Genomic DNA, 57,671 nt, shown 5'->3' on the forward strand with positions numbered 1-57,671 from the left:
GTGGTGTTTTATTGAATTGTTGTTTTTCTAAATCAAAATAGTTCAATCCACCACCCCAGGTACCGAACCATAATTTTTGTCCCGACTTTTCGAGGCACAAAATATTTTCATGGGTATAATTTTGTTCCCTTCCATAATGCACTATTTCGCGACTCTTCCTGTTAAATACCGCTAAGCCTTCACCAATGGTGCCTATCCAGATTTTCTCGAGCGATTCTTCCGCAAAACAAAAAATGGTATTGGTCCGCAAACCTTTTGCATCGTAACTGTCGGTATTAATGTGATTGAATTTACCGATGCTTCGGTGATAAACCGTAATTCCATACGTATCGGTTCCCAACCACATGGAGTGCGCTTTGTCTTCGTATAAAACGCGGACAAAATTATCGCGCATCGAAAAGGGATTTTTCTCAATGGCTTTTACGACTCGAAAATTATCTTTTTCGGGATCATATAAATCAATTCCATCGGCAGTGGCAATCCATAACTGACCAATATGGTCTTCTAAAATGGAAGTGACCCTCCGGCTCGATAAGGAATGTTCATCGTGTTCGTCGTTAAAATAGTAGGTGTATTTATTAGTGGCCCGGTCGTATTTGGCGAGGTAACCTCCGTCATATCCGATCCATAAATTCCCGTTGCTGTCCTCATAAATAGCTCTGATACGATTACTGTTCTCCACTACATAGTCGCCCTTCGCATCCAGATCCGAATGATCTTTAAACGACTGCGTTTTTAAATCGTAGGATAACAATCCCGAACGTGTAGTTCCAATCCACAACACGCCATTCCTATCCTGATACAAGGTTCTTATCTGATCATTTTTAATCACCTTGGAAGGATTGTTAGGGTTCACCATTTCATCGAGATACCGCTGGAATTTTCCGGTGGAAATGGTGAAGAGATGCAATCCGTTATCGGTACCGATCCACAGCGAATTCTCATCGTGTTGAACAATGGATGTAATATTATCCGAATGAAGAGCGGATTCGTTGCGTGGATCTGCACGGTACGAATCGAATTTGTTAAAGTATTTATCGTAACGGTTTAAACCACCTTCCAAGGTACCTACCCAGAGAATGCCTTTGTTGTCGACATACAAACAATTAATCCAGTTATCCGATAATGTGCGTTCAATTTCGGGATTGTGTTTAAACACAGTGATTTCTCTTCCATTATACCGGTTTAATCCATCATCTGTTCCAAACCATAAAAAACCATCTTTATCTTCCGTAATTGCATTGACCCGACTTTGCGATAATCCTTGTTCTTTACCAATATGCTTGAATTTAAATTCCTGAGCATAGGTGTTCAGTTGAACCACAAACAGAATTAGGACAAAAATCGATTTCCTCATTTACAGAAAACTTTGAATGGCCAATTCGTATGATTTTAATCCAAAACCAAGTATTACCCCTTTGCAGTTTTTTGCCAAAAGGGAATGATGGCGGAATTCTTCACGGGCGTGAACATTGCTGATGTGGACTTCAATAACCGGAGTTGAAATGGAAGCAATCGCATCCGCGATGGCCACGGAAGTATGGGTATATCCACCGGCATTTAAAATGATGCCATCTGCTTGTCCAAATCCAAATTCATGAAGTTTATTGATAATTTCTCCTTCAATGTTGCTTTGAAAATAGAGAATTTCATGCGCAGTAAAACGACTCCTTAATTCAGGAAGATATTCCTCGAAGGACTTATCGCCATAAACAGAAGTTTCGCGTTGACCCAACAAATTGAGATTGGGACCATTTACGATGAGTAGCTTCATAGTATAAATATAGCACTATTCCCCAATTTTGCATTGAACCAATAAAAATGTAACCTTTTCAGAAGAATAACGATATTCATGCTATGAACTGGCAGGTAGCAATAAGGGGATTCCAATCCTATCTTCGACTGGAAAAATCACTTTCGGTCAATTCTATCGATGCCTATGAAAACGATGTAAGAAAGCTTCAGGAATGGACCGAATTAAAAGGGAATAAGCTGTTTCCCGATGAAATCAGACTCAGCGATCTTCAGGAGTTTGTAGCTTATATCAACGAATTGGGATTGTCCGCCACCAGCCAGAGCCGGATTCTTTCCGGAATTCGTGCTTTTTATCGTTATCTGTTGCTGGAAAATGAAATTAAGTCGGATCCAACCGAATTGTTGGATATGCCCAAAACCGGCAGGAAATTACCGGATACACTCAGCTACGAGGAAATACAAAAAATTATCGATGCCATCGATCGCAGTTTGGCCGACGGTGAACGAAATAAGGCTATCATTGAGGTGTTATACAGTTGTGGATTGCGGGTAAGTGAATTGACCGATCTGCGATTATCCAATATTTATTTTAACGAAGGTTTCATTCGTGTTATTGGTAAAGGAGATAAAGAACGACTGGTACCGATTGGTCGACTGGCCCTGGAACAAATTCTTCGCTATAAAGAACAATTGCGCGATCATCTTAAGATCGTTAAAGGCAATGAAGATCATGTCTTTCTAAATCAACGCGGCTCTGCAATTTCAAGGGTGTATGTGTTTACTATGATTAAAGCACTTTGTCTGAAAGCCGGAATCAGGAAGAAAATTAGTCCACATACTTTTCGCCATTCCTTTGCCACCCATCTGGTTGAAAATGGAGCCGATTTAAGGGCGGTTCAGGAAATGCTTGGTCATGAAAGCATCACCACAACGGAAATATACACCCATCTCGACCGAAACTTCCTCAAGGATACGCTATTGAGTTTTCATCCACGCTCAGGGAAATAAATCCACAATAATCGAACGCTTTTTGAGTTTGTTTGTACAGCTCTAAAAGTCTTTCTATGCCTCGCCTCCTCATTCTCCTTATTGTTGCCTTTCCTCTTTCGTTTCAACTCATACCTGAAAAAAAGGAACCGCGTATTGAAGTTGCAATAGAATCAAAACAATCAAAGGCCATAGATACCATAGTGCCATTAACAGATACCTTAAAAAATTATCCGGAATTAAAAGTAAAGGATCCTCAAAGTGGCAAAAAGAGCGAATTAAGGGTGTCAACATTAAATGTTGATGTGAAGGTCAGCGGTAATTTTGCAACGACCACCTTTGATATGTTGTTCTATAATGAAACCGACCGTGTCCTGGAAGGTGAATTAATTTTTCCACTGGGTGATGGTCAAACCATCTCGCGATTTGCGTTGGACGTAAACGGAAAATTACGTGAAGGCGTTGTGGTGGAAAAGGAAAAAGGACAACAGGTTTTTGAGTCGACCATTCGCAGAAAAGTGGATCCGGGATTATTGGAGCATGTGCAGGGTAACAGTTATAAAGCAAGAGTATATCCCATTCCCGCAAAAGGAAATAAACGACTTGTTATTGCATTTGAACAGAATCTGAATTACGATGGAAAAGAGTGGATTTATTTATTGCCCATGCAGTATCCCTATTCCATTGATGAATTCCATTTAAAAACAGAGGTCGTTCAACAGGAAATAGAGCCCATTCCTTATCAAAATGAATTGGCCAATATGAGTTTCAAAAAAATCCGAAGCAGTTACTTGGCTGAAGTAAATGAAAAAGATTATAAAGCAAATCAACAAATTGGATTCGCTATTCCTACTGACAAGGATCGACAGATCTATACTTCCACACAGAATAATGAAAATTATTTTTGTGCCATTTTGCATCCGAATTTACCCGAAGTAAAACGCAATCCTGTTTCGTCTACCTTGTTGGTTTGGGATGTTTCCACCAGTGGTGAAAAGCGGGATCATGCCAAAGAATTTGCACTTCTGGATAAGTATTTCAAACACCACCAAAACCTGGTTGTTTATCCCGTTTTATTTGCACATGAAATCATTGATAAAGGAAAAAGTTTTAGAATCGTTAATGGAAACTGGAATGAATTACGTTTATTTCTAAGTTCGCTTTCCTATGATGGAGCCAGTTCAATGGGCTGTTTAAATTTTCAGGATTTCAAACTCGGAAACCGATATTCGGATGAAGCTTTATTGTTTAGTGATGGCTTATCCAATTTTTCAGAAAGCAATCCCAGTCTTTCCTCCTATCCTGTTTCCACGATCATCACTTCTCAAAATGCCGATCACGGAGTGATGAAAAAAATCGCACTTAGCAGTGGAGGATCGTGCATCAATTTAATGACGGAGACCGTTGAAAGCGGATTGAACAAAATGATCCATTCGGATTACAGAATTAAATCCATTGTTTCTTCCGATAAATCTGTTTACGACGTAGCCGGTATCAGTACTATTATTACGGAAAATACGCTGATCATAAGCGGAAAATACAATGGAAACCGAACCATGTTTACGCTGGTTTTCCAGGCGGGTAATCAAGCTGAAATTCCATTTATTGTTACACTGAATGGAGTAAACCAGCAAAGTGAAATGGATATACAGCGGATTTGGTCATGGAAAAAATTTGAGGATTTAGAGCTTTTAAATCCGGAAAACAAAAAAGAAAATGCTGCATTTGCTAAGGAGAATAAATTAGTTACTCCCTATACCTCACTCATTGTATTAGATGAACTGGAAGATTATGTTCAACACCGGATCGTTCCTCCTATTGAACTTCAAACAGAATACTGGAAAATGGTAGAAAGTGAAGTTAAAGCTCAAAATGATGCCAAGGAAAGTCACATGGAAGCCGTTGTTCAAATGTTCCTTCAACGTCTCGAATGGTGGAATACTGATTTCAGCAAACAGAAAAAAGAAACGACAAGCACCAAGGTAGTAGAACATGAAATAAATGAAGAATCCGCTTCAGAAGGAGTTTCGATGGATTCCATTTCCTTTTCTCAAGGAAGATTGGAGGGAATATCGAATAATGTAAACGCAAATAATGTTACCGTGTCGGGTACTTATTCTATTCAGGTGACCGATGCAAATGGGGCTACAGCGTTTGGATTTAGTACTGGAGATGGATCAGACCTGGATATTGGTTTTAAAAACAAACAAGGCTACAGCGGAACCACCACACTGGATGAATGGAACCCGGATATGCCTTATTTGAGAGAAATCAAAAAAGCTTCGGAGGGCACACTGTACTCGACCTATTTAAAACAAAAAGCTGAGCACGGAAATTCACCTGCATTTTATATTGATGTTTCCGATTATTTTATTTCCCTGGGCAAAAAACAAGAAGCGCTCCGAGTGCTTTCGAATGTAGTTGAAATTGAATTGATGAATTATAAATTCATGCGGATTCTTGCCCATCGTTTGTTGCAACTGGGTTATGTCGATTATTCCATTGCTCTTTTCAGAAAAGTATTAGAGATTCGTCCCGAAGAACCCCAATCCTATCGCGATCTGGCTCTTGCCCTGGAGCGAAAAGGTGAATACAATGAGGCCATTGCTTTATTGTATCATATCGTGGAAAATCCCTGGGATGGACGTTTCCCCGAAATTGAATTAATCGCGTTGGAAGAATTAAATTCCATCGCTGCACGTTATCCGAAATCAAATGTGAGCAAGGTTCAGGAAAAACTACGTAAAGCCATGCCTTGCGATATTCGTGTGGTGGTTACCTGGGATACGGATAATTGTGATCTCGATTTATGGGTGACCGATCCAAATGGTGAATTGTGTAAATATGATCATTCCAGAACGGCAATGGGAGGATTAATCAGTCGCGATTTTACAGGTGGGTACGGACCCGAGGAGTTCCTTTTAAAGAAGGCTACCAAAGGGAAATATAAAGTCCAGATTAACTATTACGGAACCTCAGAACAAACCTTAACCGGACCGGCCACCATTCAGGTGAAAATGATCCGATCGTTCGGTACGCCGTTCGAAAAAACGACAGAAGTCACCAGAAGATTATCTACAGCTAAAGAAGTGGTAGATATCGGAAGTTTCGAATATTGATTAATAGTTAATGGGAATTCCGGATGCCTTCAAGGGTGAAAGGAATTCGGCCAAATTTTTCTCGCTTGGAAAAAAGAGCTGAAGAGAAAGTAGATCTCTGTTTTCCTTTTGATGGAAGATAAGCGTTAATATTTTTCCGTTGCTTCCTTTATAAGAATGAAAACCTTCGTCTTTAATGTTGACTTCCGAATACAAACCGAAATAATAATTAACCACTTCCCCGTTTTGCTCAAGAATGATTTCTTCAGCGGATAATAAAAGTTTTCCTGCATGATAAATCTTTCCGGCGCGAACGAAAAAAAAGAGACCTGTTAAGGCAAAAACCATTACCATTCCCATTAAGATAACTCCTGCAGAATAGGACAAGTTGGGAGCGGTAGAAAGAAGAAAAAACAAAGTCATGGCTGCCACAATAAATCCTGCGGCATACATTATTTTACTTCGTTTGTGCTGATCGATTGAAACGAGTTCAAATTCCATTACGGATTTGTTTTAATCCAGTTGTATTGGAATTCATAATTGCGGAAATCTTCGGCAATCCAGATATAGGTTCCGAATATTTTTCCTTTCACCCATTTTTCGACTTCCTTATTATGCTTATCGTTTTGCGTAGCGTTTTGCAATAACTGATAATCATCGGTAAGATTAGCTCGATGTGGAGCTGTTCGTTTATTCAGTTTTAAAATTCTGAATCCTTGTTTTCCATCACCGGAGGTGTACGGAACAGGCAAAGAAATTTCGCCTTCTTTCATTCGATCCAGCGTCAGAAATAATTGAGGATCTAAATCGGTCACATCAAATCGCGTATCGCCGTTGACGGGGTTCGATACTACTCCTCCATTTTGTTTGGTGTCCTTATCGTCGCTATATTTTGCAACGGCATCTAAGAATGAAATTTCCTTATTCATGATGCTGTGATACACCGAATCGAGTTTAGCACTGGCTTTACGCATATCCATACTTGAAACTTTGGGAACATATAAAATGTGTCGACCCTTATATTCATCGCCGCGGCGTTGGATTAATTGCATAAAATGATAACCATAATCGGTTTCAAACACTTCAGAAAACTCACCATCTTTTAAACGGAAAGCAATGGCATCGAATTGGGGTACAAACGTACCGCGTGGAATAAAATCCCATTCACCGCAACGTGAACGTGATCCGGGATCATCGGAGTCGAGTGCTTCAACGCAGAAGGAGCAATCGCCTTTCATAATGCATTGACGCACCTTTTCGAGTTTCTCTTTAATGCGTTTTTTTTCCTCAGACGTTACTACTGGAATTATCGTGATTTGCGAGAATTCTACCTGAGAATTAATCAGTGGCAGACTGTCCTTCGGTATTTTTTTATAAAACTCACGGATATCCTGAGGTGTCACTTTTAAATTCTCTGTAATTTTTCTCTCCATCGCTTGCGATAAAAGTTTATCCTTTACCATGGGGTAAAACTCTTCTTTAATTTCAGCCACGCTTTTACCGTAAAATTCCTCCAGTTTTTTTCTTCCTCCAATCTGATTTTCGAAAAAGCGGATTCTACCTTCCAGTTCATTTTGAATTTGTGCTTCTGTCACTTCCAGTGAATCGATTTCAGCATGATGAATTAACAACCGTTCGTACAATAATTGATCAAGGATTAAGCCTTTTCCATTTGGACCGAGATTAAAACCTTGGGAAAGCGCCTGGATTCTTTGCATCTCAACTTCGGAATACAAAATAGGATGATCGCCAACCACGGCAATAACACGGTCGATATTCTGTGTTTGTGCCGAAAGTTTCAAGGTGGAAATCACCATGACAAGGAAAAAAAGTAATTTATTTCTCAACATAATTTTTAATCTCAGTTTGCGCCGCATTTAATAATTCAATCCGCATTTTCCGAACAATTTCAGTTGTTCTTGCATTCAATATCCTGGCTTTAATGTTATCCCGTTCAAATGAAATGGGAGAAACTTCATCCTTTAAACTATAATCGTAAATGGTAAGGAAATACACAAATTCTTCATCTTCAAAACTGATGTTTTTTGTCGATTTTAAAAACGAGGTTTTGTCCTCCACCTTAATGGGTACTTCCTTTAACAGGTCGCTGAAATAAATCCAGCTTTCCTGATCATTATAAAAACTAACGGCATTTTCTGCACAAAATTTTTCCAAATCAGCAATATCTTTTTCATTGCCCGATTTATACCATTTTTCCACCTTTTCACGTCCTTTTACCGTTTTATCCAGCTTAACGTACAACACTTTTACGATGTAGTCGGCCAGTTTAAATTCGTCCTGATTTTCCTTGTAGTGCTTTTCAATTTCCTCTTCAGAAACAAGGGTGTCCAGCTTTTGCCTCGCAAATTCTTTTTCGTACTCGTACACCAGCAAGGAACGTTTATAATTTTCCAGACGGGCTTCTACGTTTCTCGTTTCCTCCGGTAAATTCTCTTCGGCCTGGTGGACAATCACCATATCCCTGATCCATCCGTCCACAAATTGTTTTACGAATTCAGTGGAATCTTCAGGATTTAACCCTTCGGGAATTAAGGGCAAAACTTGCTCCAGGGTCAATTGCTTATCATAAACCTCGGCTAAAAGATCTCCATCTCCCCCATTGGGTTTACCTCCCGAACAAGAGGCCAGTGCGATAAGAATAAACCACTTTTTCAAAGCGCTCTTACTTGATGGTATAAAGCACTTCTTTGTTGATTTCTACAGGATATTTCTTCCTCAAGGACTCCAACCAGGTTTTTTCCAAATAGCTCTGATAATCGGAAGTAATAATTCCTTTCGCTTCATTCAGGGCTTTTGGCATTGGCTCAATAATGGCGTTGGTGCGAATGATTACTACCTGACCATTTTCCTGAATGTCGGCAGATAAACCTGCTTTCGCTGGAGTATTTTTCTTCAGTAATTCATTGTCCTCTGCAGATAATTTTCCGCCATCCACTTTAAGATTCAATTGCGATTCTTTATTGTATTTCTCTTTCAATTGATCATTGGTCATTTTCCCTTTTTTCAAATCTTTACGCAAGGCTTTGGCAATGGTTGAATTGGCGCAATAATATACATCTACATCATAGCGCTTTGGCCACATGTAGTTCGATTTGTTCGCTTCATAGAACTGATGCAGACCGGCAGAATCTTTAACGGCTTTGGACCATACTTTCTGATCGGTGAGTTCAAATAATAAAATTCCATCACGGTATTCTTTCATCAGCATTCTGAATTCAGGATACAATTGCTCTAAACGTGCATCTTCATAATTGATCAATTCCTCAGACACCCATTTATCGTATATGTTATTTAGAAACAACACCATGTCTTCTTTCGGAATCTGACGTTGATTTTTTACCAGGTAATTAGTGAAATCAGTTTGCGAATAATTTTTATCAGCAAAAGAGAACATTGCACCTTTCAGTGAAGCTGCTTTTTTACCATCCCAGGTGGCATTAAAAATATTGGTATCAACAACCGTATAAAATGCTTTTAACGCTTTAGGATCATCTTTAAAATTATACTTCGCTTTTAATTTAGCTACGAAAGATTTTTTAGGTAAGTGACTTCTCGAATCGCGCTGAACTTTTTGTTTTAAGTTCGCTTTCATTGCATCAAACGATTCAAGTGGTTTTAATTCCAAACGTTTGATGATATGATAACCATAGGACGTTTGAATCACAGGAGAAATATCACCGTCGTTTTTCAATGCAAAGGCAGCATCTTCAAATTCCTCTACCATTTTACCGGTGCTGAACGGATTTAATTCTCCGCCCTTGCGGTTTGAACTTGGATCTTCAGAAAATTGTTTGGCAAGCGTTGCAAAATCTTCACCCTTGTCTAAACGTCCCTTGATCTCATCCGCTTTTTTACGGGCGTTCTCCTTCATTTCTGGCGTATCTTCAGCTTTGGATCCGATAAGGATGTGAGCAACTTTAATGGTGCCTTGAGCGGGACGACGACCGGTCAATTTAATAACGTGATATCCGAATTTAGTACGTACCGGTTGCGAAACATCACCTACATTCATTTTGTAGCAGGCATTTTCGAAATTGTAAACCATCATAAAAGCAGTAAACCAACCCAAATCACCTTTGTTTCGAACTGCGCTTGGGTCTTCACTTCCGCCTTTACCAGAAGCTACTTTACCAAAGTCTTCACCTTTTACAATGCGTTGACGAAGTTTCATCGCTTTATTGTAGGCAGCAAGTGAATCTTTCGGATCCGCATCCCATTCGCATTTAATGAGAATATGACTTGCTCTCAATTCGGTTTGCATACGATCGTAAGCTTCCTTCACCAATTGATCCGTCATTTCATTATCTACCAGATAAGGACGAGCCAATTGTTTACGGTAGCCGTATAACTCATCTTTAAATTTGCGATTGGTATCCAATCCCAATTCCTCTGCTTCGGTAACCTTCAATTTAAAATTGGTAAACAAAACCATGTATTCATCCAATGATTCTTTGGTGATAACGGTTTCTTTCTGATTCTTTCTGAAAATAGCTTCGAATTCCGATTTGTAAACCGGTTTGCCATTTACTTTCATGATCACAGCATCGGATTGAGCGGCCACGGAAAAAGAAAGGCAAATCGCCGATAGAAATCCTAAAAATTTCATTGTTTTCATGGTGTATAATTATGATGTTTTATTATTAAACAATACTGTAGTTCGGAGCCTCACGGGTGATGGTGATGTTGTGCGGGTGACTCTCGCGGAATCCGGCAGTTGTAATTCGAACAAACTTGCTGGTTTTTTGAAGTGTTGGAATATCTTGTGATCCGCAGTAACCCATACCGGCACGGAGTCCGCCAATAATCTGATAGGTAACTTCCGCAAGACGTCCCTTATACGGAACGCGACCAGAAATTCCTTCCGGAACCAATTTTTTGATATCATCTTCCATATCCTGGAAATAACGGTCTTTTGATCCATGTTGCATGGCTTCAATCGATCCCATTCCGCGGTATGATTTAAATTTTCTTCCTTCATAAATAATTGTTTCACCGGGTGATTCTTCCACACCTGCAAACATAGAGCCAACCATTACGGTTGATGCACCTGCTGCAATGGCTTTCACAATATCGCCTGTATAACGAATACCACCATCAGCGATCAATGGAACATCCGTTCCCTTTAATGCTTCGGCCACCATCATAACGGCAGATAATTGCGGAACACCAACTCCCGCTACTACACGGGTAGTGCAAATGGAACCGGGACCAATTCCCACTTTCACTGCATCTGCACCAGCTTCTGCCAATGCCAATGCTGCTTCGCCGGTAGCAATATTACCAACGATAACCTGCAATTCAGGGTATGTTTGCTTAACTTTTTTTAACGTTTCAATTACACCTTTGGAGTGACCATGCGCTGTATCGATGGTAATGGCGTCGACTCCCGCATTTACCAATGCACCGACACGTTCAAGCGTATCATGCGTTACACCAACAGCAGCCGCCACACGTAAACGTCCAAATTGATCTTTACAGGAATTCGGATGTTCTTTCAGTTTTATAATATCACGGTAGGTGATTAAGCCAACCAATGTGCCCTTTGCATCTACTACAGGTAATTTCTCAATTTTATTTGCCTGAAGAATTCCTTCTGCTTGCGTTAAATCAATTCCTTCATTGGCGGTGATTAAGTCTTTGCCGGTCATTACTTCTGAAACCGGACGATTCATTTGTTTTTCGAAACGCAAATCGCGGTTGGTAACAATGCCGACTAATTTTCTGTTTCCGTCAATCACCGGAATACCACCGATTTTATTTTCCGACATTTGCTTTAATGCATCTGCAACCGTTGCATTTACAGGAAGCGTAACCGGATCCTGAATCATTCCACTTTCAGAACGTTTCACTTTGCGCACTTCATTCGCTTGCGCTTCGATGCTCATGTTTTTATGAATCACCCCTATTCCACCCTGTTGTGCCAATGCAATAGCCAGTTCAGATTCAGTAACCGTATCCATCGCTGCCGCAACTACAGGAAGATTTATTGTTATGTTGCGTGTAAATTTTGAACGAATATCCACATTGCGTGGCATTACTTCAGAATAAGAAGGAACCAACAATACGTCATCGTACGTTAATCCTTCTCCAATAAGCTTTCCGGGGGTGATTGTCATGATGTAGCGAAATTTTTAATTGGGCAAAGATAGCAAAAAAGGCACCTTGTGAGAGGAAAAAAATGAAAATGAAGGAAAGGAAATATTCAATACTCCAGTTCCGGATTTAAGCAAAAATTCTTCCCCGCTTTTTTCTATTTTTGAACACCCAAAAATCAGTAAGTAGTGCGAATTATTACATTAACTAATTCATTTTCAAAAAAATGCATTAGGAAAAAGGAATTTCTCTCTTTTCTCCTGCTTTTTCTTTTTTTATCCGGAACAGCGCAATCATTTGAAAAACATGGGTTCCGGTACAATACACTGGCCGGCCATCAATGGGGATTGTCCTTTCCCGTTTCCGGTTTTTGGGTAATGACCAGCGATTACGATTACGAATCGACTGATGCAAAAAACACCGCCCTCTTCAGTGCAGGAGCAATGCTCACACTAAAAAATGATGCCGACAGAGGAATTGGATTTGGCTTAGGATTGGATTATGCAACCACCGGATATTTCAGAGCCAATGCACTCATCGATCTGGATTTTCTTTTTCATTTTATTGCTCCAATGGGTGATAATTTCTCATTGGGGGAATCGGTTTGTTCTAAATGGAAAATCAGTTCGGTACTGGGAACAGTGGATGGAAAAAAAATCAGGGAATATTATATTTCTGTTAACTTTTTACAAATCCATTTTGGAAAGTTCACGTTTACGATGGGACTAAACAAAGGAATTTTCCGAAAACAGTTTCCTCCCTTTTATGCAGATCAAGGGTTGAATTATGGCTTGACCTACACCTTTAAAACCAAAAGAAGATGAAGCATATTTTCGTTTTATTCCTTTTTTTGGTACTTGAAACCGGCATAAACGCACAGCGAATCAGTTCAGGTTTTACGGCAACCACTCCTCTGGCAGGCAGCATTCATTTTAATCAGAATTATTATAATCCGGTTAATACAGTTCGCATCTATTTTGTGCATGAACCCGGAGCCGATCAATCGAGAATGACCTTCTTTTCTCCAATGGGATTGGGAATGAAATGGTATAAAACATTTGGACTTGGAGTCGGATATCAAATGAAAGCTGAATTCAACCGTTATATTTTGCGATTGGGTTATCAGTTCATTTACAACAGTGCCACGGTGCGATTAAATCATTTTGGTTATTCGGGCGAAGTAGATAACTACAAAGCCTTGTTCAATATGCAAAATCTCCAGCATCGAATTCCGCTTACCTTTTCCATTAATCTAAAAAATCATGCAAGTTCACCCATGATTGTTGTAGGTGCGGAATACGGACAAATCGTTTACATGAAAGAACGTATCGATTGGGATCCGGGTCATTATGACCGCTACTACATCCCATTTATGTACGGCAAATACTACGATAATAATCCATGGATAACTGCCAATATCGGATATGGAAAAAAACATAAAAACATCGAATGGTACTTGCTGTGGAAAACAAGGGTGGATAAACATAAATCGGACTTAAGCATGCAAAACCAGCAGATGGAATTTACGTTTGCCTGGTATTTATCGTATAAATCACTTCGCAGAAAACACTTTATCTATTATGAAGAATAAATTATTATTCCTTCTCTTCCTTATGGTAACTGGTGTATCCTGTAAAAAAATAGATGCTCCAACAGATGAAATTGTGGAACGTTACACCTGGCTGGATGCCATTTGTGTTTCTTCACTGAACTACGATTCCTATTCTGGAAATAATCTGTATTTCACCATGGAAGCAGCCGCGTTGAAAAATGGCAAATTGGTGGATATTTATCCCGATTCTGCCTTTTACAGTATTTATGGTTTTGCATTAAGCGCGAATGCATTGGTCGATTCGGTTTACACGTTGGAATACCAGAACGATTTTTCGTATCAAAACATCATGATTGTCGACCAGGCCGGTTACGATTATCAATTTGTAGATGACGGAAATTTTATTGATGCAATGAACCGGATGGACAAACTTTGTGATCCCTCAAAAAATCAATATTGTTCATTTGGATTTTTTGCCCGCGAAAGTTTAAACGGCAATTCACCTGTACATTTTTTAGGCGAAGAAAGCGGAAATTTATTCGATCATAGTCACGAAGAAGTCATGGATTTCCTTTCTACCAATTATACCAATCTCGGAAGCGCAAGCAATTCTTCTTTGTTTGATGCCATCGACCGGTCTCTGGACAAACTCATTTCAGATCCCCGATCCACCCGCCGATCGGTTACTGTAGTGTGTAATAATTACGACGATGGTAGCAGCGCTGTTAATGCCACTGCTTTAATCAATAAAGCAAACACCAATAACATCTCCATTAATGTAATTATGCAGGGCTTTTCATCTTCCGATTTGTACCGACTTGCCCATGAAACGAATGGCTATATTTCAGAAGCTAACTCAACCCCATTTGGAGGATATCCATACAATCTTTCCAGAACCATTGTGTATCATAATCACGATTTATTAGCCGGTAATGGGAAACGTTATGTAATAAAAGGACATGTTTACAGACCTTCTTTGTGGAATGTTGGACATACTTTTTCAGGGTATCTGGTGGCCAATTACCAAAAAGAAATCAATTCCAATTATTTCGAAGACGATCTAACGGATGATTTGGATTTAAATCAACGACTACCTATTTATATCAAAATTCCATGAAAACTAGTTTAATCCTTTTCTTTTTTGGAATTTCAATCCTTTCGCTTCAGGCGCAGCACATCACGCCGGCTGTACAGCAAGGACATTACGGTCCAATTAAAGCCATTGCAGTTTCTCCCGATCAAAAATCCATTGCTTCGGTTGGAGATGATGGTCAGCTCATCTTCTGGGATCTCAATTCCGGAATGCAGCTTAAGCGGAAAATGATTTACTCATTACACAATCACTATTCGATTTGTTATGGCGGACCAACCCAACTTTTATTCAGTTCAAACGGATCTACCCAACGCTTCGATGCCGAAAAAAATCAATGGGACGGCAATGCTAATCCACTTTATTTACCGCTAAAGGGAGATTCGTTGGTCGACGGTGAATATTGCATTCGGATAAAAGGACCTGAAATTTCATTTAAAAAATCAGGTGTCATTTTTTCACGTAAAACATCCCGCTTTTTCAATGAAGGTTTCACCCAAATGGTGATTCATAAACCATCATCGAGTGTATACGTTGCCTCGCTCGACGGCAGAATTTATGTTTACAATTATAAAACGGGGAAAATAAAAGATCACCTTGCACTGCATCAATCGGCGGTAAATGATTTGGATTTGAGTCCCGATGGTAAAAAATTATACAGTGGCAGTTCAGACCGAACCATTATAGAATGGGATGTGGAACAAGGTAAAATGCATCGACGATTTCACGGTTACAGTTATCGTGTTAGTGCAGTAAATTTTTCATCTCAATACGATCAATTGATCTTTGGCGATGAAATTGGTAATCTTAAGTTTTTCGACATGAGTAATTATTCTCAAGAGATAAAAACCATTAAGATTTCAGAACATCCTCTGTTGCAAATTATCCCGCAGGGCCAAGATCAATTACTCATCATTACACCCGAAAACCGCATTCGTTCTTATTCTGTTTCTACAGGTAAAACCAGAACCCGTCATAAATATCATCGCCTAAGCTGGAAGCTGTTTCAGCAATCATTTTTTGAGCATGTTTTGGGAATGTATATGGAACCTCGTTTCAATGCTTTTTATTATTCTGCCAACGAATCGGGTTCCGTTGAAGTGTATGCCGGAAATGAAAAATATAACCGGAATCGCCGAAAAACGGTCGTAAAAAAACCGGGAATCAAAAAGCGGAGAACCATTCGTGATAGTCAGAATTACATTCAATCCCTTTTATTAATTAATGATAGCACCTTTGCTGTTTTAAGAGCCGATTCAGGAAGTTTTTCCGTTGGAACAACCAGCTTTTCCAATCAATTGGAGATATGGACCCTGAAGAAAAATACCTGGTACAAAAAAACACTGGGTTCGGGTTCTAATTTTGATGATGTAATTCGCTGGGATAATCAATCGGTTTTGGAATTAACAAAAGGTGGAATTCTCATGGTGCAAAATGTATTTACCAATGCGAGTTTTAACCTGAACATTCAGATTCCCCCATCCTATCGGAATAAACTTTTCAGAAAGAAAAATCTAATAGGAATTGCATCACAAAGTGATTTTTACCTGTTTAGTTTGGGAACAGGATCAGATTATAAATTCATAGGAAAATTTACGGGTCACGATGCAGAAATTAACGATTTCGATTTTTCGCCCATCAATAATACACTGGTTACAGCCTCGAATGATGCCAGCATTAAATTCTGGAATACTACCAATCAGAAATTAATTTCTACGCTAATTCCTACGGGGAAAAAAGATTTTATTTTGGTAGATCCCGAAGGGAATTACCAAATCACCAAAAACGCTTATAAGAAATTTGGATTTTGCTCCGGAATGCAATTTATTTTTCCCGACCAGTTTGATCTCAAATTTAATCGTCCCGATGTAATTCTCTCTTCCATGGGAATTGGAAATTCAGAGCTACATCAATTGTTGTCAAAAGCCTACATCAAGCGCCTTAAACGCATGGGTTTTTCATTGGAGGAATTAAACGGAGAATCTTCGTTGCCTGAAATTGCGATTGAAAATACCACTAAAAGCGACCAGCAAATCACCCTTCGGGTGAAGGCAAAAGATGAGTTATGGGCGCTGGACCGAATCAATTTATTAGTCAATGATGTGCCTATTTTCGGATCAAAAGGATTTCAATTTTCAGATACCGGATTGCATCAATGGAGTGGTGATTTAATGGTTCCATTATTAGATGGAAAAAACAAAATTGAAGTTTCTGTCCTCAATAAAAAAGGGACCGAATCGGTTCGGACTTCTTTAATTGCAGAAGGAAAAAACACTGCGCAAGCCAACCTCTTTTTAGTATCACTCGGTGTAGGAAAATATGCAGATTCCCGTTTTAATCTTACTTACCCTGGTAAAGACGCTATCGATATTCAGAGTGCCTACAAAAGCATGGAAGGAAAATTTGTAAATAAGGTGTACAGTTTATGTTTACAGGATTCCGCTTTTACACTGCAATCACTTTCCGGCATCAGATCCTTTTTACAAAATGCAGGAGCTAATGATTATGTAGTGATGTTTTATGCGGGACACGGTGTTCTGGATGCAGATTTAAATTATTATCTGGGCACTTATGCAATGAACTTCCAAAATCCAAAAGAAAACGGACTAAGCTACGAAAGCTTCGAAGCACTGGTGGATGGCATTAAACCCATGCGGAAATTAATTCTTATAGATGCTTGTCACAGTGGTGAAGTGGACAAGGAAGAAGTGGAACAAATTAGCATGAATACCGAAGGAAATGGCGACATCCGGTTCCGTGCGGCAGGTGCAGGAATTCAAAAGAAGAATCTTGGATTAAAATCCACTTCCGAATTAATGGCTGAACTATTTACCGATCTACGGAAAGGAACAGGTGCAACTGTAATTTCATCAGCTGGTGGTGCCGAATATGCCATGGAAAGTGCAAGCTGGAAAAATGGTTTGTTCACTTATTGTCTGCTCAATGGAATTCGTTCGAAAAAAGCCGATTTAAACCGTGACGGGGAAATTGTATTGAGTGAATTACAACAATTCCTACGAACAGAAGTGGTACGCTTAAGTAAAGGGATGCAGCAACCTACTTCCCGAATGGAAAACCCTGCAATGGATTTTCGTTGCTGGTAATCGATTAAGGTTTTCTGCAGATGTAGAGAACTTCTTCCTTTTGCAAACGATAGCGCTCAGAAAGCTTTGGATCCATTTCTGCAGCCATTTTATTTTCCTCTACCACAAATCCTGCTTTTCTTAATTTATCCGGGTAATCCAATCCGAATAAACGAAGATGATCTTTTTGCCAGAAATGCTTCTCACGATCTTCGGGACTGGTTATTGACCGGTCCTCGTACGTTTCCTTACGGGTATAATCAATCGGAACCTGCATAATAGCCCATCCACCCGGTTTTAAAACCCTTAGCACTTCTGTCATGCATTGATGCGGATCATCCACATGCTCCAAAACGTGATTAGAAAACACGATATCGAACTCTTCGTTCTTAAAGGGCATATGATGCATATCCATGTGAACATCGGCCAATGGCGATTCTAAATCGGCGGTTACATAGCGTAAATTCTTCTGGGCGCGAAATTGCTTGTAAAAGCACTGTTCCGGTGCAATATGCAATACATCATGTTTGGCTGTAAAATAATCGGTATTCTGCTTTAAATACAACCAAAATAAACGGTGACGTTCAAGGGTGAGGCAATTCGGACAAAGTACATTGTCGCGCTGATGTGTTCCGTAGGGTAAAAACTTTCTGAATTTTTTCTCACATACCGTACACTCAACTTTATTCCCTTTTAAAAACAAAGGTGCAAACAAACGAAACACATAACTCAACCGAATTAACATCGGCCGGGGAATTGTCCTTAATAACCAACCATAAAATTTCTTCATCGTCTCTCCTGCCCTGCTTTAATGGATTAGGACTTCTTTTTCTTTTTAGGAATAATTCCGGATAATAATGATCCTATGTTCAATAACTTTTTGAGCAAATCAAAATAGAGCGCAATGGTGAGTGTTAATGACATCAACCAAATCACCATCATATTTGCCCAAAAGGTATCAATATACGATCCAAACAACCGTTTACGCGGCGCATAGAAATGCGATTCCAGGAATCCTTTATCATAAGGATCCAGGTAAATCGGATCACTTTTTTGAACCAGGTATCCGTTTTCCACCACAATTGGTTTCAGGTCATTTCTATTCGTAACGAAATTGGTCAGACTTTGATTGGTATATTCATCCTGCTCTTTAAGGAAGGCCTCATTGAGTTCAGGTGTCTTGGTCATTTCCCGCTTTACGCTATCCAGTTTATTGCTCGATTCTTTGTAAACATTTTTATAATGTTTCTTCAGTTTACCTAAATAAACTTCCGTTTCAACCAGAACATTTTCATTGACTTTTTCAGGAGTCAGGTCATCTACCATAGGGTGAACAATCGCTTTAATAAAAGCCATTTCACGCTTAATTTCATTTTGGAGGATGATCAGATTTTCTTTTACCAATTCTTTGGCTTCGGCATCCGGATTGGCCATATTCAGTTTTACTTCCTGAACATATTTATCCAGTTCCTTCATCCACCAGTCCTTTTTCCAGGTTGCGAACTTGGAAGTTTTGGTATAATTAAAGAATTGCTTCTCGAATTTATTGTCCTTAAACTGCGCAACGGCCATTGCCTCATAAGCCCAGCGGGATGCCATTACATTACCAACCAACGGAACTTTCGATTGAGAAGAGAACCAAGGGTGTAGTTTGTCGAAACGTACAATAACTCCCGAGAATAATAATTGAGGAATAATTAAAATCGGAATGAGGATGTAAATAACTTTTGCGGAATTAAAGGATGCGGAAATATTTAATCCTAAAATATTGGCAAAACAAGCTACAGAGAATAAAGCAAACCAATGCGTGAAGGTCATGCCCTGAATCTCGAGAATAAAGTTTCCTACCACTACATACAATAACATTTGTATAGCAGAAATCAGGAACATGATGGTGATTTTACTATTCAGGTAACTCCATTTGGAAAGATTCAGGAAGGATTCCCTTTTCAGGATTTTCTGATCCTTAATAATTTCTTCGGCAGCAACGGTAAGTCCGATAAATAAAGCCACCACTACGCTGATAAATAAAAACTGAGGAACGTTTTCAGAATCGCGGAATACATAGTGTCCCGATTGTGCACTTTCATTATCGAAGAACTTCACAAAGAAAGCCAGAATTAATGCGAGTGCAGGAGCTTCAAACAGGTTAATCAGGACATATTGCTGATTGGTGAGTTTGGATAAAACATCACGAACCAGGTATACCCAGTATTGTTTTAACTTATTCGGAATTTTAAATGTGCTCTCGGGAATATCTTTTTGCGGAGGTGCTTCCGGAAGTTTGCTCGCAATTTTTTCAAGATAAAATTCATTCCACTCTTTAGGAGAAATTTTACGGTTTTGCGTAGCATTTCCATATTCATCCACCACTTTCGATTCAATGATGTTGAATATCTGTTCCGGATTTACATTACCACAAGTAGGACATTCACTTTCGTTACAGTTAACGTGGTTAACCTGTGTTTTAAAATAAATTACAGCGTCTACAGGATTACCATAATAAATCGGATATCCTCCTACATCCAGAATCATCAGCTTATCGAACATTTTGAAAATATCCGACGAAGGCTGGTGAATGACTACCCAAACGAGTTTACCTTTTAAAGCAAGCTCTTTAAGTAAGTCCATGATGTTTTCGGAGTCGCGCGATGACAAACCAGAAGTTGGTTCATCCACGAATAACACCGATGGTTCACGAATCAATTCGAGACCGATGTTCAAACGCTTTCTTTGTCCACCCGAAATCGTTTTATCCAGCGGATTTCCTACTCTCAGATCCTTCGTTTCGTATAATCCGAGTGCGGTAAGTAGGTTTAAAACCAATTTTGTTATTTGAGCATCGCTCATGTTTCCAAAACACAATTTTGCATTGTAAAACAGGTTTTGGAAAACCGTTAATTCTTCAATCAGAAGGTCATCTTGCGATACATAACCGATAACGCCTTCGATTTTGGAACTTTCTTTATAGATATCCACTCCATTAACGGTAATGGCCCCCTGCGTTGGAGGGTAATTTCCGTTCAATACGTTTAATAAAGTCGATTTACCGGCTCCGGATCCTCCCATAATTCCTAATAGTTTTCCTGATTCTTCAGAAAAACTCAAGGGATGCAATCCGATTTTTCCTCCTTTAAAGTGATACATGATATTATCCACCTTAAATACAATTTTACTGGTGGTGGTATCACTGAGGAATTTGGAAATTATATCGGAATAATAGATCGGTTGTACACGCGAGGAACGAATGGATGAACCTTGTGTTAGAATGTAAACGCGTAATGGCGTAATGTTAATACCATTCAGGTAAATCTCTGAATTGCCATAGTAGCGCAGGAAATAAATTCCAACTGAATTGATACGGACTACACGGATTTGTCCTTGAATACCTTCGCTGTAGATGTGTTTTGCTTCGAGGAAAATAGATTCTTTGCTGTTATTGATATAAAGCAAATGTGATCCATCTTCAATTTGATCTTCTTTATTATCTACGAAATTTTTGCAACGGCGGAATTCTTCATCAGAAATGTTAAAGGTTTCAGCTACTGTACTTGCAAACTCTAATTCCTGTTCGGTAATGGATAAATTTTCATTGATAAATTCGAGGATACGAACCAATACAATGATTTTCTGTTTTTGTGCAAGCTCTTCATTGATCTGGGTACAGATACGAAGGACTTTAACCGAGTTAACGGATGTACGTTTTTTTGCTCCGTCTTTCTTTTGTGATTTCCCCTGGTGGGTTTCCAGGTATTCATCAAAAAGCTTGAGGTATTCATCAACTAACTCCTGATTGAGCTGCGACTTAAGGAATATTTCAACGATACGTCGACCGCCTCCCTGGGGAGTTTCCGAATCGGCTTCGGGTTCGTCCTCGTCTTCAACCCTCGCAATAATCGCGAAGAGCTGCATCAGGGCTTTTAATATCCGTTCACTCATGTGTTTGTGTGTATTGGTTTAAACACAAAAAGACATTACCAATGAATGTCTTTCTGCGTTCGGCTATTACCGTTTTATTTTTTGATCTGTTTGAATCCGATGAGCATCACTGCACATCCTGATGTTTTTTTATTGGGATCCAAACGAGCTTCGATGATCACGTCGAGGGTCGACTCCACTTTAAAATCCCAATAGGTAGCGTTTCCGTAATCCATATTGGAGAAAAGCAGATTTCTTTCTTTATCGTACACGTCGAAAATCACGTATTTGTCTTTTGTACCGGCAGAAGCTGCAATGCGGTAGGTAGAACCTCCGAAAAATGTTGTGGTAAATTCTGCAGTTTGTTCTTCATCTAACAAGGCTCTGTAGGTCTGACCATCCGAAATAAAAATAGCGCTTTTGTCTTTTTTACTTGGTTTGGTAAGGTAATCCTTACAGATATTAGTTAATGAATCGCAGCTTTGAGCATTTACAAAACCTGCCGTAAAAAACAGGGCCAAAGCAATGAATAGAGTGTGCTTATTCAGTTTCATAGGGCAGATTCAACGATTTTGGTTCTTAATGCTTTTACTTTTTCAGTGATGGAGGTCAAAATTTCCGGAGTAAGGTTCACCTTGGTGGTGCTCTTAATTACGGTAATTTGATTATCGGCATCAGTTTCTGGTTTTTGGTAGCTGTAGGTAAATTCTACATTAGCGAAATAGCTGTAAAGTTCTTCCATTTCAGAAAGAAGGTTGCTATAGCTTTCTTCTGTATTGTACTGCTCAAGTAATTCAATCAGATTCGAAAGTGTGGTTTTTTGCTCACCGATACGGTTGATCAGATTTTGGTTATTGTTTTGTTGCACCACTTCGCAGGCGAAATACAATGCTTCAACCCATCCACCGGTAAGAATTAAACCTGCTTCTTGCGAACGATCATTGTTTTTCAGGTATTCATCTCCATTTCTGTAGGCATCACTAACGATAACCAGCATGGAATCTTTATTCCCCATGTTTTCGGAGAAACGATCCATGATGTCTTCAGAAAATGCACCTCCCATATCGAGTTCTTTCGATAATTGTTCAACAGAAGAGAGATAAGTCAATGCTTCATTGGTATTATCATACATGGTAGCATAGCCTAAATCAGCTCCGTAAACACCTAAGTTGAGTGCTTTCGCAAATTTTGTAGAATAGCTGGCCGTAGCACTGGTCGGATTTAGCATCGACGCATTGTAAGGCGCACCGGTACTTTTAATCAACTCCGCTGTTTGAAACGGTGAAGGAATACTAAACAACTTACCGTTGATCGTCATCCCCATTGCATCGTTGGTGTCGAGTACATTAGGATTTACCTTCGTCACATCCTGTTCAGTGGTATTGGAATCTCCACAGCTCGCTAATGCAAGGGAAACTATCCCCACAGAAACGATACCGAGCTTCCTGAGGTCTTTTGAAAAATTAGACATATTCAGACTGGCTTTTTTTTAACGGTGCAAGTAATAAAATTTTAGCGATATCTCAAAAAAGAGATGTTCGATAAAAAAAAGAAAATGTTCGCCGAATTTGCGCTTTGATGGGGTCAATGAATTGTGAAAAAGCCTTCTTTGTGCTATTTTGCAACAATGAAGAAAATCGCTGTTTTCACCTCAGGAGGTGATAGTCCGGGAATGAATGCCTGTATTCGGGCAGTTGTGCGTACCGCTGCTTTCCATAATATACAAACCACTGGTATTCTGCATGGTTACGAGGGAATGATGGATGCTGAATTTGTAGAACTTACCCGAAGTTCTGTGGCCAATATCATCAATCGCGGGGGGACCATCCTCAAAACGGCCCGCAGTAAGCGCTTCATGGAGGCTGAAGGAAGAAAAATAGCGCTGAATAACCTTAAATCTGCCGGAATCGATGGTATTGTTGCTATTGGGGGCGATGGCACATTTACAGGAGCCAGGGTTTTTTCAGAAATCTGCGATATTTCCATTGTAGGGTGTCCGGGTACGATCGATAATGATTTAGTGGGGACCGATTACACCATCGGATACGACACCGCTATTAACACAGTGATGGAAGCTGTTGATAAAATTCGGGATACGGCGGAAAGTCACGACCGGCTTTTTTTCGTGGAGGTTATGGGACGCGATGCGGGTTTGATTGCTTTGCGTTCCGGAATTGCGGTTGGAGCGGAAGATATTTTAATTCCTGAAACCCGGACAGATCTTAACCTTTTGATAGAAAAATTAAGGGAAGGAAGAAAAACCAAGACCTCAAAAATCATCATCGTTGCAGAAGGAGATGAAGCCGGGGGAGCATTTACGGTAGCAGACCAGGTGAAAAAAGCATTGCCCTTTTATGATACACGGGTTACTGTATTAGGACATATCCAACGCGGGGGGAATCCAACCTGTATGGATCGGGTCAATTCTTCGCGTATGGGATTTGCAGCGGTAGAGGCTTTAATGAACGGAAAAAATGGGGTGATGATCGGAATTGTGAATAACAATATCACTTATACACCATTCGAAAATGCCATAAAGCATATTCAGCAAATATATCCCGACTATCTTCGCATGATGGAAATTCTTTCCATGTAAGTAATTGTGACGGATCGTAAAACATATTTTGCCGACATCATTCTCCCCCTAGCGGTTCCCCAGTATTATACCTACCGGGTCCCCATGGAGTTGAATGAAAGCATCGCCATTGGAATGCGTGCCATTGTTCAATTTGGAAAAGCCAGATTGTATACCGGAATCGTGCGGAAAATTCACGAGGTGGCACCTGCACATTACGAGGCCAAATACATGGAGGGATTACTCGACGACCGGGCCATTGTTACTGAAGGACAAATGCAATTCTGGGAATGGATGGCAGGCTACTATTGCTGCACCGTTGGTGAAGTTTTTGTAGCAGCTTTACCGGGAAGTTTACGCCTTGCTTCCGAAACCAAAATCGTATTGTTATCGGAAGAAAATGAAGGATCGCATTCACCAAAGGAACAAGTGATTTTAGATGCGCTTTCAGCAAGAGGGACCTTAACACTTTCTGAAGTTTCGGAATTACTACATCAAAAAAATGTTCAGCCTTACATTAAAAGTCTGATCGAAAAAAACAGAATCGCTGTTGAGGAAGAATTAAAATTCAGGTATAAGCCAAAATATGAAACTGTGCTTGAATTGCATGAGGCTTATCAGGATGAAGAAAATCTGAAATCGCTTTTTGCCCAATTGGAAAACGATAAACGGGCCATTAAACGGGTTGATGCATTATTAAAATTTATTCAGCTTTCCGGTAAATACTCAGCGAAGGAAATTCCCGTTAAAAAATCGGAACTCATTCAGCAATTGGAAGGAAATGCTTCACCGATTGAGACGCTGATAAAAAATGGGATTTTAATTCCCAGAAAAGTGAGAGTCGACCGGCTAGCTCTGGATTTGGGAGAGTCCTCCCCTATGCCTGTATTGTCGGAAGAACAACAATCGGCATTGGATCAAATCAATCATCATTTTGAAAATAAAGAAACCGTTTTACTTCACGGGGTGACCGGATCCGGAAAAACGGAAATCTATGTAAAACTGATTGATCAGGTGTTAAAATCGGGACAAGGACAAGTATTGTACTTATTGCCGGAAATCGCTTTAACTACCCAAATTATTAATCGTCTTCGTCGATTTTTTGGCGATGTTGTTGGCGTGTATCATTCTCGATTTAATGAACAGGAAAGAGCGGAGATATGGACCAAAACACTAAAAGGAGAATACAAAATTCTTATTGGAGCACGATCTTCTCTATTTCTGCCTTTTCATGATTTGAAATTGGTAATTATCGACGAAGAACATGAAAATTCATTTAAGCAATACGATCCTTCGCCACGCTATCAGGCACGCGATTCTGCCATTGTATTGGCAATGATGAATAAAGCAAAAACATTATTGGGATCGGCAACTCCCAGCATAGAATCCTATTACAACGCATTGCAGGATAAATATGGATTAGTGGTGTTGAAAAAGCGTTTTGGAGGAATGTTATTGCCCGAAATTCAATGCATCGATTTAAAGAAATCGCATCAGCGAAAGGAAATGCACGAATCGTTTTCGCACGATTTATTGGAGTTTATCCGAACAGCCATTGGTAATAAAGAACAAGTCATTTTATTTCAGAACCGAAGAGGATATACTCCCCAATGGAAATGCGAAACGTGTGGATGGGTTCCAAAGTGTAAAAACTGCGATGTCTCGCTCACTTATCACAAGCATAGTCATTCACTGCAATGCCATTATTGCAATTTGAATATGAGTCCACCCAAAGTATGCAGCGCCTGTGGAAGTCACAAACTCAACATGCTGGGATTTGGTACTGAAAAAATTGAAGAGGATCTGGTGCAACTCATTCCCGGAATCCGCGTACAGCGATTGGATCTGGATACTTCCCGGTCGAAAAACGCCTATTTACAATTGTTGAGTGATTTCGAAGATCATAAAATTGATGTGTTGGTGGGAACACAAATGGTGACCAAAGGTCTGGATTTTGATAATGTTGCTTTAGTCGGTGTTTTAAATGCCGATAGTCTTTTAAACTTCCCCGATTTCAGAGCTTTTGAGCGATCATTTCAACTTTTAGCCCAGGTATCAGGAAGATCCGGAAGAAAAAACAAAAGAGGATTGGTCCAGATACAAACCTGGGAACCCAATCACTGGGTGATACAAAAAGTAATGCAAAATGATTACGAAGGTTTATATAAACAAGAAATCATTGAACGAAGAAATTTTCATTATCCTCCATTTATTAAATTAATACGGATTACCATTCGCCATAAAGACCGTTTAAAAGCGGCCGAAGGAGCTGATGCTTTAGCTAAAACATTGCGCAAAGAAATGGGAAAACGAATTTTAGGTCCGGAAGAACCTGTTATTTCAAGAATTCGCAATTATTATATTCGAAACATCACCATCAAAATCGAAAAAGGATCGACTTATCCGCAATGGAAAAAACACCTGATGGATGTTATTTTAGATTTTAGAAAAATTAATGACAAAGGAAAATACCTGGTCGATATTGATGTTGACCCTGCATGATTATTTCATGAGGTAACGCTTACGTTTTAATTTCCCAAGATTGGTTGTCTTTTGCTTATTCCGCAAATTAATGGCTGATTCCGTATAATAAATATGTTTCTCCAGGAAATGGATTTGTTTTTCTACCCATTCTTTTCGGGATAGTTTAATATCCTGTTCCTTCATTTCTTTATACAAGGTTTCTGCAATATCGTCGTAGTCTTTTCTACCGAGATAATCGTAGTCTGCATCATTCATAATTTGTTGCAAACGGGTTTTGGGGATAGACCGCACTTTGGTAGTTCTGATAATGCCGGATATCAATTTGATTTGTGCAGAAGTATATCCATAATCCGGCAATATTTTGCGTGCCATTTTCACTGCTAATTCCTCATTGTTGTGGTAGGTATACAAATAACCACAATCGTGCAACAAAGCAGCTGTATTCAACATTAATTGCTCTTCTTCATCCAGTCCTTCTTCCTTACCTATAACCATTACTGCCTGCAATACATCCACGGTGTGATGAACGCCATGATAATATAAATTGGCGGGAAGTTCATTGGTAAGTCGATCAATGATATAATCTTTCAAACGCTCATACTGAACAAAAATAAGTCCGGCAACCTGTTTCATTAATTTATTAGGGTGCGTGCCCTTCCCTCCTATCGAATACTCGGGTTTTAATCCGGTGATGTAATACATGCCAACGTGACCAATATTTTTGCCTTCGATTTGTCCACGGTAATGACAGTCGAAATAATCCTTTATTTTTTCGAAGGTAGCTGCTGAAATGTTGACTTTCCCTGGTTCGCAATTCGAGCAAATTCGGGATGCGATATTCACCGTATCGCCCCACACATCGTAGGCAAATTTTTTCTTCCCGATTACTCCTGCTACGAGTGGACCACTATGAATTCCAATCCGTAATTCCCAGGCTTTTCTTCCCGACTTACGAAGTTGATGCTTCATTTTTTCCATGTGGTTGGCAATTTCCAATGCAGCAAGGGCCGAAAGAATCGGATTTTCTTTTCTCTTTTCCGGAACACCTCCAACACTCATGTAAGCATCACCAATGGTTTTGATTTTCTCCAGATGATAACGCGTAATGGTCCGGTCGAACTGGGCAAAATACGAGTCGAGAGTATTGACCAATTCAACTGCCGACATCTCACGGGTTCGGTGAGAAAATGAAACGAAATCGGTAAATAACACCGATGCCATGGCATAGCGTTTTGGTTTCACTTTGCCGGAGGTTTCAAGTTCCATCGCAATTTCCCTTGGCAGGATATTTAGGAGCAATGAACGAACACGTTTTTTCTTATGAAAAAGCTTTACAAATACTTTTACCATCGACCGGATTGTTTCCGGTTGAAAGGGCTTTTCGATATAATCTACAGCGCCCGATTTATAGGTCTCGGCCACCTCATAGCGTTTGTGGTCTTTATCGAGCGTAATTATCACATGCGCATCTTCACCATGGTGATCCTGGCGAATCGTGTGCATAAATTCAAAGAGATCGAGTCCTTTTAATCCATAGTCGAGAATAATAACAGCCACCTCGGTATATCGCATTATATCCAGTGCTTTAGCAGCAGTGTCGGTACGAATGATAGTACAGGGTAAAGGATTTAAAATCTCCTCCAGCTTGGCCTGCTGGGAGATGTTGTCGTCGATAATCAGGACTGTTGTTTCGGCCATAAGAAGTCGAAAATTAGTCAAAAAAATAAACCGGAAGAATGCTAACTGAGGAAATTCAGTTTTCAACGGACAATGTTTCGCAAGGAAGGATTGACTATTTTTGGGCAACGATTAACACTTATGGCAGAAAAACCTTCAATACCCAAAGGCACACGCGATTTCGGACCACAGGAAATGGTTCGCAGGAATTACATTTTTGAAACGATTCGGGGACATTTCCGGAAGTATGGATTTTTGCCCATTGAAACACCGGCGATGGAGAACCTAAAAACGCTGATGGGGAAATATGGTGAAGAGGGAGACCGGTTAATCTTCAGAATCCTGAACAGTGGCGATTTTCTGGACGGAATGGATTTGGAGGAACTGAAATCAAAAGGATCGTTGTATGCCTCTTCTAAAATCAGCGAAAAAGCACTTCGTTATGATCTAACCGTTCCTTTTGCCCGTTTTGTGGTACAACATCAAAATGAGATCAGTTTTCCCTTTAAACGATACCAGATTCAACCTGTATGGCGAGCAGATCGTCCACAACGTGGCAGATACCGCGAGTTTTATCAGTGTGATGCAGATATGATCGGATCGGATTCACTTTTAAATGAAATTGAACTGATTCGATTGATGGATGATGTGTTTACGGATTTAAACATTAAGACCACCATCAAACTCAACAACCGCAAAATTCTGGGAGGTATTGCTGAAATAACCGGCGAACAAAACCGGATTGTAGATATCACGGTGGCCATTGATAAACTGGATAAAATCGGTGAAGAAGCTGTGCTTAACGAAATGCGGGAAAAGGGAATTTCAGAAAATGCCATTGCTAAAATTCAACCTTTATTAACGCTAAAAGGAAGTGCTCAGGAACAACTTAATGTTTTGCAGGATTTGTTTGTATCTTCCGAAACCGGTAAAAAAGGAATCGACGAATTGAGATATATTTTTAATTTATTTCAATCGGAAAACATGCAACTTTCCACTGCCATTTTAGAATTGGATATTACGCTTGCAAGAGGATTAAATTATTACACCGGTGCCATCTTCGAAGTAAAATCGAACGAAGGCGAATTAAAGGTTTCTATCACCGGAGGTGGACGATACGATGATTTAACCGGAATTTTTGGCTTAAAAGGAATGTCGGGCGTAGGAATTTCTTTTGGGGCAGACCGTATTTATGACGTGCTTACCGAATTAAACCGTTTCCCGGAAAGTCATTCCGACTCCACCCAACTCTTATTTGTAAATTTCGGTGAACAGGAAGCATTCTGGTGCATTCAGCTTTTGCAATTATTGAGGAAAAACGGTATTAATGCAGAGTTGTATCCCGATAAAGCAAAAATGGCCAAGCAGATGAAATATGCCGACGATAAACAAATTCCATATGTGGCCTTAGTGGGCTCTTCGGAATTGGAGAGTGGTACCATAACTGTAAAAAACATGAAAACGGGCGAACAAAAACTGATGCGTCCGGAAGAACTGATTCAATTATTCTGACTATGAATTTTCATTATATAACACCCGATCATTTAACTATTGACGCCATTGATGAATTAGTTCATTCAGGGAAAAAAATTGCCCTTTCCGAACGTTCGGTTCAATTGATTGAAAAATGTCAGCACTACCTGCATAAAAAACTTCAGGACAGCGATGCGCCGATTTATGGAATAAATACAGGATTCGGATCCTTGTGCAATACGAAAATCGAGAAAGATGATCTTTCCCTATTACAGGAAAACCTCGTCCGTTCGCATGCCTGTGGGATGGGACCTGAAATTGATCCGCAGATTGTAAAAATTATGCTGCTGTTAAAGATTCATGCTTTAGCATTGGGACATTCCGGTTCAACTTTAGCCACTGTTCATCGATTAATCGAAATGTATAATCATGAAGTATTGCCCATCGTATATGAACAAGGATCATTGGGAGCCTCCGGCGATTTAGCCCCACTCGCCCACTTATCTCTTCCACTCATTGGTACAGGAGAAGTGCATTACAAAGGCGAAAAACGATTTGCAGCAGATGTATTGAGAGAACTGAATTGGGAGCCCATTCAATTGCAGGCAAAGGAAGGATTAGCATTGTTAAACGGAACACAATTCATGAATGCCCACGGCGTATATGCGCTTATCCGACTGAAAAAATTAAGTCAGCTGGCCGATACCATTTCTGCAGTATCTCTGGATGCATTTGAAGGATTAATTGCGCCATTTCACTCCTTGATTCAGGTGATTCGTTCACATAAAGGACAAGCCATAACAGCAGCAAATATTCGTCATCTACTTCAGGGAAGCGAATTACAAAATAAACCAAAAACACAAGTACAGGATCCGTATACGTTCCGATGTATTCCTCAGGTACACGGTGCCAGTAAGGATCAAATCCGCCATGTTTCTTCCATTGTAGAAACGGAAATCAATTCGGTAACCGATAACCCAACGATTTTTCCGGATGAAGACCTGATCATTTCCGGAGGAAATTTTCATGGTCAGCCCCTTGCCATTTCATTCGATCTTTTAGCCATTACCGCTGCAGAATTAGCGAGTATTTCTGAACGGAGAATTTATAAATTAATATCGGGACAAAGAGGCTTACCTCCATTCCTGGCAAAGGATGCCGGACTCAATAGTGGATTTATGATTCCACAATATTCTGCGGCTTCCATCGTTTCTCAGAATAAACAACTTTGTATGCCGGCTTCTGTGGACACCATCGATTCAAGCAATGGACAAGAAGACCATGTAAGCATGGGTGCTAATGCTGCCACAAAAATGATTAAAGTGGTGGATAATTTAATTTCTGTTCTCGCTATTGAATTAATGAATGCATCGCAGGCATTATCCTTTAGAAAAGAGAAAACTTCTCCTTTATTGGAAAAATTTATTTCCAACTATAGAGAACACGTTCCATTAGTAGAAAAAGATATTTACATGCACCAGGAAATGGAAAAATCCAGACAATTTATTTTGTCCTGTTCCATCCCCGAAGGATTGGAAGCCTGGTAAATCATTAAAGAATGAAAAAACTCCTATTCGCCCTTATCCTGCTTTTAAGCACTAGTTTTTTGTTGAATGCACAAAAAGAAGGAGGTCCGAAAAAATATCAAGGTTTACTTTGGGAAATTTCCGGCAATGGATTAAGTAAACCTTCCTATTTATACGGTACCATGCACGTAAGTGAAAAATTAGCTTTTCACCTTAGTGATACTTTTTTTCTTGCCTTGAAAAAGGTGGATATGGTTGCACTGGAATTAGATCCTGCACAATGGATGGAGGAAACACTGGAGCTCGAGAAAGCGACCAATCAACGGGAATATTTGAGAGATCCGGGAAGTTCACGTGGCTTTTACGATTATGCATTTAAAATATTTTTTCCTGAGAAAAACGATTACGCCCGAATCATCCGTTCGAAACCCCGATTGATGAATGCGATGTTGTATCGCTCTTCAGATTACAAAAATGAATATGAAGAAGATACTTATCTGGACCTTTTCATTTTTCAGGCGGGAAAAAAATTGAATAAAAAAGTAGTGGGATTAGAAGATTTTATGGTCTCACGAAAATCCGTTGAAAAATCCTATACAGGCAAAGAGGAAATGGATCCCGAGAAGTTGAAAGAAGAACGTGAAATGATTCGTATCCGTGTCCGGCAAATGGAGAAAATAAAACCTTTACGGGAATATCAGGAGGACGCTTACCGTTTGGGTGATTTGGACATGATCGATTCATTATACCGCCTGATGAATCCGGGAACCAAGTTTCTTAAATACATGCTTTGGGATAGAAATATCGTAATGGCCAATGGCATGGATTCATTAATGAAAAAAAATAACAGTCTGTTTACCGGAGTTGGAGCAGCGCATTTACCCGGAGAAAAAGGAGTAATCGAGCTTCTTCGTTTAAAAGGATATACTGTTCGACCTGTTGTTTTTACTTCCCGCAGGGATGAAGAAATGAAAACGGAAATCGAAAACTTAAAATATCCGGTCAAATTCGAAAAGCAATACCCGTCCGATTCCTTGTTCTCGGTTGATATGCCCGGCAAAATGTACGTGACCGCAGAACGCGCCGGAAAAACCGAGTATCTGTTTAATGATATGTCGAACGGCTCCTATTACTTTATTCAGCGTTATACTCATAATGGTGCTTATAAGGGACACCAACCGGATTATATTTTGAGTCGAATCGATAGTCTCTTGTACGAAAATGTTCCCGGAAAAATTCAATCAAAAAAAACAATAAAATCTTCCAATGGATTTCCGGGTCTCGATATCGTGAACAAAACCCGTAGGGGCGATTTGCAACGTATGCAGATTTATGTTACGCCACTGGAAATAATTGTTTTCCGAATGAGCGGAAGAAATGATTATATCAGTGGTCCCGAAGGTGAAATCTATTTTAAGTCCATTCAGTTTTTGGACCGTTCTAATTCATCCAGCACTATCGTTTCATCCGATCACGCCTTTCAATTTAAAATTCCCGGAAACTGGATATCTGGTTACAATAACTCCACTTACAGCGGCATTCAAAAAAGGAATTATTCTTCGGTTGATAAAGACGGGAATTATTATTTCATGACTCAGTCGCAACTGATCGATTTCAGTTATATTGAAGAAGACACCTTTGAATTAAATTATCTCAGTGAGCGTTTTGCAGAAGACCTGAATGGTAAAATCGTATCGCGCGAATTGAAAATTACCGATGGTCGGCATGACCTTTACACCACCATTGAAGCAGACGGAAAAAATTACCAGCTTCGCTTATATATAGCAGGTGATAATTATTACATGATCGGGACAAATCATCCGGATAAAAATACCGCACTGAATTACGTTTCATCATTAAAGTCCCTCACCTATACCTATCCGCAAGCGTTTACCCATTATACCGATACTTCGCTTCATTTTAGTGTTAACACCATTGTTAATCCATCGCCATATTCCTCCATGGCTTATTTGGGCGACGATATGGGTATGAATTTGTTCGATATGGACGAAATCAAGGAAGAAGAAGCGATTTATCGTCCCATCCGGAATTCCAGGTTTTATCAATCGTATGCAACAGGTGAAAAAATCTTCGTGGAGTTCAGGAAGTTTTCCATGTATTACCAAATGGAAAATCCCGCTGAGTTTTGGGAAAAACAGGAAGAAGACCTTAATCAGGACCATCGTTTTATCTTGCGTAAATCGAAAAAGGGATTTGTATTTAACGACAGCATCCGCGATTATCTGGTGGTCGACACCAATAGTACCCGTGGTGTTTTAGTGCGTTTTATCCAGAAATGTGGTGTCCTTTACACCATTGCCGCAACCGTTGATACCGTGGCGGGAGCTAGTCCTTTTGTCAGCGAATTCATGCGTTCCTTTACACCGAAAGACACCTGCATCGGTTCCAGCATTTATTCAGAAAAAATCAATGAATTCTTTTTTAATAAAATCTATTCTGCCGACACACTTGAAAAGAAGCGCGCTTATCAGGGTTTAAATTATGTGTTCAGCAATTTGAATGAAGTCCATGTTGAACCACTGAAAAAATTCATTTCAAATCCGAAATTTGCTGATTTCCCATTGGAGGACAAACGTGAAATTATATCCGGTTTGGGTCGGATTAAACACAAAAGCATACTCCCCTACTACGATCAATTATATCAGCATTACACCGATTCATCCGGTATTGAATTTGCGATTCTTGAAGGCGTTGCTAATCAGCGAACCCAAAAATCGGTTGAGTTATTTTTAAAATTAATGGAGCTGGATTTACCGGTAAGCGCTAATGAAAACGACATCCATTACATTCTAAACCCTTACCGTGATTCTGCACAATTAGCTGCACGATTATTCCCCGGTATTCTCAAGTTTACCAAATACCCTGAATACAGAAATGCCATATATTCACTGATGAGTGAATTGGTGAAGAACGGGTATTTAAAGAAGTCAGAATATTCCAAATTCAAAAAGGAAATCCTGCGCGATGCCAATTACGAATTGAAAAAGTACATGGCTTCCATCGAGGGAAATCCGGAAGATTTTAATTTTGGATTTGGTGGTTTCTATAATGATGGATTTGTAAATAATGAGATGATCAATCCGGTTTGGGATTTAACGGAAGAACAACAAACTTTATTTCATTACGTATTGTTGCTGGGTCCGTTTAAAGGCGACGCCGAATGCGAAAAATTCTTCCACAAACTCTTTACTACACCGAAGGAAGATTTGAAAATTCTGGTGCATGCGTACCTGCAAACCCAGGGCTATTCGAGTCCCGATTCCTTATGGAATAATTATGCTTCAGATATTAAAACACGTTCAATCTGCTACCGTGCTTTAGCGTATTATAAGCAATCGGATTTATTCCCTTCAAACTATGCAACACAAGATTTAGTTGGACAATCGCTATTGTATGGCAATAGTAAGGATGTAGATAAAGACACGATTGTGTTGGTTAAAGTCAGCAAAATTTCATCACCCGGTGCAAGTGGCAATATTTACTTTTATAAAGCCCGGCCAAAAGATAAGAAGGTTTGGAAATTGGGATACGTGGGAACGCAGCCCGAAGATTTGAAAAAGATCAATACCTATCCAGAATTAAAACGGAAAGGAATTTCGTTTGACGGGGAAGAAATGATGGAGAAAGAAATCAGTACAATCCTGAAAAAAATGAGAACCAAAGGTCGTCAACGCGCTGAAGCCAACGATTACGGATACGGCGATTATGAAGATTATGAATATGGAGAATAAGGATTAATCCTTAAACAAAGAATCTACAAATTCATGCTTGTTGAAGGCTTGCAGATCTTCCATTTTCTCTCCCACTCCAATGAATTTTACGGGGATTTTAAACTGGTCGGAAATTCCAATTACTACTCCACCTTTAGCGGTGCCATCGAGTTTGGTTAATGCTAATGCGGTCACTTGGGTTGCATTGGTAAATTCGCGGCATTGATTGATGGCGTTCTGTCCGGTGCTGGCATCTAATACCAAAAGCACTTCGTGAGGAGCATCCGGAATTACTTTCTGCATCACCTTTTTAATCTTACCCAACTCGTTCATCAGGTTTACCTTGTTGTGTAAACGTCCTGCAGTATCAATAATGATAACATCCGCATTACTTGCAGCACCCGATTGTACCGTGTCAAAAGCAACAGCAGCCGGATCTGAGCCCATGCCCTGAGCTACAATCGGCACCCCTGCACGTTCCGACCAAACTTTAAGCTGATCTACCGCAGCAGCACGAAACGTATCTGCAGCGCCTAACAATACCGATTTACCTTGCTTTTTAAACTGCCAGGCGAGTTTACCAATGGTAGTAGTTTTCCCTACTCCATTTACGCCAACCACCATAATGACATAAGGCTTTTTCCCTTCGGGAATGGTGATTTCATTATAGTTGCCGGTGGAATTGTTTTCTTCCAGCAATGCGGCCACTTCTTCTTTTAAAATTTTATTTAATTCGGAAGTATTGATGTATTTATCACGCGCTACACGGTCTTCGATTCTGCGGATAATTTTTACGGTTGTATCTACACCAACATCTCCCGAAACCAGGATTTCTTCCAGTTCATCCAATACCTCATCATCCACCTTGCTTTTACCAACAATGGCGCGAGAAATTTTAGAAAAGAAATTCTCTTTGGTTTTTTCTAAACCTTTGTCGAGACTTTCCTTTTTCTCCTTTGAAAAAAAACTAAAAATACCCATGATTACATAAAACAAGAAAAGGCCTCCTCACAATGAAGAAGCCTTCAGTTATTTTCCATTCGCAGAAATCAATTCTTAGCGAAGAAATCTTTTACCTTTTCGTTGGGTACTACTTCTTCTTTAAAAGAATAAGCACCGGTTTTTGAAGAACGAACCATTTTAATCACTTTAGTGAGGTTCTTTCCACCTTTCTGGAGGGTTGCTACGGTCTTCTTTGCCATGGCTTAATTATTTGATCTCTTTGTGAACAGTTACTTTTTTCAATACCGGATTGTATTTTTTCAATTCAATACGATCTGGAGTATTCTTACGGTTCTTGGTGGTAACGTAACGGGATGTCCCGGCCATACCAGTAGCCTTGTGCTCTGTGCACTCAAGGATAACCTGAACTCTATTGCCTTTCTTTGCCATTGTATACGACTTAAATATTCAAACGGGCTGCAAAGATATTGAAATAATTTATTTGTACAAGAGAAATATTACTTTCCATTGATAAATTCTTCGAGTCCGCTGCTTTGTGCCATAATGCGCTCAATTTCGGCGATGGTTCGGGGAACACAAGCGCTAAGATTTTCCGGACCTTTTTGGGTAATCAGAATATCATCCTCAATCCTTACTCCAATATTCCACCACTTTGGGTCGCAAGGACTACCTTCAGGAATATAAATCCCCGGCTCTACAGTAATCACTTGGTTTTCACCGAGTGATGCATACAATCCCGGATCGTGAACATCAAGACCGAGATAATGGGAAGTGCCGTGTAAAAAATACTGTTTTACTTCACCCGGTTTTTTGATGATGCCTAGCTCAAGAAGTCCTTTCGTAATTACCTCCGTGGCGGCTTCATGCGGATCCCAAAATTTATTTCCTATTACACATTTTGCGATGCCTGCATCCTGGGCCTTTAAAACCAAATTATAAATCAAGGCTTCCTCAACGCTAAATTTACCATCCACCGGAAGGGTTCGTGTTACATCTGCAGAATAACCGTGGTATTCGGCGCCGATATCACTTACCAAAAGATCTTTGGAAGATAAAACGCGACGGTTGGTGCTGTAGTGTAAAATACAGCTGTTTTCTCCACCACCCTGAATGGAAGGAAAACCTTCGCTTTCTGCACCGGAAATAGCAAATACATATTCAACCACAGCTTCAGTTTGATATTCCTTCATACCGGGTTTTAACGCTTTCATTAATTCCCATTGCGCCTTGCAGGTAATATCGATGGCTTTACGCATCAGAATAATTTCTTCTTTCGTTTTATTTTGCCTCAATGTGGCCATGATTTCATTGAGCTTAAAACGATTCACTTTCCCTTTTAACGAATCTGTATGCTCAAAAAAGTTTTTCTTCATTGAATACAAATCACCACGGTCGTTTTTGTCGTCGCGATCGTCGTTAAACTGAGACAGTACCAGAATTTTATTGAATTGCTGGTAGGGGATCGGAAACTCGATAAATGTTCTGCTTTGAAAAACATTTTCAATGAGCATTTTAGTCGGCGCATCTTTAATGGCCAACCGTTTTCCATTCCATACTTCCATACCCGGATCGGAGTCCTGAATAAACAAAAGTTCATTGGTAACGATATTACCAAAACGCACCGGGGTTTTTGTAATCACCAATACCGAATTGGTTTCTGTTAATCCTGTTAAATAATAAAAATTAGGATCCTGATGGTATTCGTAATCGATATCGTTGGAGCGATTACGGATTGGAGCGGCAAACAAAATGGCCATGCTGCCATCCGGCATTAATTTTCTGAATTCATCCCTACGCTCCTTATGAAATTGCGCCGGTAAAAGATCGGTATCGTATAAATCCCCTTCCGACTTTACGGTGAGGTGTTGGTGACCATCATTGTTCTGTCCAATGGCAGATATAAAAATGGAAAGGAATAATCCGGTGAAAAGGGCTTTCGTCATGGAGTAAAAATAAAAAAACGTTGCTGCTTATCGCAACAACGTTTCAATTATCTACAAATATCGTGCTTAACCGATGAAACCTTTTTCGCGAGCTTCTTTCAGACAAGCGCTGATACCTTTTTTGCTGATTGTACGTAAACCGGCAGCAGAAACTTTAAGTTCAACCCAACGGTTTTCTTCTGGAATAAAGAACTTCTTCACCAAAAGATTTGGGAAAAATTTACGCTTTGTTTTACGGTTGGAGTGTGAAACATTATTTCCAACCATCATTTTCTTACCGGTAATTTGACAAACTCTAGCCATTGCTATTCATTTTTAAAGGGATGCAAATATAAGAATTATTTCAATTCACCCAAATTTTATCATTGTTTGATGAATCGTTTATTTAAAACCACCCCGCTTCTGATTACCCGCACAAAATAAACGCCTGATTCCAAAGCACTAACATCGATATCCCCCACCGGATTTGTCCAGGTAGATCTTCGGATCATTCTTCCGTTCATGTCCGTAATTTCGATGATGGCTTCCTTTTCAAAGCGATTTAAACGCACGGAGAGGATTCCATTGGTTGGATTAGGGAAAATATTCACGCTGTTTTCATCCAGGAATTCTTCCACTCCGGCACTGTTTCCTGCCACGGGTTGGGTGCGGTTGGAACGGGTTGAATTGTGGTTTTGAGCGCGCGTTGCTTCACAAACATCTGGAACAATTACCTCAATGAAATAACGCAACGAGTCGCCTTCGTTCATGGCATTTAAATCGGTATACACCGTGGTGAATTCAGGTACAGAGTCTATAGCCACCCAGTTTCCGGCATTGCTGGTATCTCTCATAATGCGGTAATAGAATGAAGGCATCGCAAATCCATCATATGGATCCCAATCAATGATAATATCATTCCCATTTACTTGTGGAGGGAACATGTAGATGGTTTGATGGTAGCCGCTTAAAGGACCTTCATTTCCGCAGGTATCAATTACGCTTACTTTATAGCGGTATTGCGTTACATTCGGATCAACCCCTGCATCGGTGTCGATATAGCTGCTCAATGAATCGTAAGCAATGCTTGCAATTTGCACATATCCTAAACCGGCAACGTCTCTGTAAACGCGGAATGAATCAATTAAATCATTAGGTGTTTTTTCCCATGTAATTACATTGTGACTCGAAGTCTCATCTACGGTAACAAGACAAATCTCCTGCGCAATCTGATCGTCGAACGTTAATTGCATTGAATTTGAAGTTCCATTTCCACAGGCATTGCTTCCTGCTACAGACATATTGTAATTGGTAGTTCCATAGGCGAAGTCAACGGTTATGGAATTCGTATTTGCACCTGATGTAATAACAGCTCCGGCAGGCAAATCCCAAACATATCCACTTGCATTAGCGATGGTAGGTACCATGTAGCTTATTCCGGTGGAGGGTGGACATTGACTCAGACTGGTTGCACCCACAATAACACCTGCTGCATCCGGAAGTGGATTTACTACAACCGGAATTGTGGTTGAATTTCCATTACCACAAGCATTTGTTGCATATACCTGAATGTTTCCGGAAATAGCGATGGTTGAATAGTCAACCGTAATTGAGTTGGTGTTGCTTCCACTTGCAATCACAGCACCGGAAGGTAAATCCCAGGTGATGGAACTCGCATTGGTAAATGCTGGAACGGAATAGGAAACGCCATTCTGACCCTGACACACTGTTGCTGATCCAGTAATAGATCCTGCATTGGAAGGTAATGGATTTACAGTAACGGATAAGTTAGATACTCCTCCATTTCCACAACTATTTTCACCATATACAGAAATGGTTCCACTACTTGCATTTTGAGCAAAGTTTACAGTGATAGCTTCCGTTCCAGTTCCGCTGTTAATCGTCGCACCTGAAGGAAGTGTCCATACATAGTTAGTAGCTGTTGAAATTGCATTGATGGAGTAATTCACCTGATTGGTTCCTGCGCAAACCGTGGTTAAACCGGAAATTGCAGAAGCATTTGATGGAATACTTTGAATGTTGATGTAGGAATTTTTCGTTTCATTGTCGGAACCGTTCGGACCAGTAACCGATAATGAAATGGTTTGCGCACCGCTACCGGTGAAGGTAACCGTTGGATTTTGCAGATTGGAAGTACTTGGAGATCCATTTGGACCAAAATTCCAGCTCCATCCCGTTGCTCCCACTGAGTTGTCGGTAAAGTTCACCATTGTTCCGGAACAAGGCGTGGTGGTGGATGCAATAAAGTCAGCATAAATTAAACACTGCGGAGCAGAAGGATTATAGGTAATGTTTACATTATCGGTAGAGGCCGGACAAACACCATTGGTGATGGTCCAGGTTAACACCACCGTTGCTCCACTTAAAATACCGGTTACATTGGTATTATTTTGCGTATCGTCGTTAAACGAAGCGCTACCTGTAGTTACGGTCCACAATCCCGTTCCCACCGTAGGTGAGTTCCCTTGCAGAACAGTGGTTCCATTGCAAATGGTTTGGTCGGCACCTGCTGATGCTACAGTTGGAGCTTTATCGAAGTTGATTGTTTTACTGCTTGAAACACCGGTTCCGCAACCATTGGTGTTTGTTCCATAAACAGTAACGGTCCCTGAAGTCTGGGTCATAGCAGAAGGGAAATTCACTGTAATTGAATTGGTATTGGCACCACTTACAATGACTGTTCCTGAAGGAAAACTCCAGGTATATGAAGTAGCATTGGCAATTGCCGGTACAGAATACACATAGTTACTTCCGTTCTTACATACCGTTGTGTTTCCGCTAATAGCTCCTGCCGCAGAAGGATAGGGATAAACATTTAAAGTAAATGTCCGGGTAATGGTATTGTTGCTCGAAAATCCATCATTAACGGTAACAGTTATTGTTGCTGAACCAAATTGATTCGCAGCAGGCGTTATAGAAAGCGTACCGGTGGAATTGGGATTAGTGTAAGAAACACTGATGTTACCAGACGGAACAAGTGTTGAATTACTACTTGTTGCTGTCACCGTTACATTCTGGTTTTCCAATGTACTTCCATCTGAAATTCCACTTAAAGAAATGTAGGATGTTCCTGCATTCATACATGTATTTACATCCGAAAGTGCATTTAAAGTAGGTTGGTAATTTAAGGTCGTGAAATCGAAATAATGGTAAGAAGTACCATAGTTGTAGGTATTCCCTACTCCACTTCCGCAAAATGCCCAGCAACGCACGCGGTAATTACTTGCCGGTGCAAGATTGGTTAATGAAAAGGATGAACCTGTTGATGTATAAACCACATAATTATCCCCACTTAACAAATCACCATTTCCCCAAATGGTGCTTCCGGAATAACCAGTTCCATCCACCGGCGCATTATAGTTTGCTCCTGTTGTTTGGTTATCACAGGTGATAAAGGTATTATAACCGGTCACCTTGGTAAAAGAGATGGTTGCAGAAGTATAACTTATTGAAGAAGCTGTTCCGGCAGAAACCAATGTGGTGGTTGGCGTACAAAGGGTGTACGCATTTTCCATATTATTTGCATTGGCTGATGTATTATAATAATAATTATTCCCAATCTGCGGGAACGTGGCCGCTACACGATTATATTCATAAGCAATTGCTGTGTATTGGGTAGATGCGGATAATCCGGTAACTGTTACGGAAGTACCTGTACCGTTATACACTACATAATTGCTGCTCCCTAAATTTGAACCGGATCCATAAGTAGCATTTGCGACATATCCCGTTAGCGAATTTCCTGATACAGGAACAACAGTAGATGAAGCTGCAGGTTTAAGCACCACCAAAACATAACTACCGTTACCTCTGGTCCATGTTAATGTTAAACTACTTTCCGTTCTGGAAGAAATAGCCATGTTATAAGCCTGTACGGTTGGGGTTTGGCCAAACGTTAAATTGGAGACAAACAAGGCAATAAGCGCCAGGGACAATTGTATACTTCTTTTCATGAAAAAAATATTTTTTCCAAATCTATCGAAAAAATCAGCCCATTTATCTATTAAAATGTTGATTTCGTGAAATATTATAAACAAAAAAAGCCTGCGGTTCAACGCAGGCTTTTTCGTGACTAAAATGGATTTAGGCGTTCACCTGTGCTTTTGGAGCTGCAGATAAAATATCGGCGCCTGTACCTTCTTCATATTGCTTAAAGTTCTTTACAAACTCGCCTGCAAGTTTATTCAAGGTAGCATCATAGGCATTCTTATCGGCCCAGGTGTTTCTTGGGTTTAAAATTTCGGTTGGAACATCCGGACAAGATTTAGGAATATTCAGGTTAAATACCGGAAGTGTTTCAAATTCTTGTCCCTCTAACGAACCATTCAGCGCCGCAGTGATCATGGCACGGGTAAAACGCAGTTTAATACGTTCGCCAACACCATAAGATCCTCCGGACCAACCGGTGTTTACTAACCATACACGCACATTATTTTCTTTCATTTTTTTACCCAACAAGGCTGCATATTTCGCAGGGTGTAAAGGTAAAAATGCTCTTCCGAAACAAGCAGAGAAAGTGGTTTGAGGTTCAGTAACTCCAACTTCTGTTCCTGCCACTTTTGCTGTGTATCCGGAAATAAAATGATACATGGCTTGTTCAGGACTCAATTGTGAAATGGGAGGCAAAACACCAAATGCATCAGCCGTTAAGAAGAAAATGTTTTTAGGATTTCCTCCGATAGAAGGTTTAACTGCATTTTCGATATGGTGAATCGGATAGCTTACGCGTGTATTTTCAGTAATGGAGCTATCGTTATAATCAACGGTAGATGTATTTTCAACAAACCCGATATTCTCAAGTAAAGCACCGAACTTAATGGCTTTCCAGATTTGCGGTTCTTTTTCTTCGGTTAAGTCGATGGTTTTTGCATAGCATCCACCTTCGAAATTGAACACCGAACCATCGCCCCAGCCATGTTCATCGTCACCAATTAATCCACGGTTTGGATCTGCAGACAAAGTCGTTTTTCCGGTTCCTGATAATCCGAAGAAAACAGCCGTATCACCATCTTTACCAATATTAGCGGAACAGTGCATGGAGAGAGTATTACGCTCTTGTGGAAGAAGGTAATTTAACACGGAGAAAATTCCTTTTTTAATCTCGCCGGTATAGCCTGTACCACCAATGATAATCATTTGGCGGGTGAAGTTAATTACGGCAAAATTATGCTGACGAGTACCATCGATGGCAGGATCCGCTAAAAATCCCGGAGCGCATACAATATGCCAATCAGCTTTAAACGTTTCCAGTTCGGAAGCTTCCGGACGAAGGAACATGTTATAGGCAAATAAATTCGACCATGGATATTCGCAAACAACACGAAGGTTCAATCGGTAATTATTATCGGCGCAAGCATATGCGTCGCGAACGTAAACATCACGATTGGCCATATAGGCTTTCATGCGATTGTAAAGAGCATCAAATTTTTCAGGTGTAAATTTGATATTGATATCGCCCCACCATACGGTGTTTTCGGTTTTGGAATCAAAAACAATAAAGCGATCTTTCGGAGACCGACCTGTAAACTCACCTGTTTCAATAGCTAGCGCACCGGTGTCGGTAAGAACACCCTGGCCATTGACTAATGTTTCTTCTACTAACTCAGCAGGAGTTAAATTCCAATACGCATTGGCCACTCTGCCTAATCCAAGCTCTTCAAGCGTTGAGTTTTTGGATCTTGTTCCGAATTCGTTCATATTGATGAAAATTGGTTAACGATTTAAGGCCACAAATTTAAACTTTTGTAACCCAACAAGACAATAGGATTACTTCAATTATCCACAATTTATCGGGTTATTAACAGGTCCGATTTTCCGTTAAAAACTTTTAAATGAGGGAAAATGATATTTATCATTCACTTTTTACCCTTGACCAGAATTTGGCTACCGTAGCCTAAACCACAAGCCACCTTTGGGCACGATTTTCGTTATAGTAATAACAACAACAAAAACTTAAACTATGAGCCGGGAAGAAAAAATCAGGTACATCCGCGAAAGCAGATTCTACAGTCTGGCCTATCGCAACCTGGAGACTTGTACCGAACGGGAATTAGACGACATGATTCGAATGATTGTCCGTGAACTCCAAAAAGAAGAAATTAGTGTAAATGAAAATCAGGTTACCAATTTTTACGTTTACCTGAATTGATTAGAGTATTCGGCCAGCACGGCCCCAGGCTTTTTGCCAATAGGATTGGGTTAGATCAGAAATCATAACCCCTTTACTGGTGCTTGCATGTACAAAGCGATTGTTTTGCAAATAAATCCCAATGTGGGAATTTTTTCCACTGATATCGAAAAACACCAAATCTGATTCTTTCAGTTCCGATTTATTGATCTCCTTGCATTGTCCGATAATTTCAGTTGCCGATCGTTTAAGCACTGTTTTAAACACATCTTTATAAACCGCATTAACAAAACCGGAACAATCCACCCCCTCCTTCGTGTTGCCTCCGTATTTATAAGGAACTCCAATCCAACCGTCGATATATGCGTATAATTCCGGAAAGACCAATGACTTTTTATCTACTCCCAACTGAACAGCATATTTCTCGAGCAGAGAAGAACTCACCGCAGTGGTTTTACCGTTGTTGGGGTTATTAACGACTTCCTCTTTAGGTCTTCGTTTTTCTTTTCTTCCCCCACCCTCTTCTACAGAAAATTCAATTTTGTTTTCATCATCCGCCGCCTTTTTCCATTCGGCACACGAAGAAAACAAAATTGAACTAATTGCAAAAAGAGTAATCGATTTACGCATTATTTGTTTCCGCTTTCAACTACTACTTTAACTTCTTTAACGTGCTTACCATTGATGATGGTGTCCGCTTCTTCCATTGATTTTGTCATGGTACTTCCACTGCATCCATCCATTATCATTCCATGATGTTTCATCCCCATTGATGATCCACACTCTCCTTTTGAAGAACAAGATCCATGAGCACCTTTCATCATTGGACAAGAACCTTCGCCATGACCTTCACCCATTTCACATGTACCATGTCCTTTACCATGATGCATTTCTTTGTGACAACCTTTTCCTTCACCACAGTGACCTTTGCAAGCCATTTTTACAATTCCGCCAACTACTGCACCAGTGATAATTAATAAACCAAATACAATGGCTGCATAAGAAATGATATGATGAAATTTACCATGTCCTTCTTTTTTAGAATAGGATAAAAACCACAGACCGGCCATGATCAGAAAAAACGACATCGCAACGGCGACGATTACAAAATGAAGCATAGAATAAAATTTAGAGTTTCTCTAAAATAATTCATTCTGTGCCTCTGAAATAACGAGAAAAGAGGAGTTGTTAACAGGTAATGGGTGAAATCTCAATAAAAAATGAAATGATCATTTTTTTCGGGAATATCAATGTTCCGATAACCAGCTTCGTGTAGCTTTTTCTTCCATTCCTTTTGCGTCTCATATTCACCATGAACCAAAAAGACGTGTTTGATTTGAGAAGCATCTTGACATGAAAGATATTTTAACATATCGTTGTAATCGCCATGCGCAGAATAGGATTCAATGATTTTAACCTTGGCTCGGACAGGGAATAATTCTCCAAAAATTTTCACTTCCGCTCTGCCGGCGCGGAGTTGTCCTCCCAAAGAATGAGGCTCAGCATAGCCCACCAATAAAATTGTGTTTTTTGCATGTGCAATGCTATGGCGGATATGGTGACGAATCCTTCCTGCCTCAGCCATTCCGGAAGCGGAAATAATTACGCAAGGTTCATTGTGTTCATTGAGCGCTTGCGAATCCTTTTTATCCGTAATGTAAATTAACTGTTCAAATCCAAATGGATCAGGATCCGTTTTGGCCGTTTCACGCACGTGTTCATTTAAACATTCAAGGTGTTTTCGGACGATGTTTGTGGCACTATATGAAAGTGGACTATCCACATAAATTTTTATTGGAGGAAGTTTACCACTTAATGATAGGTTATTTAAAGTATAAACCAGTTCTTGAGTCCTTCCCAATGAAAACGCAGGAATAATTAACCTGCCTTTATTTTGAACACAGGTTTCTAAAACAATCTCTAATAATTCCTGCGTGCTGTCTTCCGGTTTTTCATGCAAACGATTGCCATAGGTTGATTCGCACAATAAAATATCGGCCTGAGGAAATGGTTTTGGGTCATTCATTAACGGAGAACCATACCTTCCGATATCTCCGGTAAATGCAATTTTGGTTTCTTTATTTTCCTCAATTACCCTCAATAAAACGGCGGCAGAACCAAGGATGTGACCATTATCCGTAAAGGTGCAATGTACATCTGTAAATATTCTGAATTCCTGTGCAAACGGACGTTTCTCAAAGTGTTTTAAACAGGCGTCAACATCTTTTACCGAATACAAAGGCTTTAACCGGGGTAATCCTTTTGCTACACGTTTTTTATTTAGGAATACCGTATCTGCTTCTTGAATTCTGGCAGAATCCTGAAGCATGATTTCACATAAATCATAAGTGGCTTCGGTACAATAAATTTTTCCTTTAAATCCTTCATTAACCAAACGCGGAATTAAACCGGAATGGTCGATATGTGCGTGAGATAAAACTAAAGCACTAATTTCTGAAGGTTCAAATCCAAAATGCCGGTTTAATGGATCTGTTTCCTTGCCCATTCCCTGGAACATTCCACAATCCAGAAGTATTTTTTTTCCATCTTCCAGTGTTATCAGGTGTTTACTTCCCGTTACGGTTCTGGCTGCTCCAAAGAATTCTATTTTCATAATCAGGCTACATCATAATCAACCACTAAACTGGCAGAACGGGGATGTGCCTGACATGTGAGGATATATCCTTCTGCAACCTCTTTATCGGTTAATGCATAATTCATCATCATCTCCGCTTTACCTTCTCTCACTTTCGCTTTGCATGTGCAACATACAGCACCCTTGCATGAAAAAGGTGCATCCGCACCTGCGTCCATTGCTGCATCCAACAAGTTAGCTCCGTTGGCATCCAATTCAAATTCGGTTTCAATACCGTCCATGATGACTTTAACCTTTGCCACACCAGTGAAATCGGAAGCCGATGTTGTTTTCGGTTGTTCTGCCATTAAAACTGGAGTAGTAAATAATTCGAAGTGGATTTTATCTTTTGCCACACCGGCATCATTTAATGCAGCTGATGCATTCAGGATCATTTCTTCGGGACCGCAAATGAAAAATTCATTGGCAGATTTCAGGTTTTCAGTATTCAGCAATTGAGCTACCTTTTCCTTATTCAATCGTCCGTGGTAAACCGGATTTTCTGTTGCTTGTCTGCTATAAACAGAAATCAATTTGAAGCGTCCGTTAGATGATTGTTCAAGTGATTTTAATTCTGCCAGAAAAATGGTAGAATCGGAAGTCTTATTGGAATATACCAATGAAAATTTACTGTTCGGTTCTGCAACCAGCATCGATTTGATGATGGCAAAAATGGGAGTAATTCCACTTCCCGCTGCAATTCCCACATAGTGCTTGTTGTTCTCTTTTTTTAATTCAGTAAAGAAATTACCAATCGGCGCCATGGATTCAACCTTATCGCCAACTTTTAATTGTTGGTTCATGTAAGTAGAAACCTTTCCTTTTTCCACCATTTTAACTGCTACACGCAATGGTTCGTTCACCAATGGTGATGAACATAAGGAATAAGATCTGCGAAATTCTTCCCCGTTCAGGTTGAATTTTAAGGTGAGGTATTGACCCGCCACATAATTGAAATCTGATTTCAATTCTGCCGGAATTTCAAACGCAACTGAAACCGAATCAGCTGTTTCTTTTTTAATATCGCTTACAACAAGGGTGTGAAATTTGGACATGCTTCATTTTTTGTGTGTGCAAAAATAACAATATGCCTCTCTTATGGTTCAAATACTTTGTCTTTTCAGGCAAAATTTTCTATTTTTGAATACCCAAAAACCCGAAGAAGGTTTCAAATTATTGTCAAAATTTGAAATTTTCTTTCGAGAAAAAGACATTTTACAAAATTAAATTTTAAAAGTTCGGATTTTTTTTGATTTATGCAGGTTTCTGTGTCGAAACTGACTTGCATCATAATCAAAAGCGGTCCTTAATTGTTAAACTTGTGACAAGAAATTTTTCCTATGGAAAACACAAAAAATGAACAGGACTTTCAGGCAAAAATTGATGCCGAAGAAAAGATTGAACCGCGTGATTGGATGCCGGATGATTACCGTAAGCATTTGATTCGTCAGATTTCTCAGCACGCCCATTCGGAAGTAATTGGTATGCAGCCCGAAGGAAATTGGGTTAGCCGTGCTCCGAGTTTACGTGCCAAAATGATTTTGCTGGCGAAAATTCAAGATGAAGGTGGTCACGGTCTTTATCTTTATTCAGCTGCTGAAACCTTAGGGATTAGTCGCGATGAATTAATCCAGCAATTGCATTCCGGCAAAGCAAAATATTCTTCTATTTTCAATTATCAGGCATTGACCTGGGCCGACATAGGAGCTATTGGATGGTTAGTGGACGGTGCCGCAATTGTAAACCAGGTTTCCTTACAACGCACATCGTACGGACCTTATTCCAGAGCAATGGTTCGTATCTGTAAAGAGGAATCGTTCCATCAACGTCAAGGCTATGAAATCATGGCGCATTTGGCATTGGGAACGCCGGAACAAAAAGAAATGGCACAGGATGCATTAAACCGCTGGTGGTGGCCTTCCTTAATGATGTTTGGTCCACACGATAGCGATTCTCCCAATAGCGGCAATGCTTTTAAATGGAGAATTAAGCGTGAAAGTAACGATGAGCTTCGTCAGCGTTTCATTGACAAAACGGTTCAGCAAACGGAAGTTATTGGCTTAACTGTTCCGGATCCGGATTTAAAATGGAATGAAGCAAAAGGACAATATGATTTCGGAAAAATTAACTGGGAAGAATTCCAGCAAGTGATTTCCGGTAACGGTCCCTGCAACAAACAACGTCTCGAGCATCACATTCGTGTACACCATGAAGGTGCATGGGTTCGTGAAGCTGCGAATGCCTATGCCGAAAAGAAAAAGAAAAAAGAATCTGTACTCGCATAATACAACAAGACATGAGCAACAAGAATGATAATCAATGGCCACTTTGGGAAGTGTTTATCCAAAGTAAATCCGGTCTCCCCTACAAACATGCAGGAAGTTTGCATGCCACAGATAAGGAAATGGCAATTCAAAATGCGAGAGATACGTATACCCGCAGAAATGAAGGCACCAGTATTTGGGTAGTTCCTGCCGATTGTATCGTTGCATCGAATCCAAATGATCAGGATGAACTTTTCGATCCGATGAATGATAAGGTGTATCGTCACCCTACTTTCTATGTAATGCCAGAAGGAGCTAAAAATATCTGATTTAAAAAAAATCAACCATGACCCAACAAGAAGCTTTATTTCAGTATTGCCTCCGTTTAGGCGACAATGCTCTTATTCTCGGTCACCGTTTAAGCGAATGGACTAGTTTTGCTCCAATTCTCGAAGAGGATCTTGCCTTGAGTAATATTGCATTGGATTTGCTTGGCCAGGCGAACGGTTTTCTTGCTTATGCAGGAACTGTAGAAGGCAAAGGTCGCGATCAGGATGCTTTGGCGTATAAACGTGCCGAACGCAATTTTGTAAATGCACTTATTACCGAATTACCGAATGGTGATTTTGGATATACGATTGTTCGTCAGTTCTTATATTCTAATTTCTCTTTATTGTTGTATACTGAATTGTGCAATAGTAAAGATGAAACCATTGCTGCTCTTGCTGCCAAATCATTAAAAGAGGTAAAATACCATGTTCGTCACTCGAACGACTGGATGCTTCGTTTAGGAGACGGTACCACTGAAAGTCACAACCGTGTGCAAAAATCGTTGAACGACATCTGGATGTTTACCAATGATATGTTTGCAATGGACGAATCGGATGAAATGCTGATTAAAAGTGGAATTGCTGTTGACCTGAATGCACTTCGTACCAAATGGATAGATGCAGTTACAAAGGTCATTGCAGATGCCACACTCGAAAAACCTGCAGATGCGTATATGCAATCGGGAAGTAAAAAAGGTGTACATACCGAATATCTCGGTTTTGCACTCGCAGAAATGCAATACTTGCCTCGTGCATATCCGGATGCAAAATGGTAAAATACAGACCCGGTAATTCCGGGTCTTCTTTTTTAAATCATGAATAAACTGAAGGATTTTTACAATAAATACTTCCCCTATTTTGTGGATGTTTGGCAATACATTGCTATCGTTCTCATTTTTATTCTTGCTGCACTTTTTATTCTGTAATCATGTTCAATGCTGATGAAATAAAATCCTGGCTGGAAGAACTTCCGGACCCGGAAATTCCGGTGATTTCCATTGTGGAGTTGGGAATTATCCGTTCTATCGATGTGAGTGATTCAAGCGTACTTGTTTCAATAACGCCAACTTATTCGGGTTGTCCGGCCATGAAGCAAATTGAAGACGATATTGTTTCTACTTTAAAGCAACGCGGAATTCCGAATGTAGAAGTTAAAATGGTTTATTCGCCGGCATGGACCACCGACTGGATTTCTGATGCAGCCAAGGAAAAATTAAATAAATACGGTATTGCTCCTCCGGAACACAGCAGTATAGACAAGCGCGTTTTAATGGGGCTTGAAGAACGCGTGGTAAAATGTCCGCAATGCCATTCTTCCAATACAGAAATGATCAGTCAATTTGGTTCTACCGCATGTAAAGCGTTATACCGGTGCAAGGACTGTGCAGAGCCTTTTGATTATTTTAAATGTCTGTAAATCCCTAAAGGACTACGTTCAATTTGCAATTTTCCTGTTCAAGCAAATGCAGGTTTGCTTCGATTTCAAGATCCGTTTTGGTATTATCCAGCTCCACCTTATAGCGTGCTTTTAATTCTTTTCGTTTCATAGCCTCCATAAAGCGACGAACTTCTTCTCTGCTCGATAACTCCAATCCCGGCACTGCGGTTGGAACCCCTTTTTCATCTTTTGCCACCATGGTGAAATAACTGGTATTGGTGTGCTTTACGGTTCCTTTCTGGAAATTTTCGGCAATTACTTTTATGCCAATGACCATGGAAGATTTTCCAACATGATTAACGGATGCCAGTAAGGAAACCATTTCCCCTACTTCGACCGGTTGCAAAAATTCAACTCCGTCTACCGATACCGTTACACAATATTTTCCGCTGTGTTTGGAAGCGCAGGCATAAGCCACCTTATCCATTAACGATAACAAAATTCCACCGTGAATTTTCCCTGAAAAATTCGCATAAGCAGGAATCATTAATTCGGTAATTGTCATTTTGGAATAATCCACATTCCTAAATTTCATACATTGTTTTTTTGCAAATTAATCTTTTTTAATCTTTAAATTGTTGTATATACATCTATTTTGTATCTTTGAATAAACTACGCTATGAACAAGCCCGAAATATATTATTTGTTTGATCCCCTTTGTGGCTGGTGTTATGCCTTTAGTCCCGTTATAAATCGCCTGTATAATGATTACAATTCAACCGCCGATTTTAAAGTAATTTCTGGCGGAATGGTTTTAGGGGAAATGGTTCGTCCCATCGGAAAAATTTCGGAATACATTTTAAATACCATTCCACGTTTGGAGGAGTTGTCGGGACAAAAAATGGGTGATCCCTATAAACAAATGCTGAAAGAAGGAACTGCAGTTTACGGATCTGAGCGTCCCTCTATTGCTATTGAAGTGGTAAAATATTTAAATCCTGAAATCAGCTTTTCATTTGTAAAAGATATGCAACATCAGCATTTTTATGAAGGCAAAATAATGGAGCACGATGATTTTTATCTTCCGCTGCTCGCTAAATATCAATTGCCCGAAAAAGCATTTTTTGATCGCTTAAATTCATTTGAATTTAAAACCAGTACCTATGACGGATTTCGGTTTTCGAACGAATTAGGTATTCGCGGTTTTCCTTCTGTAGTTGGGAAAAAGAATGATCAGTATTATTTACTGAGTAATGGATTCAGGGATTATGATTCAATGAAAAATAATGTTGATCTGTTTTTACAATGAAACGTCGCGATTTTATTTATAAATCTTCACTTGCAGTTATAGCCATGAGCAGTTTAAAATCACTCGGTGATTGGGCCAGTACCCTACCCGATGCAGAACAAATGAGTCCGGTGATGTTTGTTGGACATGGAAATCCGATGAATGCAATTGAAGAAAATGAGTTTTCGAATGGTTTTAAACAAGTGGGAAAATTGATGCCTCTTCCTAAAGCCATTGTTTGTGTTTCTGCACACTGGGAAACCATTGGAACGAAAGTCACGGCGATGCCCAATCCTCCAACCATTCACGATTTCGGAGGGTTTCCTGAAAAGTTATTTCAACAGCAATACCCTGCTCCCGGAAATCCGGAATTAGCGAAAGAGATTTGCAACACCATAAAAAATCCGTCGATTGGAGAGGATCTGCATTGGGGATTAGATCATGGCACCTGGTCGGTTTTGCTTCCCATGTTTCCTAAAGCAAATATTCCGGTTATACAGTTGAGTCTCGATTATACCAAGGATGCCCAATACCATTTTGATCTGGCGAAACAATTGGCCTTTTTGCGTAAAAAGGGAGTGATGATTATTGGATCAGGTAATATTGTACACAATCTGGGAAATGCAGTTTTTAAGGATGTCGCTTATGACTGGACCATAGAGTTTGATTCGAAAATAAAAGAAGCGATTGATAAAAACGATAATGCTTCACTGGTGAATTATAAAAAATTCGGAAAGGCCGCTACACTTGCTGTACCCAGTAATGAACATTATTTACCTCTGCTTTATATCGCTGCCTTGCGCAATGAAAAAGATAAGCTCACTTATTTCAATGAAAAAAACACAATGGGATCCATCAGTATGCGATCCGTGATTTTTCATTAATACACTTTTTCATCCTTCTCAAAGCGGGCAATCCGAAAGTTCAGGTAACCTACCACAACGGTCATTATCGGACTTAACAGATTAAAGAAACAATACATCCAATACGTTCCCGTAGCCACATTCAGAACTGTAGCTTGTGTTGCTCCGCAGGTATTCCACGGAAATAAAACGGATGTTACGGTACCGGAATCTTCCAGTGTGCGTGATAAATTTTCACCTTTTAAACCGCGATCGCGGAAAGTTTTTGCATACATTCTTCCGGGAACAACGATGGCCAGATATTGATCGGCAGCAGTTGCATTAAAAAACACACAGGTTGCAGCTGTGGAGGCAATTAATGATCCGGTTGATTTTGCCAGGGAAACCACTGCAGATGAAATTTTTTGCAATAATCCGCATGCCTCCATTACTCCACCGAATGTCATGGCACAAACGATCAACCAAATGGTATTCATCATTCCTTCCATTCCGCGTGTAGTAAGCAATTTGCTCACATTTTCATTCGAGGTGCTTACACTTACCTCACCGTACATGGCATTGATTACGGCCTTATAAGAAGCATCCAGATAATTGCTTGCTTTACCGGCCACTTCAGTCACTAATTGCGGTTGAAAAATAATCGCTGCTATTCCTCCCAATAGGGCACCGATAAACAATGCAGGAATGGCATCTACTTTTTTAATAATTAAAAAGATAACCACCACAGGAACGAGAAACAAAACGGGTGAGATATAAAATTTAGATTCAATCGCAATCAGCATCCCATCTATTCCACCACTACTTGGTTTGGCATCGATGGAAAAACCGAGGATTAAAAAAATAATTATGGTAATAATTAAAGTGGGAACCGTTGTAATCATCATATACCTGATATGCGTAAACAAATCTGTACCCGCCATTGCAGGTGCAAGGTTGGTGGTGTCGGATAAAGGCGACATTTTATCCCCAAAATAAGCACCACTGATTATAGCTCCCGCTATCATTCCTTCGTTTATTCCTAATGCACTTCCTATTCCTAATAATGCGACACCCACGGTGGCTACGGTTGACCATGAACTTCCTGTAGAAAGGGATACAATTGAACAAACAATTACAGCTGCAACAAGGAAGATGGTTGGATTTAAAATTTTCAGCCCATAATATATCATTGTTGGAACAATGCCGGATATCATCCATGTTCCGGCTAATGCACCAATCATTAATAAAATTAAAATAGCAGGCAAGGAACTCACTATACTGTGAACAATTCCATCTCTAATATTTTCCCATGTAAAACCTAAACCCCATCCCACAACCGCTGCAATTCCTGCAGAGAACAAAAGAGCAATTTGATTCGGACCGTAGGTGGCTCCATCTCCATAAAACATGACGTTTACCGACAATAATCCGATAAGAAATAAAATAGGAATCAATGCAACGAAAAATCCCGGTTCCTTGGTATTGTTATTTTTTGTCATTCGATTTTTTAAGCGATTAAAAATAAAAACATTAGTGGGATTCCCATAATAATTTTTCTCCTGCCTCAATGCGGATGGGGACAAAATTCTCCATTGGCGGAATGGGACAATTATATCCTGTAGTATAGGCGCAGTAAGGATTATAACAAAAATTAAAATCCAATAAAATCTGTTTTTTATTGATCATTTCAACTTCAAGATATCTACCTCCGCCGTAGCATTCATTGCCACTTGTTAGGTCTGTAAATGGAATAAAAAGATATTCCGGATGTAGAACAGGACTATAAACTGATAATTGAATACTGGTGTCGTTACACCTAAAAAGGGCGTAACCAAGTAATTTATATTCCTTGATTTTGCCCGAACTGGTCGGCATAGTGATGATGGATTTTTTTTTCGCTTTTTTAAAATCAGCGGTAATCCGCCACTTTTCATTCGCATCGAAAAAATGTAAGGATTCAAACTTCAAAATTTCATCTTTTTTTAATGGGGATTTTACCGTATCCTTCATTTCAAGATTTCGCTCCAGCCGATGGTTCTTTACCGAATCCAGGTAATTTCCTTGTCCGAATGAAGTAAGCGTGCTGACTAAAAACAGCAGTAAAAAAAGTTTAATCTTCATTTAAAAAATCGATTAAATTCTCATACAATAACTGTAGTGGAAGTCCCATTACATTGTAATAACATCCATTGATCCTGCTAATCCCGATAAAGCCAATCCAATCCTGAATTCCATATGCTCCTGCTTTATCAAATGGTTTATATTTTTCTACATAATATTCAATTTCACGGAGTGATAATTCCTTGAACCAAACTTCTGTTTCACCGAAAAAACTATGAATTTTCGTTTTCGTCATGAGCGTTACACCCGTATATACTGAATGTTTTTTTCCGGATAATTGGCGAATCATTGTAACTGCTTCGTTTTTATCTGCTGCTTTATTTAATACATGGTCCTCTAAACAAACGATGGTATCTGAAGTAATAATTAGTTCATCATCTGCCATTGATTCTCTAAATGCAAATGTTTTTTTTGCACTCAGGTAAAGTGCAATTTCTTCCCGTTTTAATTCAGGGGAAAATGTTTCATCCACTTCCATGGTCCGAACTGTGAAATCAATATCAAGTCCGCGTAATAATTCCTGCCGGCGAGGAGATTTAGATGCCAGCACAACTTTTTTATTGTTCAGTAAAGTGGAAATCATGAATAGAAAATTGCGAATAAAACACCCGTAAACATGGAGAATTTCATCCAGGCAGATGCAACTAAAAATCCTTTGCGGTCTTTAGCCTGATTGCATTGGTAGGCGCTGTACATCATGGGTACTATTACCAATATTGTAACATAAAGCGATGAAATTAAATCGGATGCAAATAATTGTTGAATGGCCAGAATGGAAATGGCGAGAATAAAAATTAAAACGCTGATAAAATTTTTAGTTTTTCGAATACCCCAAACCAAGGGTACCGTAGAACAATTTAATACTTCGTCCCCTTTCATATCGGCAAGGTCCTTCTGAATTTCCCGAATAAGGGTAGATAAAAAGGCAAATGAAGAAAAGATAATCAGCTGAAACATTACATTCTTCCAATGCTGATGTCCCATAGCAACATGCGATGGAATGTGTTCCGTATAGTTCCAAATACCGGGTAATTCAACTAGCCCAACCAACACCACCACCAGCGCTGACATGATGGCAATGGTTAGATTACCACTCAGGAATTTTCGTTTTAATGTCAGTGAATACATCCATAATCCAAACGTGGTAAACAAATGAATGATCAAGGGAAAATAGTTACCGTATTTTATACTCAGGTAAAGTGCAATGGCAATGGCAAGAACATTAAGAATAGTATGCCATAACATGGCTACCCTTTTCTTAATAAATTTCCCAACAATTACTTTATCCGGTTTATTTACGCGGTCGATCTTAATATCAAAGTAGTCATTGATAATATAACCTGCAGCTGCAATGAGAACCGTAGAAAATACCAGCAGAAAAAAGTCCAGGCATCCCAAAGTCAGTTGTACGTTATAAGGATTGTTGCTTGCCCGCAAAATAGAATCTCCGATAACGGCATACTCCATGATGTACATTGTAAATACAATGATGAGGAGATTTAATGGCCGAATTAATCGAATAAAATGCTTCATAGCTTCTGTGCTAATATAGGCAAGCAAGGGGAGAAAAAAAATCCCGGATGAACCGGGATTTAAATCTTATTAAAACAATAATATTTTTCGCTTATTCGAGCACTTGGCTTTAACCATGTAGGCGAAATCCAGATTAGCTTCCATTACCAATTGTGCAGAAAATGGATGCGAAGGCGTATAAGTAGCATAACTAACATTAGCCGGATACTGGTGATTGGCCTGACCTTCTTCGCTGATTAAATCGGTTAATCCATAGCTAAAACGTGCTCCGAATGTAATTCCAAAATTTTCGGTTCCGATAAAATAACCACCGAATCCTAAATTCATCGTTGGATACCCTGGTACCAGATTATCTAAAATTACACCATCGGAAGTTTCAAACGTGGGCAGTGTATTTGTACCGGACGCTTTGCGAATAATGGAGTATCCGGGTCCAACTTCAAAATAACGACCATCTTTATTATGACGATACATCAAAATGAAATCCATCGTATGGAACTGAAGTGATTTTTCGAATTCTGGACTAGCACCGGTAACGGTATCTTTTAAATTGTATTTAAAATCCTGCTGAAATTTACTGATCATAAAATCGAACGTGATTTCATGAAAATCATCAAGATTAAATCCCACTTTACCACCGAATCCGTACCCGGTACTTAAGCGATGATTAAACTCCTGATCATCAAAAATGTTTTTATTAAACAACCAGGTTGGTCCCCATGAACCTTTTAAACCTATATCCAGCCACCGTTGTGATGAAGCTATAGAGGCGATAAAAATAAACGACAGCAGTAGGAATGATTTTCTCATTATATTTGGTTATTGGATTACCAAAATTACCTAAAAAGCTAAACTAAACAAGACCAAAAATGAAATTATTGCAGGGAAAAGTGGCCTTAATTACGGGAGCCTCCAGAGGTATCGGAAAAGGCATTGCCGTTAAGTTTGCAGAAGCCGGTGCTGATATTGCCTTTACTTACGCTTCTTCGGATGAAAAAGCCAGAGCATTGGAAGCTGAGCTTTCTGCTATGGGAATCAAAGCAAAAGGATATAAATCTGATGCTGCCGACTTTAACCAGGCTGCTCAATTAGTGGATGACGTAGTGGCTGAATTCGGTCGACTGGATGTCCTGATTAACAACGCAGGAATCACCCGCGATACCTTGTTGATGCGTATGACTGAAC

The 57,671-nt window shown here is 39.7% G+C and carries 48 protein-coding genes (1 of these 48 running past the window's edge); 19 read left to right on the forward strand and 29 right to left on the reverse strand.

Annotation, left to right across the window (positions count from 1 at the left end; all coding sequences use genetic code 11):
* Together K1X56_03515 and aroQ are read right to left on the reverse strand one after the other, a co-directional pair.
* A partial coding sequence (locus K1X56_03515) for a hypothetical protein (GenBank protein ID MBX7093766.1) occupies positions 1-1,357 on the reverse strand: 1,357 nt, incomplete at its 3' end.
* A complete protein-coding gene (aroQ, locus tag K1X56_03520; protein ID MBX7093767.1) occupies positions 1,358-1,774 on the reverse strand; it encodes a type II 3-dehydroquinate dehydratase in 417 nt (138 codons plus the stop codon).
* Between the two features lie 83 nt (positions 1,775-1,857).
* Between aroQ and xerD the strand changes: the two genes are divergently transcribed.
* On the forward strand, positions 1,858-2,763 hold the full coding sequence (gene xerD / locus K1X56_03525; GenBank protein MBX7093768.1) for a site-specific tyrosine recombinase XerD: 906 nt from the start codon (positions 1,858-1,860) through the stop codon (positions 2,761-2,763).
* A gap of 56 nt (positions 2,764-2,819) precedes the next feature.
* On the forward strand, positions 2,820-5,861 hold the full coding sequence (locus K1X56_03530; protein MBX7093769.1) for a DUF2135 domain-containing protein: 3,042 nt from the start codon (positions 2,820-2,822) through the stop codon (positions 5,859-5,861).
* Here K1X56_03530 and K1X56_03535 read toward each other — a convergent pair whose 3' ends face one another.
* The 5 genes from K1X56_03535 to guaB are packed head-to-tail and all read right to left on the reverse strand — an operon-like array spanning position 5,862 to position 11,977.
* Complete coding sequence (locus tag K1X56_03535; protein ID MBX7093770.1) at positions 5,862-6,341, reverse strand: hypothetical protein; 480 nt, start codon at positions 6,339-6,341, stop codon at positions 5,862-5,864.
* On the reverse strand, positions 6,341-7,690 hold the full coding sequence (locus K1X56_03540; protein MBX7093771.1) for a peptidylprolyl isomerase: 1,350 nt from the start codon (positions 7,688-7,690) through the stop codon (positions 6,341-6,343). The genes K1X56_03535 and K1X56_03540 overlap by 1 nt, the downstream gene beginning before the upstream one ends.
* On the reverse strand, positions 7,677-8,516 hold the full coding sequence (locus K1X56_03545) for a hypothetical protein (protein ID MBX7093772.1): 840 nt from the start codon (positions 8,514-8,516) through the stop codon (positions 7,677-7,679). Before K1X56_03545 ends, K1X56_03540 begins: the two co-directional genes overlap by 14 nt.
* A gap of 7 nt (positions 8,517-8,523) precedes the next feature.
* Positions 8,524-10,476: a peptidylprolyl isomerase gene (locus tag K1X56_03550; GenBank protein MBX7093773.1), complete on the reverse strand. Its 1,953-nt coding sequence runs from the start codon at positions 10,474-10,476 to the stop codon at positions 8,524-8,526.
* Positions 10,477-10,501: 25 nt separating this feature from the next.
* Positions 10,502-11,977 carry an IMP dehydrogenase gene (gene guaB, locus K1X56_03555; GenBank protein ID MBX7093774.1) on the reverse strand — a complete coding sequence of 492 codons (1,476 nt, stop codon included), beginning with the start codon at positions 11,975-11,977 and terminating at the stop codon, positions 10,502-10,504.
* A 165-nt stretch (positions 11,978-12,142) separates the two neighbouring features.
* Between guaB and K1X56_03560 the strand changes: the two genes are divergently transcribed.
* From K1X56_03560 to K1X56_03575, 4 genes are read left to right on the forward strand one after another with little or no spacing between them, the layout of a single operon-like run.
* On the forward strand, positions 12,143-12,778 hold the full coding sequence (locus tag K1X56_03560) for a hypothetical protein (protein ID MBX7093775.1): 636 nt from the start codon (positions 12,143-12,145) through the stop codon (positions 12,776-12,778).
* The gene (locus K1X56_03565; GenBank protein ID MBX7093776.1) at positions 12,775-13,545 is read left to right on the forward strand and encodes a hypothetical protein; all 771 of its coding nucleotides are present in this window, start codon (positions 12,775-12,777) and stop codon (positions 13,543-13,545) included. The genes K1X56_03560 and K1X56_03565 overlap by 4 nt, the downstream gene beginning before the upstream one ends.
* Complete coding sequence (locus K1X56_03570; GenBank protein MBX7093777.1) at positions 13,535-14,623, forward strand: hypothetical protein; 1,089 nt, start codon at positions 13,535-13,537, stop codon at positions 14,621-14,623. The genes K1X56_03565 and K1X56_03570 overlap by 11 nt, the downstream gene beginning before the upstream one ends.
* Entirely contained in the window at positions 14,620-17,700 is a 3,081-nt protein-coding gene (locus tag K1X56_03575) for a caspase family protein (protein ID MBX7093778.1), read from the forward strand. The genes K1X56_03570 and K1X56_03575 overlap by 4 nt, the downstream gene beginning before the upstream one ends.
* 4 nt (positions 17,701-17,704) lie before the next feature.
* Here K1X56_03575 and K1X56_03580 read toward each other — a convergent pair whose 3' ends face one another.
* From K1X56_03580 to K1X56_03595, 4 genes are all read right to left on the reverse strand, one after another.
* Positions 17,705-18,469 carry a methyltransferase domain-containing protein gene (locus tag K1X56_03580; protein MBX7093779.1) on the reverse strand — a complete coding sequence of 255 codons (765 nt, stop codon included), beginning with the start codon at positions 18,467-18,469 and terminating at the stop codon, positions 17,705-17,707.
* A gap of 26 nt (positions 18,470-18,495) precedes the next feature.
* Positions 18,496-21,618: an ATP-binding cassette domain-containing protein gene (locus tag K1X56_03585; GenBank protein ID MBX7093780.1), complete on the reverse strand. Its 3,123-nt coding sequence runs from the start codon at positions 21,616-21,618 to the stop codon at positions 18,496-18,498.
* Positions 21,619-21,692: 74 nt separating this feature from the next.
* Positions 21,693-22,151: a hypothetical protein gene (locus K1X56_03590; GenBank protein MBX7093781.1), complete on the reverse strand. Its 459-nt coding sequence runs from the start codon at positions 22,149-22,151 to the stop codon at positions 21,693-21,695.
* Positions 22,148-23,068 (reverse strand): hypothetical protein, encoded by a 921-nt coding sequence (locus K1X56_03595; protein MBX7093782.1) that lies wholly within the window; start codon positions 23,066-23,068, stop codon positions 22,148-22,150. Before K1X56_03595 ends, K1X56_03590 begins: the two co-directional genes overlap by 4 nt.
* Positions 23,069-23,224: 156 nt before the next feature.
* Between K1X56_03595 and pfkA the strand changes: the two genes are divergently transcribed.
* Complete coding sequence (pfkA, locus tag K1X56_03600) at positions 23,225-24,193, forward strand: 6-phosphofructokinase (GenBank protein MBX7093783.1); 969 nt, start codon at positions 23,225-23,227, stop codon at positions 24,191-24,193.
* Between the two features lie 6 nt (positions 24,194-24,199).
* The gene (priA, locus tag K1X56_03605) at positions 24,200-26,674 is read left to right on the forward strand and encodes a primosomal protein N' (protein MBX7093784.1); all 2,475 of its coding nucleotides are present in this window, start codon (positions 24,200-24,202) and stop codon (positions 26,672-26,674) included.
* Here priA and K1X56_03610 read toward each other — a convergent pair whose 3' ends face one another.
* Positions 26,675-28,354: a response regulator gene (locus K1X56_03610; protein ID MBX7093785.1), complete on the reverse strand. Its 1,680-nt coding sequence runs from the start codon at positions 28,352-28,354 to the stop codon at positions 26,675-26,677. It lies immediately after the preceding gene.
* A gap of 120 nt (positions 28,355-28,474) precedes the next feature.
* Between K1X56_03610 and hisS the strand changes: the two genes are divergently transcribed.
* Genes hisS through K1X56_03625 form a run of 3 tightly spaced genes read left to right on the forward strand, consistent with a single transcriptional unit; the run spans position 28,475 to position 35,084 of the window.
* Positions 28,475-29,845 carry a histidine--tRNA ligase gene (hisS, locus tag K1X56_03615; protein MBX7093786.1) on the forward strand — a complete coding sequence of 457 codons (1,371 nt, stop codon included), beginning with the start codon at positions 28,475-28,477 and terminating at the stop codon, positions 29,843-29,845.
* A gap of 2 nt (positions 29,846-29,847) precedes the next feature.
* Positions 29,848-31,353: a histidine ammonia-lyase gene (gene hutH / locus K1X56_03620; protein MBX7093787.1), complete on the forward strand. Its 1,506-nt coding sequence runs from the start codon at positions 29,848-29,850 to the stop codon at positions 31,351-31,353.
* Between the two features lie 11 nt (positions 31,354-31,364).
* Positions 31,365-35,084, forward strand: a complete 3,720-nt coding sequence (locus K1X56_03625) for a TraB/GumN family protein (GenBank protein ID MBX7093788.1) — start codon at positions 31,365-31,367, stop codon at positions 35,082-35,084.
* 3 nt (positions 35,085-35,087) lie between these two features.
* On the opposite strand, the gene ftsY is transcribed toward K1X56_03625, so the two are convergent.
* The 7 genes from ftsY to pckA all read right to left on the reverse strand — a co-directional run bounded on the left by ftsY (position 35,088) and on the right by pckA (position 43,666).
* A complete protein-coding gene (gene ftsY / locus K1X56_03630) occupies positions 35,088-36,044 on the reverse strand; it encodes a signal recognition particle-docking protein FtsY (protein ID MBX7093789.1) in 957 nt (318 codons plus the stop codon).
* A 68-nt stretch (positions 36,045-36,112) separates the two neighbouring features.
* On the reverse strand, positions 36,113-36,265 hold the full coding sequence (locus K1X56_03635; protein MBX7093790.1) for a DUF4295 domain-containing protein: 153 nt from the start codon (positions 36,263-36,265) through the stop codon (positions 36,113-36,115).
* A 7-nt stretch (positions 36,266-36,272) separates the two neighbouring features.
* Positions 36,273-36,455 carry a 50S ribosomal protein L33 gene (gene rpmG, locus K1X56_03640; GenBank protein MBX7093791.1) on the reverse strand — a complete coding sequence of 61 codons (183 nt, stop codon included), beginning with the start codon at positions 36,453-36,455 and terminating at the stop codon, positions 36,273-36,275.
* Between the two features lie 68 nt (positions 36,456-36,523).
* Entirely contained in the window at positions 36,524-37,969 is a 1,446-nt protein-coding gene (locus K1X56_03645; protein ID MBX7093792.1) for an aminopeptidase P family protein, read from the reverse strand.
* Positions 37,970-38,035: 66 nt separating this feature from the next.
* On the reverse strand, positions 38,036-38,272 hold the full coding sequence (gene rpmB, locus K1X56_03650) for a 50S ribosomal protein L28 (GenBank protein ID MBX7093793.1): 237 nt from the start codon (positions 38,270-38,272) through the stop codon (positions 38,036-38,038).
* Positions 38,273-38,331: 59 nt separating this feature from the next.
* A complete protein-coding gene (locus K1X56_03655; GenBank protein MBX7093794.1) occupies positions 38,332-41,922 on the reverse strand; it encodes a T9SS type A sorting domain-containing protein in 3,591 nt (1,196 codons plus the stop codon).
* Positions 41,923-42,052: 130 nt separating this feature from the next.
* Entirely contained in the window at positions 42,053-43,666 is a 1,614-nt protein-coding gene (pckA, locus tag K1X56_03660) for a phosphoenolpyruvate carboxykinase (ATP) (protein ID MBX7093795.1), read from the reverse strand.
* Positions 43,667-43,928: 262 nt separating this feature from the next.
* Between pckA and K1X56_03665 the strand changes: the two genes are divergently transcribed.
* Entirely contained in the window at positions 43,929-44,117 is a 189-nt protein-coding gene (locus K1X56_03665) for a hypothetical protein (GenBank protein ID MBX7093796.1), read from the forward strand.
* Here K1X56_03665 and K1X56_03670 read toward each other — a convergent pair whose 3' ends face one another.
* The 4 genes from K1X56_03670 to K1X56_03685 all read right to left on the reverse strand — a co-directional run bounded on the left by K1X56_03670 (position 44,118) and on the right by K1X56_03685 (position 47,786).
* Positions 44,118-44,726, reverse strand: coding sequence for a C40 family peptidase (locus K1X56_03670; protein ID MBX7093797.1), 609 nt, complete (start codon positions 44,724-44,726; stop codon positions 44,118-44,120).
* Complete coding sequence (locus K1X56_03675; protein MBX7093798.1) at positions 44,726-45,214, reverse strand: hypothetical protein; 489 nt, start codon at positions 45,212-45,214, stop codon at positions 44,726-44,728. The genes K1X56_03670 and K1X56_03675 overlap by 1 nt, the downstream gene beginning before the upstream one ends.
* A gap of 92 nt (positions 45,215-45,306) precedes the next feature.
* Entirely contained in the window at positions 45,307-46,710 is a 1,404-nt protein-coding gene (locus K1X56_03680; GenBank protein ID MBX7093799.1) for an MBL fold metallo-hydrolase, read from the reverse strand.
* 2 nt (positions 46,711-46,712) lie between these two features.
* Positions 46,713-47,786 carry a 2Fe-2S iron-sulfur cluster binding domain-containing protein gene (locus K1X56_03685; protein ID MBX7093800.1) on the reverse strand — a complete coding sequence of 358 codons (1,074 nt, stop codon included), beginning with the start codon at positions 47,784-47,786 and terminating at the stop codon, positions 46,713-46,715.
* Between the two features lie 285 nt (positions 47,787-48,071).
* Between K1X56_03685 and paaA the strand changes: the two genes are divergently transcribed.
* From paaA to paaJ, 4 genes are all read left to right on the forward strand, one after another.
* Positions 48,072-49,016, forward strand: coding sequence for a 1,2-phenylacetyl-CoA epoxidase subunit A (gene paaA, locus K1X56_03690; protein ID MBX7093801.1), 945 nt, complete (start codon positions 48,072-48,074; stop codon positions 49,014-49,016).
* An 11-nt stretch (positions 49,017-49,027) separates the two neighbouring features.
* Entirely contained in the window at positions 49,028-49,324 is a 297-nt protein-coding gene (paaB, locus tag K1X56_03695; GenBank protein MBX7093802.1) for a 1,2-phenylacetyl-CoA epoxidase subunit B, read from the forward strand.
* Between the two features lie 17 nt (positions 49,325-49,341).
* Positions 49,342-50,100: a phenylacetate-CoA oxygenase subunit PaaC gene (gene paaC / locus K1X56_03700; GenBank protein ID MBX7093803.1), complete on the forward strand. Its 759-nt coding sequence runs from the start codon at positions 49,342-49,344 to the stop codon at positions 50,098-50,100.
* Positions 50,101-50,252: 152 nt separating this feature from the next.
* Positions 50,253-50,741, forward strand: a complete 489-nt coding sequence (paaJ, locus tag K1X56_03705) for a phenylacetate-CoA oxygenase subunit PaaJ (GenBank protein ID MBX7093804.1) — start codon at positions 50,253-50,255, stop codon at positions 50,739-50,741.
* A 4-nt stretch (positions 50,742-50,745) separates the two neighbouring features.
* On the opposite strand, the gene K1X56_03710 is transcribed toward paaJ, so the two are convergent.
* The gene (locus tag K1X56_03710; protein ID MBX7093805.1) at positions 50,746-51,297 is read right to left on the reverse strand and encodes an acyl-CoA thioesterase; all 552 of its coding nucleotides are present in this window, start codon (positions 51,295-51,297) and stop codon (positions 50,746-50,748) included.
* Between the two features lie 84 nt (positions 51,298-51,381).
* Here K1X56_03710 and K1X56_03715 point away from each other — a divergent pair, with 84 nt between their 5' ends.
* Positions 51,382-52,011 carry a DsbA family protein gene (locus K1X56_03715; GenBank protein ID MBX7093806.1) on the forward strand — a complete coding sequence of 210 codons (630 nt, stop codon included), beginning with the start codon at positions 51,382-51,384 and terminating at the stop codon, positions 52,009-52,011.
* 44 nt (positions 52,012-52,055) lie between these two features.
* Positions 52,056-52,874 (forward strand): 4,5-DOPA dioxygenase extradiol, encoded by an 819-nt coding sequence (gene ygiD / locus K1X56_03720; protein MBX7093807.1) that lies wholly within the window; start codon positions 52,056-52,058, stop codon positions 52,872-52,874.
* On the opposite strand, the gene nhaC is transcribed toward ygiD, so the two are convergent.
* The 5 genes from nhaC to K1X56_03745 form a co-directional block, all read right to left on the reverse strand.
* The gene (gene nhaC / locus K1X56_03725) at positions 52,871-54,331 is read right to left on the reverse strand and encodes a Na+/H+ antiporter NhaC (protein ID MBX7093808.1); all 1,461 of its coding nucleotides are present in this window, start codon (positions 54,329-54,331) and stop codon (positions 52,871-52,873) included. The two genes, ygiD and nhaC, sit on opposite strands and share 4 nt — an antisense overlap.
* 31 nt (positions 54,332-54,362) lie before the next feature.
* On the reverse strand, positions 54,363-54,953 hold the full coding sequence (locus K1X56_03730) for a DUF1684 domain-containing protein (protein MBX7093809.1): 591 nt from the start codon (positions 54,951-54,953) through the stop codon (positions 54,363-54,365).
* On the reverse strand, positions 54,943-55,536 hold the full coding sequence (locus K1X56_03735) for a Maf family nucleotide pyrophosphatase (protein MBX7093810.1): 594 nt from the start codon (positions 55,534-55,536) through the stop codon (positions 54,943-54,945). Before K1X56_03735 ends, K1X56_03730 begins: the two co-directional genes overlap by 11 nt.
* Positions 55,533-56,486 carry a geranylgeranylglycerol-phosphate geranylgeranyltransferase gene (locus tag K1X56_03740; protein ID MBX7093811.1) on the reverse strand — a complete coding sequence of 318 codons (954 nt, stop codon included), beginning with the start codon at positions 56,484-56,486 and terminating at the stop codon, positions 55,533-55,535. Before K1X56_03740 ends, K1X56_03735 begins: the two co-directional genes overlap by 4 nt.
* Positions 56,487-56,555: 69 nt before the next feature.
* A complete protein-coding gene (locus K1X56_03745; GenBank protein ID MBX7093812.1) occupies positions 56,556-57,296 on the reverse strand; it encodes a hypothetical protein in 741 nt (246 codons plus the stop codon).
* A 59-nt stretch (positions 57,297-57,355) separates the two neighbouring features.
* Here K1X56_03745 and fabG point away from each other — a divergent pair, with 59 nt between their 5' ends.
* Positions 57,356-57,671, forward strand: partial view of a 3-oxoacyl-[acyl-carrier-protein] reductase gene (gene fabG, locus K1X56_03750; protein MBX7093813.1) — the 5' portion only. It continues 431 nt past the right edge of the window; 316 of the gene's 747 nt are visible here — the first part of the coding sequence; its start codon is at positions 57,356-57,358; its stop codon lies beyond the right edge, outside the window.

The sequence above is a fragment of the Flavobacteriales bacterium genome, from assembly GCA_019694795.1.
Lineage (GTDB): Bacteria > Bacteroidota > Bacteroidia > Flavobacteriales_D > UBA2798 > UBA2798.

What these genes read in the sequence shown, in the direction of transcription:
- K1X56_03595 (MBX7093782.1), bottom strand. Translation starts at nt 23,068, where the DNA reads ATGTCTAATTTTTCAAAAGACCTCAGGAAGCTCGGTATCGTTTCTGTG.
- K1X56_03740 (MBX7093811.1), bottom strand. Translation starts at nt 56,486, where the DNA reads ATGAAGCATTTTATTCGATTAATTCGGCCATTAAATCTCCTCATCATT.
- pckA (MBX7093795.1), bottom strand. Translation starts at nt 43,666, where the DNA reads ATGAACGAATTCGGAACAAGATCCAAAAACTCAACGCTTGAAGAGCTT.
- hisS (MBX7093786.1), top strand. Translation starts at nt 28,475, where the DNA reads ATGGCAGAAAAACCTTCAATACCCAAAGGCACACGCGATTTCGGACCA.
- ftsY (MBX7093789.1), bottom strand. Translation starts at nt 36,044, where the DNA reads ATGGGTATTTTTAGTTTTTTTTCAAAGGAGAAAAAGGAAAGTCTCGAC.
- K1X56_03530 (MBX7093769.1), top strand. Translation starts at nt 2,820, where the DNA reads ATGCCTCGCCTCCTCATTCTCCTTATTGTTGCCTTTCCTCTTTCGTTT.
- hutH (MBX7093787.1), top strand. Translation starts at nt 29,848, where the DNA reads ATGAATTTTCATTATATAACACCCGATCATTTAACTATTGACGCCATT.
- K1X56_03665 (MBX7093796.1), top strand. Translation starts at nt 43,929, where the DNA reads ATGAGCCGGGAAGAAAAAATCAGGTACATCCGCGAAAGCAGATTCTAC.
- K1X56_03635 (MBX7093790.1), bottom strand. Translation starts at nt 36,265, where the DNA reads ATGGCAAAGAAGACCGTAGCAACCCTCCAGAAAGGTGGAAAGAACCTC.
- K1X56_03670 (MBX7093797.1), bottom strand. Translation starts at nt 44,726, where the DNA reads ATGCGTAAATCGATTACTCTTTTTGCAATTAGTTCAATTTTGTTTTCT.
- K1X56_03675 (MBX7093798.1), bottom strand. Translation starts at nt 45,214, where the DNA reads ATGCTTCATTTTGTAATCGTCGCCGTTGCGATGTCGTTTTTTCTGATC.
- paaA (MBX7093801.1), top strand. Translation starts at nt 48,072, where the DNA reads ATGGAAAACACAAAAAATGAACAGGACTTTCAGGCAAAAATTGATGCC.
- K1X56_03685 (MBX7093800.1), bottom strand. Translation starts at nt 47,786, where the DNA reads ATGTCCAAATTTCACACCCTTGTTGTAAGCGATATTAAAAAAGAAACA.
- xerD (MBX7093768.1), top strand. Translation starts at nt 1,858, where the DNA reads ATGAACTGGCAGGTAGCAATAAGGGGATTCCAATCCTATCTTCGACTG.
- K1X56_03645 (MBX7093792.1), bottom strand. Translation starts at nt 37,969, where the DNA reads ATGACGAAAGCCCTTTTCACCGGATTATTCCTTTCCATTTTTATATCT.
- K1X56_03570 (MBX7093777.1), top strand. Translation starts at nt 13,535, where the DNA reads ATGAAGAATAAATTATTATTCCTTCTCTTCCTTATGGTAACTGGTGTA.
- K1X56_03580 (MBX7093779.1), bottom strand. Translation starts at nt 18,469, where the DNA reads ATGAAGAAATTTTATGGTTGGTTATTAAGGACAATTCCCCGGCCGATG.
- paaC (MBX7093803.1), top strand. Translation starts at nt 49,342, where the DNA reads ATGACCCAACAAGAAGCTTTATTTCAGTATTGCCTCCGTTTAGGCGAC.
- K1X56_03735 (MBX7093810.1), bottom strand. Translation starts at nt 55,536, where the DNA reads ATGATTTCCACTTTACTGAACAATAAAAAAGTTGTGCTGGCATCTAAA.
- K1X56_03575 (MBX7093778.1), top strand. Translation starts at nt 14,620, where the DNA reads ATGAAAACTAGTTTAATCCTTTTCTTTTTTGGAATTTCAATCCTTTCG.
- ygiD (MBX7093807.1), top strand. Translation starts at nt 52,056, where the DNA reads ATGAGCAGTTTAAAATCACTCGGTGATTGGGCCAGTACCCTACCCGAT.
- K1X56_03535 (MBX7093770.1), bottom strand. Translation starts at nt 6,341, where the DNA reads ATGGAATTTGAACTCGTTTCAATCGATCAGCACAAACGAAGTAAAATA.
- nhaC (MBX7093808.1), bottom strand. Translation starts at nt 54,331, where the DNA reads ATGACAAAAAATAACAATACCAAGGAACCGGGATTTTTCGTTGCATTG.
- K1X56_03710 (MBX7093805.1), bottom strand. Translation starts at nt 51,297, where the DNA reads ATGAAATTTAGGAATGTGGATTATTCCAAAATGACAATTACCGAATTA.
- K1X56_03625 (MBX7093788.1), top strand. Translation starts at nt 31,365, where the DNA reads ATGAAAAAACTCCTATTCGCCCTTATCCTGCTTTTAAGCACTAGTTTT.
- K1X56_03655 (MBX7093794.1), bottom strand. Translation starts at nt 41,922, where the DNA reads ATGAAAAGAAGTATACAATTGTCCCTGGCGCTTATTGCCTTGTTTGTC.
- K1X56_03680 (MBX7093799.1), bottom strand. Translation starts at nt 46,710, where the DNA reads ATGAAAATAGAATTCTTTGGAGCAGCCAGAACCGTAACGGGAAGTAAA.
- rpmG (MBX7093791.1), bottom strand. Translation starts at nt 36,455, where the DNA reads ATGGCAAAGAAAGGCAATAGAGTTCAGGTTATCCTTGAGTGCACAGAG.
- K1X56_03585 (MBX7093780.1), bottom strand. Translation starts at nt 21,618, where the DNA reads ATGAGTGAACGGATATTAAAAGCCCTGATGCAGCTCTTCGCGATTATT.
- K1X56_03745 (MBX7093812.1), bottom strand. Translation starts at nt 57,296, where the DNA reads ATGAGAAAATCATTCCTACTGCTGTCGTTTATTTTTATCGCCTCTATA.
- paaB (MBX7093802.1), top strand. Translation starts at nt 49,028, where the DNA reads ATGAGCAACAAGAATGATAATCAATGGCCACTTTGGGAAGTGTTTATC.
- K1X56_03590 (MBX7093781.1), bottom strand. Translation starts at nt 22,151, where the DNA reads ATGAAACTGAATAAGCACACTCTATTCATTGCTTTGGCCCTGTTTTTT.
- rpmB (MBX7093793.1), bottom strand. Translation starts at nt 38,272, where the DNA reads ATGGCTAGAGTTTGTCAAATTACCGGTAAGAAAATGATGGTTGGAAAT.
- K1X56_03730 (MBX7093809.1), bottom strand. Translation starts at nt 54,953, where the DNA reads ATGAAGATTAAACTTTTTTTACTGCTGTTTTTAGTCAGCACGCTTACT.
- K1X56_03610 (MBX7093785.1), bottom strand. Translation starts at nt 28,354, where the DNA reads ATGGCCGAAACAACAGTCCTGATTATCGACGACAACATCTCCCAGCAG.
- K1X56_03565 (MBX7093776.1), top strand. Translation starts at nt 12,775, where the DNA reads ATGAAGCATATTTTCGTTTTATTCCTTTTTTTGGTACTTGAAACCGGC.
- K1X56_03715 (MBX7093806.1), top strand. Translation starts at nt 51,382, where the DNA reads ATGAACAAGCCCGAAATATATTATTTGTTTGATCCCCTTTGTGGCTGG.
- K1X56_03550 (MBX7093773.1), bottom strand. Translation starts at nt 10,476, where the DNA reads ATGAAAACAATGAAATTTTTAGGATTTCTATCGGCGATTTGCCTTTCT.
- guaB (MBX7093774.1), bottom strand. Translation starts at nt 11,977, where the DNA reads ATGACAATCACCCCCGGAAAGCTTATTGGAGAAGGATTAACGTACGAT.
- pfkA (MBX7093783.1), top strand. Translation starts at nt 23,225, where the DNA reads ATGAAGAAAATCGCTGTTTTCACCTCAGGAGGTGATAGTCCGGGAATG.
- aroQ (MBX7093767.1), bottom strand. Translation starts at nt 1,774, where the DNA reads ATGAAGCTACTCATCGTAAATGGTCCCAATCTCAATTTGTTGGGTCAA.
- K1X56_03540 (MBX7093771.1), bottom strand. Translation starts at nt 7,690, where the DNA reads ATGTTGAGAAATAAATTACTTTTTTTCCTTGTCATGGTGATTTCCACC.
- paaJ (MBX7093804.1), top strand. Translation starts at nt 50,253, where the DNA reads ATGTTCAATGCTGATGAAATAAAATCCTGGCTGGAAGAACTTCCGGAC.